Annotated in this window: 57 protein-coding genes (2 of these 57 only partly in view); 24 read left to right on the top strand and 33 right to left on the bottom strand. The window is 68.4% G+C overall.

The window, feature by feature from the left end; genetic code table 11:
* Positions 1-584, top strand: the 3' portion of a protein-coding gene (locus DIE17_RS27170) for an isochorismatase family protein (RefSeq protein ID WP_044843890.1). The gene continues 64 nt to the left of window position 1, outside the view; 584 of the gene's 648 nt are visible here — the last part of the coding sequence; the start codon falls outside the window, past its left edge; it ends in the stop codon at positions 582-584.
* A 225-nt stretch (positions 585-809) separates the two neighbouring features.
* On the top strand, positions 810-3092 hold the full coding sequence (locus DIE17_RS27165) for a xanthine dehydrogenase family protein molybdopterin-binding subunit (protein WP_124521124.1): 2283 nt from the start codon (positions 810-812) through the stop codon (positions 3090-3092).
* Between the two features lie 36 nt (positions 3093-3128).
* On the opposite strand, the gene DIE17_RS27160 is transcribed toward DIE17_RS27165, so the two are convergent.
* Positions 3129-3575: a MarR family winged helix-turn-helix transcriptional regulator gene (locus DIE17_RS27160; protein WP_124488416.1), complete on the bottom strand. Its 447-nt coding sequence runs from the start codon at positions 3573-3575 to the stop codon at positions 3129-3131.
* A 535-nt stretch (positions 3576-4110) separates the two neighbouring features.
* On the opposite strand from DIE17_RS27160, the gene DIE17_RS27155 reads away from it, so the two are divergent.
* Both DIE17_RS27155 and DIE17_RS27150 read left to right on the top strand, forming a co-directional pair.
* The gene (locus tag DIE17_RS27155; RefSeq protein ID WP_124521126.1) at positions 4111-5418 is read left to right on the top strand and encodes an MFS transporter; all 1308 of its coding nucleotides are present in this window, start codon (positions 4111-4113) and stop codon (positions 5416-5418) included.
* Positions 5419-5872: 454 nt separating this feature from the next.
* Positions 5873-6637 (top strand): DUF4397 domain-containing protein, encoded by a 765-nt coding sequence (locus DIE17_RS27150; RefSeq protein WP_124521128.1) that lies wholly within the window; start codon positions 5873-5875, stop codon positions 6635-6637.
* Positions 6638-6697: 60 nt separating this feature from the next.
* Here DIE17_RS27150 and DIE17_RS27145 read toward each other — a convergent pair whose 3' ends face one another.
* Together DIE17_RS27145 and DIE17_RS27140 are read right to left on the bottom strand one after the other, a co-directional pair.
* Entirely contained in the window at positions 6698-7264 is a 567-nt protein-coding gene (locus tag DIE17_RS27145; protein ID WP_124521130.1) for a DUF3005 domain-containing protein, read from the bottom strand.
* Between the two features lie 193 nt (positions 7265-7457).
* Positions 7458-7730, bottom strand: coding sequence for a hypothetical protein (locus DIE17_RS27140; protein ID WP_124551202.1), 273 nt, complete (start codon positions 7728-7730; stop codon positions 7458-7460).
* Positions 7731-7985: 255 nt separating this feature from the next.
* Between DIE17_RS27140 and DIE17_RS27130 the strand changes: the two genes are divergently transcribed.
* From DIE17_RS27130 to DIE17_RS27120, 3 genes are read left to right on the top strand one after another with little or no spacing between them, the layout of a single operon-like run.
* Positions 7986-9518: an NCS1 family nucleobase:cation symporter-1 gene (locus tag DIE17_RS27130; RefSeq protein ID WP_124521134.1), complete on the top strand. Its 1533-nt coding sequence runs from the start codon at positions 7986-7988 to the stop codon at positions 9516-9518.
* A 22-nt stretch (positions 9519-9540) separates the two neighbouring features.
* Entirely contained in the window at positions 9541-10269 is a 729-nt protein-coding gene (locus tag DIE17_RS27125) for an aspartate/glutamate racemase family protein (protein ID WP_124521136.1), read from the top strand.
* Between the two features lie 24 nt (positions 10270-10293).
* Positions 10294-11466, top strand: coding sequence for a LysR family transcriptional regulator (locus DIE17_RS27120; protein WP_124921395.1), 1173 nt, complete (start codon positions 10294-10296; stop codon positions 11464-11466).
* A 90-nt stretch (positions 11467-11556) separates the two neighbouring features.
* Here the strand turns inward: DIE17_RS27120 and DIE17_RS27115 are convergent, their stop codons facing one another.
* The gene (locus tag DIE17_RS27115) at positions 11557-13125 is read right to left on the bottom strand and encodes an MFS transporter (protein ID WP_124521140.1); all 1569 of its coding nucleotides are present in this window, start codon (positions 13123-13125) and stop codon (positions 11557-11559) included.
* 100 nt (positions 13126-13225) lie between these two features.
* On the opposite strand from DIE17_RS27115, the gene DIE17_RS27110 reads away from it, so the two are divergent.
* Positions 13226-14104 (top strand): LysR family transcriptional regulator, encoded by an 879-nt coding sequence (locus tag DIE17_RS27110; protein ID WP_124521142.1) that lies wholly within the window; start codon positions 13226-13228, stop codon positions 14102-14104.
* A gap of 131 nt (positions 14105-14235) precedes the next feature.
* On the top strand, positions 14236-15225 hold the full coding sequence (locus tag DIE17_RS27105) for an ABC transporter substrate-binding protein (protein ID WP_124488406.1): 990 nt from the start codon (positions 14236-14238) through the stop codon (positions 15223-15225).
* 30 nt (positions 15226-15255) lie between these two features.
* Here DIE17_RS27105 and DIE17_RS27100 read toward each other — a convergent pair whose 3' ends face one another.
* Complete coding sequence (locus DIE17_RS27100) at positions 15256-15630, bottom strand: phage protein NinX family protein (protein ID WP_044843879.1); 375 nt, start codon at positions 15628-15630, stop codon at positions 15256-15258.
* 289 nt (positions 15631-15919) lie between these two features.
* Here DIE17_RS27100 and DIE17_RS27095 point away from each other — a divergent pair, with 289 nt between their 5' ends.
* Complete coding sequence (locus DIE17_RS27095; RefSeq protein ID WP_124521144.1) at positions 15920-16996, top strand: glycosyltransferase family 2 protein; 1077 nt, start codon at positions 15920-15922, stop codon at positions 16994-16996.
* A 16-nt stretch (positions 16997-17012) separates the two neighbouring features.
* Positions 17013-18275: a glycosyltransferase family 87 protein gene (locus tag DIE17_RS27090; RefSeq protein WP_260429011.1), complete on the top strand. Its 1263-nt coding sequence runs from the start codon at positions 17013-17015 to the stop codon at positions 18273-18275.
* Here the strand turns inward: DIE17_RS27090 and DIE17_RS27085 are convergent.
* From DIE17_RS27085 to DIE17_RS27025, 13 genes are all read right to left on the bottom strand, one after another.
* Positions 18239-19279 (bottom strand): TadG family pilus assembly protein, encoded by a 1041-nt coding sequence (locus tag DIE17_RS27085; RefSeq protein WP_124521146.1) that lies wholly within the window; start codon positions 19277-19279, stop codon positions 18239-18241. The two genes, DIE17_RS27090 and DIE17_RS27085, sit on opposite strands and share 37 nt — an antisense overlap.
* Complete coding sequence (locus DIE17_RS27080; protein WP_044843875.1) at positions 19272-19700, bottom strand: TadE/TadG family type IV pilus assembly protein; 429 nt, start codon at positions 19698-19700, stop codon at positions 19272-19274. Before DIE17_RS27080 ends, DIE17_RS27085 begins: the two co-directional genes overlap by 8 nt.
* The gene (locus DIE17_RS27075; RefSeq protein WP_124521148.1) at positions 19697-20554 is read right to left on the bottom strand and encodes a lipopolysaccharide assembly protein LapB; all 858 of its coding nucleotides are present in this window, start codon (positions 20552-20554) and stop codon (positions 19697-19699) included. The genes DIE17_RS27080 and DIE17_RS27075 overlap by 4 nt, the downstream gene beginning before the upstream one ends.
* Positions 20551-21495: a type II secretion system F family protein gene (locus DIE17_RS27070; RefSeq protein WP_124521150.1), complete on the bottom strand. Its 945-nt coding sequence runs from the start codon at positions 21493-21495 to the stop codon at positions 20551-20553. Before DIE17_RS27070 ends, DIE17_RS27075 begins: the two co-directional genes overlap by 4 nt.
* Positions 21492-22469 carry a type II secretion system F family protein gene (locus DIE17_RS27065; RefSeq protein WP_124488401.1) on the bottom strand — a complete coding sequence of 326 codons (978 nt, stop codon included), beginning with the start codon at positions 22467-22469 and terminating at the stop codon, positions 21492-21494. Before DIE17_RS27065 ends, DIE17_RS27070 begins: the two co-directional genes overlap by 4 nt.
* Positions 22466-23878, bottom strand: a complete 1413-nt coding sequence (locus tag DIE17_RS27060; RefSeq protein ID WP_124521152.1) for a CpaF family protein — start codon at positions 23876-23878, stop codon at positions 22466-22468. The genes DIE17_RS27065 and DIE17_RS27060 overlap by 4 nt, the downstream gene beginning before the upstream one ends.
* Complete coding sequence (locus DIE17_RS27055) at positions 23875-25098, bottom strand: AAA family ATPase (protein ID WP_124521154.1); 1224 nt, start codon at positions 25096-25098, stop codon at positions 23875-23877. Before DIE17_RS27055 ends, DIE17_RS27060 begins: the two co-directional genes overlap by 4 nt.
* Before the next feature lie 22 nt (positions 25099-25120).
* Entirely contained in the window at positions 25121-25504 is a 384-nt protein-coding gene (locus tag DIE17_RS27050; protein ID WP_044843870.1) for a CpaD family pilus assembly lipoprotein, read from the bottom strand.
* Positions 25505-25518: 14 nt separating this feature from the next.
* Positions 25519-26898: a type II and III secretion system protein family protein gene (locus tag DIE17_RS27045; RefSeq protein ID WP_124521156.1), complete on the bottom strand. Its 1380-nt coding sequence runs from the start codon at positions 26896-26898 to the stop codon at positions 25519-25521.
* Between the two features lie 53 nt (positions 26899-26951).
* On the bottom strand, positions 26952-27983 hold the full coding sequence (cpaB, locus tag DIE17_RS27040; RefSeq protein WP_124521158.1) for a Flp pilus assembly protein CpaB: 1032 nt from the start codon (positions 27981-27983) through the stop codon (positions 26952-26954).
* Between the two features lie 19 nt (positions 27984-28002).
* Complete coding sequence (locus tag DIE17_RS27035) at positions 28003-28482, bottom strand: prepilin peptidase (protein ID WP_124521160.1); 480 nt, start codon at positions 28480-28482, stop codon at positions 28003-28005.
* An 88-nt stretch (positions 28483-28570) separates the two neighbouring features.
* Complete coding sequence (locus DIE17_RS27030; RefSeq protein WP_044843866.1) at positions 28571-28753, bottom strand: Flp family type IVb pilin; 183 nt, start codon at positions 28751-28753, stop codon at positions 28571-28573.
* A 351-nt stretch (positions 28754-29104) separates the two neighbouring features.
* Entirely contained in the window at positions 29105-29446 is a 342-nt protein-coding gene (locus DIE17_RS27025) for a hypothetical protein (RefSeq protein ID WP_124521162.1), read from the bottom strand.
* 116 nt (positions 29447-29562) lie between these two features.
* Here DIE17_RS27025 and DIE17_RS27020 point away from each other — a divergent pair, with 116 nt between their 5' ends.
* From DIE17_RS27020 to DIE17_RS26995, 6 genes are all read left to right on the top strand, one after another.
* On the top strand, positions 29563-30645 hold the full coding sequence (locus tag DIE17_RS27020) for an ABC transporter substrate-binding protein (RefSeq protein ID WP_124488394.1): 1083 nt from the start codon (positions 29563-29565) through the stop codon (positions 30643-30645).
* Positions 30646-30660: 15 nt separating this feature from the next.
* Positions 30661-31500 carry an ABC transporter permease gene (locus DIE17_RS27015; RefSeq protein ID WP_124521164.1) on the top strand — a complete coding sequence of 280 codons (840 nt, stop codon included), beginning with the start codon at positions 30661-30663 and terminating at the stop codon, positions 31498-31500.
* A 24-nt stretch (positions 31501-31524) separates the two neighbouring features.
* On the top strand, positions 31525-32349 hold the full coding sequence (locus DIE17_RS27010) for an ABC transporter permease (RefSeq protein WP_124521166.1): 825 nt from the start codon (positions 31525-31527) through the stop codon (positions 32347-32349).
* Between the two features lie 35 nt (positions 32350-32384).
* Complete coding sequence (locus tag DIE17_RS27005) at positions 32385-33236, top strand: ABC transporter ATP-binding protein (RefSeq protein WP_124488391.1); 852 nt, start codon at positions 32385-32387, stop codon at positions 33234-33236.
* A gap of 162 nt (positions 33237-33398) precedes the next feature.
* Positions 33399-34355 (top strand): TauD/TfdA family dioxygenase, encoded by a 957-nt coding sequence (locus DIE17_RS27000; RefSeq protein WP_044843861.1) that lies wholly within the window; start codon positions 33399-33401, stop codon positions 34353-34355.
* 169 nt (positions 34356-34524) lie between these two features.
* A complete protein-coding gene (locus DIE17_RS26995) occupies positions 34525-35472 on the top strand; it encodes a TauD/TfdA family dioxygenase (protein WP_124521168.1) in 948 nt (315 codons plus the stop codon).
* A 42-nt stretch (positions 35473-35514) separates the two neighbouring features.
* On the opposite strand, the gene DIE17_RS26990 is transcribed toward DIE17_RS26995, so the two are convergent.
* Positions 35515-37176, bottom strand: a complete 1662-nt coding sequence (locus DIE17_RS26990) for an ABC transporter substrate-binding protein (protein WP_124521170.1) — start codon at positions 37174-37176, stop codon at positions 35515-35517.
* Between the two features lie 360 nt (positions 37177-37536).
* Between DIE17_RS26990 and DIE17_RS26985 the strand changes: the two genes are divergently transcribed.
* Complete coding sequence (locus DIE17_RS26985) at positions 37537-37944, top strand: DUF427 domain-containing protein (RefSeq protein ID WP_124488388.1); 408 nt, start codon at positions 37537-37539, stop codon at positions 37942-37944.
* 207 nt (positions 37945-38151) lie between these two features.
* Entirely contained in the window at positions 38152-39144 is a 993-nt protein-coding gene (locus tag DIE17_RS26980) for a sulfonate ABC transporter substrate-binding protein (protein WP_124488387.1), read from the top strand.
* A gap of 20 nt (positions 39145-39164) precedes the next feature.
* Here DIE17_RS26980 and DIE17_RS26975 read toward each other — a convergent pair whose 3' ends face one another.
* The gene (locus tag DIE17_RS26975; protein WP_124921394.1) at positions 39165-39749 is read right to left on the bottom strand and encodes a putative glycolipid-binding domain-containing protein; all 585 of its coding nucleotides are present in this window, start codon (positions 39747-39749) and stop codon (positions 39165-39167) included.
* Between the two features lie 184 nt (positions 39750-39933).
* On the opposite strand from DIE17_RS26975, the gene DIE17_RS26970 reads away from it, so the two are divergent.
* The gene (locus DIE17_RS26970) at positions 39934-40842 is read left to right on the top strand and encodes a LysR family transcriptional regulator (RefSeq protein ID WP_124921393.1); all 909 of its coding nucleotides are present in this window, start codon (positions 39934-39936) and stop codon (positions 40840-40842) included.
* A gap of 164 nt (positions 40843-41006) precedes the next feature.
* Here DIE17_RS26970 and DIE17_RS26965 read toward each other — a convergent pair whose 3' ends face one another.
* From DIE17_RS26965 to DIE17_RS26955, 3 genes are all read right to left on the bottom strand, one after another.
* A complete protein-coding gene (locus tag DIE17_RS26965; protein WP_124921392.1) occupies positions 41007-42164 on the bottom strand; it encodes an iron-containing alcohol dehydrogenase in 1158 nt (385 codons plus the stop codon).
* The gene (locus DIE17_RS26960; protein WP_124488383.1) at positions 42161-42496 is read right to left on the bottom strand and encodes a putative quinol monooxygenase; all 336 of its coding nucleotides are present in this window, start codon (positions 42494-42496) and stop codon (positions 42161-42163) included. The genes DIE17_RS26965 and DIE17_RS26960 overlap by 4 nt, the downstream gene beginning before the upstream one ends.
* Positions 42497-42712: 216 nt before the next feature.
* On the bottom strand, positions 42713-43072 hold the full coding sequence (locus tag DIE17_RS26955; protein WP_409410398.1) for an SDR family oxidoreductase: 360 nt from the start codon (positions 43070-43072) through the stop codon (positions 42713-42715).
* A 161-nt stretch (positions 43073-43233) separates the two neighbouring features.
* On the opposite strand from DIE17_RS26955, the gene DIE17_RS26945 reads away from it, so the two are divergent.
* The 3 genes from DIE17_RS26945 to DIE17_RS26935 all read left to right on the top strand — a co-directional run bounded on the left by DIE17_RS26945 (position 43234) and on the right by DIE17_RS26935 (position 45529).
* Positions 43234-44622, top strand: coding sequence for a nucleobase:cation symporter-2 family protein (locus tag DIE17_RS26945; RefSeq protein WP_124921391.1), 1389 nt, complete (start codon positions 43234-43236; stop codon positions 44620-44622).
* Positions 44623-44720: 98 nt separating this feature from the next.
* Positions 44721-45143, top strand: a complete 423-nt coding sequence (locus tag DIE17_RS26940) for an NUDIX hydrolase (protein WP_124921390.1) — start codon at positions 44721-44723, stop codon at positions 45141-45143.
* Positions 45144-45229: 86 nt separating this feature from the next.
* Positions 45230-45529, top strand: a complete 300-nt coding sequence (locus DIE17_RS26935; protein ID WP_124921389.1) for a hydrogenase maturation factor — start codon at positions 45230-45232, stop codon at positions 45527-45529.
* 58 nt (positions 45530-45587) lie between these two features.
* On the opposite strand, the gene DIE17_RS26930 is transcribed toward DIE17_RS26935, so the two are convergent.
* Entirely contained in the window at positions 45588-45800 is a 213-nt protein-coding gene (locus tag DIE17_RS26930; protein ID WP_044843850.1) for a hypothetical protein, read from the bottom strand.
* Positions 45801-46161: 361 nt separating this feature from the next.
* Here DIE17_RS26930 and DIE17_RS26925 point away from each other — a divergent pair, with 361 nt between their 5' ends.
* Entirely contained in the window at positions 46162-47322 is a 1161-nt protein-coding gene (locus tag DIE17_RS26925) for a DUF4382 domain-containing protein (RefSeq protein WP_124521182.1), read from the top strand.
* A 27-nt stretch (positions 47323-47349) separates the two neighbouring features.
* Here the strand turns inward: DIE17_RS26925 and DIE17_RS37560 are convergent, their stop codons facing one another.
* From DIE17_RS37560 to DIE17_RS26880, 9 genes are all read right to left on the bottom strand, one after another.
* Complete coding sequence (locus DIE17_RS37560) at positions 47350-47580, bottom strand: hypothetical protein (protein ID WP_185500376.1); 231 nt, start codon at positions 47578-47580, stop codon at positions 47350-47352.
* A gap of 497 nt (positions 47581-48077) precedes the next feature.
* Positions 48078-49001 carry a sterol desaturase family protein gene (locus tag DIE17_RS26915; RefSeq protein ID WP_124488378.1) on the bottom strand — a complete coding sequence of 308 codons (924 nt, stop codon included), beginning with the start codon at positions 48999-49001 and terminating at the stop codon, positions 48078-48080.
* Between the two features lie 46 nt (positions 49002-49047).
* On the bottom strand, positions 49048-49815 hold the full coding sequence (locus tag DIE17_RS26910; RefSeq protein ID WP_124488377.1) for a LytTR family DNA-binding domain-containing protein: 768 nt from the start codon (positions 49813-49815) through the stop codon (positions 49048-49050).
* Positions 49803-51077, bottom strand: coding sequence for a sensor histidine kinase (locus DIE17_RS26905; RefSeq protein WP_260430304.1), 1275 nt, complete (start codon positions 51075-51077; stop codon positions 49803-49805). The genes DIE17_RS26910 and DIE17_RS26905 overlap by 13 nt, the downstream gene beginning before the upstream one ends.
* Before the next feature lie 61 nt (positions 51078-51138).
* On the bottom strand, positions 51139-52104 hold the full coding sequence (locus DIE17_RS26900; protein ID WP_124488376.1) for a hypothetical protein: 966 nt from the start codon (positions 52102-52104) through the stop codon (positions 51139-51141).
* A gap of 46 nt (positions 52105-52150) precedes the next feature.
* On the bottom strand, positions 52151-52339 hold the full coding sequence (locus tag DIE17_RS26895) for an MbtH family protein (RefSeq protein WP_124488375.1): 189 nt from the start codon (positions 52337-52339) through the stop codon (positions 52151-52153).
* A gap of 81 nt (positions 52340-52420) precedes the next feature.
* Positions 52421-52621 (bottom strand): MbtH family NRPS accessory protein, encoded by a 201-nt coding sequence (locus tag DIE17_RS26890; RefSeq protein WP_124488374.1) that lies wholly within the window; start codon positions 52619-52621, stop codon positions 52421-52423.
* 21 nt (positions 52622-52642) lie between these two features.
* Positions 52643-53479 (bottom strand): phytanoyl-CoA dioxygenase family protein, encoded by an 837-nt coding sequence (locus DIE17_RS26885; RefSeq protein ID WP_124488373.1) that lies wholly within the window; start codon positions 53477-53479, stop codon positions 52643-52645.
* A gap of 31 nt (positions 53480-53510) precedes the next feature.
* Positions 53511-54679 carry the 3' portion of a hypothetical protein gene (locus DIE17_RS26880; RefSeq protein ID WP_124488372.1) on the bottom strand. 265 nt of this gene lie beyond the right edge of the window, so only the last 1169 of its 1434 coding nucleotides appear in the window; its start codon lies beyond the right edge, outside the window; it ends in the stop codon at positions 53511-53513.

Below are 54679 nucleotides of genomic sequence, written 5' to 3'. Positions count from 1 at the left end.
TGCCGCCGCACGGCAACATCGGGCTGCTGATCGTCGACTTCGTGGTCGGCTTCGCCGATCCCGCGACGTTCGGCGGCGGCAACATCGCGCCGGCGATCGCGCGCACGACGCGGGCGCTCGCGCTCGCGCGCGCACGCGGCTGGCCGGTCGCGCACAGCCGCATCGTGTACGCGGACGACGGCAGCGACGACAACGTGTTCTCGCTGAAGGTGCCCGGCATGGCGACGCTGACCGAGCACCATCCGAACAGCGCGATCGTGCCCGAACTCACGCCCGCCGCCGGCGAACTCGTCGTGCGCAAGACCGTGCCGTCGGCGTTCTTCGGCACGCAGCTCGCGCCGTGGCTCGCGCAGCGCGCGGTGCAGACGCTGCTCGTCGCGGGCGCGGTGACGAGCGGCTGCGTGCGCGCGAGCGTGGTCGACGCGATGTCGCACGGGTTCCGCCCGCTCGTGCTCGCCGATTGCGTCGGCGATCGCGCGATCGCGCCGCACGACGCGAACCTGTTCGACATGCAGCAGAAATACGCGGCCGTGATGCCGCTCGACGATGCGATCGCGGCGATCGATGCCGTGCACGCACGCTGAGCCGCCGCGCCGATCGCGGGCAGTGCGGCACGGGTGGTACGAACGGCAGCCGTGCCCGCGCCGGCGCGCGATTGACGCTGCGCTTTTGTCGGCCTAGATTGACCGCGTGCGCCATCGCGCACGCCCGGGCCGTCGCCCCGTGCGCGGCACGCGGCAGCAGCGCCGCCGCCGCAGGCGCTGCGACCGGCCGCCGGTCGCGCCCTCCCCCGACAGGACACCTGAACCGTGAACCGCTCCGAACTGCTTGCGCGCGACGGCTGCCTGACCGTGATCCGGCCGCCCGCGCCGCCGCCCAAGCCGGCGCCCGGCCAGCCGGGCAGCCTGTCGTCGTACGTGCCGGCGCTGCCCGAGGTGTTCGTCGCGATCCTCGACGACGGACGCATCCTCGCGTTCAACGGCCACGTCGACCTCGGCACCGGCATCCGCACGTCGCTCGCGCAGATCGTGGCGGAGGAGCTCGACGTGCCGGCCGCGCGCGTGACGATGGTGCTCGGCGACACGGCCGCGACGCCGAACCAGGGTCCGACCATCGCGAGCGCGACGATCCAGATTTCCGCGACGCCGCTGCGCTGCGCGGCCGCGCAGGCACGCCACGCGCTGCTGGCGCTGGCCGCCGAGCGCTTCGGTGTCGACCCCGCGCAACTGAGCATCGACGACGGCACGATCGCCGCACCGGCCGGCGGGCACACAGCAACGTTCGCCGCGCTCGTCGCGGCGCGCCGCATCGCGCTCACGCTCGACCTGAACGCCCGCACGAAGGATCCCGCCCGCTACCGGATCGTCGGCCGGTCGTCGCCGCGCGTCGACCTGCCTGCGAAGGCCACCGGCCAGCTCACGTTCGTGCACGACATGCGCGTGCCGGGCATGCTGCACGGCCGCGTCGTGCGGCCGCCGTATGCGGGCCACGACAGCGGCGCGTTCGTCGGCACGTCGCTGGTGGACGTCGATCGCGCGTCGGTCGCCGACGTGCCCGGGCTCGTGGCGGTCGTCGCGCTTGGCGACTTCGTCGGCGTCGTCGCCGAGCGCGAGGAACACGCGATCCGCGCGGCACGCCAGCTGCGCGTCGCGTGGCGCCCGCACCCTGCGCTGCCGCCGCTCGACACGCCCGCGGCCGCGATCGCCGCCGCGCCCGCGCAACGCCGGTTGCTGCTCGACGAAGGCGACGTCGACGCGGCACGCGCGCAACCCGGCACGATCACGCTGTCGCGCACCTATGCGTGGCCGTTCCAGATGCACGGCTCGATCGGCCCGTCGTGCGCGCTCGCCGACTATCGCGCACCCGGCGACGGCCGGATCACCGTATGGTCCGGCACCCAGAACCCCGTATCGCTGCGCTACGACCTCGCGACGCTCGTGGCGCGCGACGAAGCCGATATCGACATCGTGCGGATGGAAGCGGCCGGCTGCTACGGCCGCAACGGCGCGGACGACGTCTGCGGCGACGCGCTGCTGCTGTCGCGCGCGGTCGGCCGCCCGGTGCGCGTGCAGCTGTCGCGCGCGGACGAGCATCTGTGGGAACCGAAGGGCGCCGGGCAGCTGATGCAGGTGACGGGCACCGTGACGCGCGACGGCCGCCTGCTCGGCTACGACTTCACGACGCGCTATCCGTCGAACGACGCGCCGCTGCTCGCGACGCTCCTGACCGGCGCGATCGCGCCCGAACCGCGCGTGTTCGAAATGGGCGACCGCACCGCCGTGTCGCCGTATGAAAGCCCGGACCGCCGCTTCGTCTGCGAGGATCTCGCGCCGCTCGTGCGCGCCTCGTGGCTGCGCGGCGTGTCGGCATTGCCGAACTCGTTCGCGCACGACGCGTTCGTCGACGAATGCGCGACGCTGGCCGGCATCGATCCGCTCGCGTTCCGGCTGCGCCATCTCAAGGACACGCGCGCGACCGAACTGCTGCAGGCCGTCGCCGATCGCGCGGGCTGGACGCCGCGGCGCGTGGATCGCGGAAATGAAGCGGCAGCAGCGCGCGTCGTCCGCGGACGCGGCGTCGCCTACGCACGCTACGTCCACAGCCGCTTCCCCGGTTTCGGCGCGGCCTGGTCCGCATGGATCGTCGACCTGAGCGTCGATCGCGTGTCGGGCGAGATCCGCATCGAACGCGTGACGGTCGGCCAGGACACCGGCACGATGATCAACCCCGACGGCGTGCGCCACCAGATCCACGGCAACGTGATCCAGGTATTGAGCCGCACGCTGAAGGAACGCGTGCGGTTTGCCGACGGCAAGGTCGCGTCGCGCGAATGGGCGAGCTATCCGATCCTGACGTTCGACGAAGTGCCGGACGTCGACGTGGTGCTGATGCCGCGGCAAGGCGAGCCGCCGCTCGGCGCGGGCGAATCGGCGTCGGTGCCGGGGCCCGCCGCCGTCGCGAATGCGCTGTTCGATGCGACCGGCGTGCGCTTCTACGCGCCGCCGTTCACGCCCGAGACGGTGCGCGCCGCGCTGCGCGAGGCCGGCCGGCTTCCGGCTACCGAAGCGAGTGTCGCAGCAAGCGCCGCATGAGGCCGGTTTGCGTCGAGGGCCGGACGGCGCCGCGCGTCACGCGTCGCCGTCGGCCTCCATCATCTTGCGCAGCAGGTACTGCAATGCGACGCGTTCGCCCGGATTGAGCGGCCCGTACGTGCGCTCGGTCACCTGCCGCGCGAACGGCACCGTGCGGTCGATCAGCGCGAGGCCCGCCGCGGTCGCGCGCACGATCAGCTTGCGGCCGTCGTTCGGGTCGGGCAGCACCTCGATCAGCGCGCGCGTCTTCAACCGCTCGACGACGCCGCGAATGGTCGCCTGGTCGATCGCCGTCGCCTTCACGATGTCGTTCAGCGAACACGCCTGCTTTTCCTTGACCGCGCACAGCGCGACGAACTGCGCGGCGGTCAGGTCCGAATCGGGGATCGCTTCCTGGAAGATCGCGACGTGCCGCTGATAGGCACGGCGCAGCAGGTGCCCGACCTGGTCGTGAAAGTCGTAGGAATCCTTGGAAGACGCCATGAAGATGAAGGCTCGCGCGGCATGAATGGGAAAGGCAAGCAGTGTACACCCTCAAATCGGTGCATCCGGTCACGCGGCCGCTGCTTCGTTGCGGTGCGTCAGGGTTCGTGGCGCCCGACCCGCGTCGCGCCCGACAAGCGCCCGACCATATCGGCCTGCTCGCGGACATCGACGCTGCAACGCCCGCGGCTCGCGCGATCCGGCGGGCTGCCGGACGCGCGCGCTCCGAACGCCGAAGCACTGGCGTGCACACACTCCACTTTTGAGCGTATACGCACGAATTTCGTGCATGCCTCAGGATGAAAAAAACCATGTTGATATGTGCACATTTCCAGATTAATCCCCGAAAAATTCCGGGTTTATCTGGTTTAACGATCGATCCCGGCGCGTTCACTTTCATGCCTACGCGATTCCGTATTTTCTAGTGTGTACGCTATGTAATTGGCGTGCTATACAGACTCCAGCGCGCGGCGAACCTTCGCTCGCGTCGAACGGCCACCCACTTCATCCGTCACATTCGAACAGGGGCAATCCCATGTCTACCGCACACCCGAGCGCCGCCGTCTCCGCCGACGACACGCTGCACGGCGCGCTCTACCGCAAGGTCACGCTGCGCCTGATCACGCTGTTCTGCCTGTGCTATTTCGCGGCCTATCTCGACCGCATCAACATCGGGCTCGCGAAGCTGCAGATGCTCGACGCGCTGAAGTTCAGCGACACCGTGTACGGGCTTGGCGCCGGCCTGTTCTTCGGCGGCTACATCCTGTTCGAAGTCCCGAGCAATCTGGTGCTGCAGCGCGTCGGCGCGAAGCTGTGGATCGCACGGATCATGATCACGTGGGGCCTGCTGTCGGGCGCGACGATGTTCGTGCATACGCCGATGCAGTTCTACGTCGTGCGCTTCCTGCTCGGCGCCGCCGAAGCCGGCTTCCTGCCCGGCGTGCTGCTGTACCTGACCCAGTGGTATCCCGATGCGCGCCGCGCACGCATCGTCGCGCTGTTCATGGTCGGGCTGCCGCTGTCGAGCATGATCGGCAGCCCGATTTCCGGCTGGATCATGCGTGCGTTCGACGGCGTGCACGCGCTCGGCGGCTGGCAGTGGCTGTTCCTGCTCGAAGCATTGCCGTCGGTGCTGCTCGGCTTCGCGGTGCTGCGCTGGCTGCCCAACAGCATCGAGAGCGCGCGCTGGCTGAACGCGGACGAGCAGCGCATGCTGCGCGCGAACCTCGACGCCGATCCGTCCGGCAACAAGAGCCACGCGCTCGGCCGCGCGTTCTCCGATCCGAAGGTGTGGGCACTCGGCCTCATCGACCTGTGCGTGCTGCTCGGGCTGTATGCGGTGAGCTTCTGGCTGCCGACGATCCTGCGCGACACCGGCGTGAAGGACGCGTATCACATCGGCTGGCTGATGGTGATCCCGAATGCCGCGGCCGTGCTCGCGACGCTGTATTGCGGCGCGAGCTCCGACCGTGCGCGCGAGCGCCGCTGGCATATCGTCGTGCCGTTCCTGGTGTCGGCCGTCGCGCTCGCATTCGCCGCCGCGTCGTCGCACGGCACGCTCGCGACCGTGCTGCTGTTCTCGCTGATCAACGCGGGCGCGGCCGCCGCGATGCCGGTCGTCTGGGCGCTGCCGTCCACGTTCCTGAAGGGCTCGGCCGCCGCCGGCGGGATCGCGTTCGCGTGCTCGATCGCGAACCTCGGCGGCTTCGGCAGCACCTACTTCATCGGCTGGCTGCGCGATACGTTCCATTCGCAAAGCGCGGGGCTGTACGGCTTCGCCGCATGCATGCTGGTCGGATGCGCGCTCGCGCTCGCGTATCCTGCAAAGCTCGTGAACCGCTGATGCGCTCCATGCGCGCGGCGACCCGAGGTCGTCGCGCGCGATTCGCACAATTCGCACGACTCTCCACGTATCGATGCGTGCCCAACGATACGCGCGCTGCCCCCCTCTCGCCCTTCCGCATTCGTCGCAGCGCCCCCGGCTGACGGCTTGAACAGCTTTCCTGGGCGCCGCACCCGCGCACAGGTCGCCTCCCGACGTGCCGCACTGCCTTTTTACAAACACGTCGCCTCGCGCGCGCGTTCGCGCACGGGCATGCCACTGCCTCCCCGCGCAGCTTCGCGCCACACCGGCGCGTACGCGTGTCCCGCCGTGCAGGCACGTCGTTTGCGAGATCAACGCGCCCGCCCCTCGGGCGGACGGCAATCCTTCCTTCAACCCGGCGCTGCGCACCGCGCGAGTCCTCGCGCGGCGATCCCGCATCGCAAGCAGGATTCCCCCTGAACGAGAGGACGACATGAAATCCATACGAACGATAGTGGCCCTGTGCTCGGTCATTTCCGTACTCACGGCGTGCGGCGGAGACAGCAACGACGTCGGTACCGTGCTCGGCATCTCGAAGCCGCAGGCGCGCTTCATCAACGCGGTGCCGGCCGGCCCGAATCTCGACTACTACCTGAACGCGAAGCTCGATGCGTCGGGTGTCGCGTACAAGGGCGTGACCCGTTATCACGACATCGATACGGGCACGCAGACCGCCAGTTACGACGTATCGGGAACGACCACGACCGTCGCGTCGCAGTCGTTCGGCGCGGCGAACGGTCACCACTACACGACCATCGCATTGCCGAGCACCTCGTCGGCGATTTCGCTGATCGACGATCCGTTCGACAAGAAGCTGCTGTCCGACAAGGCGCGCGTGCGCAGCTTCAACGCGTCGCCGAACACGCAGAACGTCGACGTGTACGTCGTGCCGCCGGGCACCGACATCAACACGCAAAGCCCGACGCTGGCGGGCGCCGCGTATCAGAACGCCGTGCCGGCATCCACACAGGATTCCATCTACCTGAACGGCGGAACCTACCAGGTGATCGTCACGACGGCCGGCAGCAAGGCGCCGATCCTGAAGACCGCGCCGGTCGCGATCAACAACAACGCCGACTGGTTGCTGGTGACGATTCCGGCGGGCGGCATCGGCGACGTGACGCCGAACGACATTCACGTGCTCGTCGCGCAGGGCAACGATGCGGACACGTCCGCACAGGAACTCGGCCCGCAATAACGGATAGCGGCTTCGGCGGACCGCCGGCCGGCGGTCCGCCCGGCAGCTCTCGCTACGTCGTCAGTCGGTCCGCTCGAGACGGATCACGTGCTCGACCCGCGTACCGTCGCCGTGCTCGACATCGACATCGCCGATATGCCGGACGCGCCAGCCCGGCCGCGTCGCAATCTGCGGCACGTTGCCGCCCGGCCGGCTGTCGATGCCGCCGAGCCCTTCGTCGGGCGTCTCGACCGCGTCGTCGAGCGACGCATTCGAATAGATCACGTTGTCGTGCCACTCGGTCGCGCCGCTGCGCGCCTCCATGCCCTTGCCGTCGACGTCGACCGTGTTGTCGGTCATCGCCATGTTCGCGTTGTCGAGCGTCACGATCCTGCCGCTGGCGCGACGCACCGGATCGCCGCTGTCGACCGCATGCGCGCCGACGTCGATCGGCGGCAGGCCGGTCGGCGTCTTCGCCGCGACGGCCTCAGGGGTCAGCGCCCGCTTCGTGACCTCGGCGGCTTCGGCGACCTCGGCGGCCTGGGTCGCCGCATCGGGCATGTCGCCGGCCGCTGGCGTCTGCACCGGGCTCTTCGCGATCTGTTCGCGCTGCTGTTTCGGGGTTGGGTTCGATTCCGCGTTGTGCATCGCACCTCCTGTTCCGGACGGCGTGCGCCGGCGGGATGCAGCCGGCGCCGGTCCGGGAATCGCTACAACGGTCGTTGCAAATCTTTCACGCGCGCGGCGCCGCCCACGCGTGCCCTGCGACACGCGCGCCGCGCCGACAGCCGTCCCGGCGGCACGCGGGCGACGGGCCCGCGCATGCCGCCCGCGCCGACGGTCAGCCGCCGCTTGCGCCCGCGGGCGCGGACGCCGCGCCCGGCATGCTCGCCGGACCGCCGGTCATGCCGCTGCCGGCCGTGCCGCTGCCCGGCATGCCCGACGGCGCGGTGGACGGCGCCGGCGCCATGCTGCTGGTGGAGCCGGTTGAGCTCCCGCCGGTAGTGGTGTCGCTCTCGCTCTTCTTCTGGCAACCCGCACCCACCGCCAGGCCGGCAATCAGGATGCCGGCGAAGACGACCCGCGATACGTGACGAATGGAATATCGCTGCATGACACCTCCGCTGATGTCGACTGGATGGAGACCTGTGGCGAGCAATGCGCGTGCCGTCCATCTCCTCCATCGCCACCGCCGGCGACCCGGCCCCATTCATTTTTCAAATGCCCCCCAGCCGAATATTTAATTTCCCATCGCCGCGACGGCCACCCATACTCGCGAACAAATCCGAGACATAACGTCCACGGCGGCCGGGCCTGCGCTGCGTGCACACGCTGCCGGTTCGCGCCCCGCACATGGAAGGAGACGAGCGTGCAACTGGAAGCCACCCACCGTGCGGGCATCGTGCTCGGCGCGCACGACGCATTGCAGCGAACCGATACGGCCGCGCGCGACCCCGCGCTGAGCCCCCGGCTGCACAACCCCGACCTCGCGCCGACCAAGGCGGAGGGCCGCACCTGGGGCCGCTACAGCATCTTCGCGCTGTGGACCAACGACGTGCACAACATCGCGAACTACTCGTTCGCGATCGGGCTGTTCGCGCTCGGCCTGTCGGGCTGGCAGATGCTCGCGTCGCTCGCGATCGGCGCGGTGCTCGTGTACGGCTTCATGAACCTCACCGGCTACATGGGCCAGAAGACCGGCGTGCCGTTCCCGGTGATCAGCCGGATGAGCTTCGGCATCTACGGCGCGCTGTTGCCCGCGATGATCCGCGCGGTGATCGCGATCGCATGGTTCGGCATCCAGACCTACCTCGCGTCGGTCGTGCTGCGCGTGCTGCTCACCGCGATCTGGCCGGGCCTCGCCGCGTTCGACGAGAACGCGATCTGCGGGCTGTCGACGCTCGGCTGGGTGACGTTCGTCGCGATCTGGCTGGTGCAGATCGGCATCCTCACCTACGGGATGGAGATGGTCCGCAAGTACGAAGGGCTCGCCGGCCCGATCATCCTCGTCACGACGCTGTCGCTCGCCGCATGGATGTTCAGCCGCACCGGCGGCCATCTCGCGATGTCGATCGGCAAGCCGATGACCGGCCTGAAGATGTGGACCGAGGTGTTCGCGGGCGGCGCGCTGTGGCTTGCAATCTACGGCACGCTGGTGCTCAACTTCTGCGATTTCGCGCGCGCGTCGCCGAGCGCGAAGACGGTGCGGGTCGGCAACTTCTGGGGCCTGCCGGTGAACATCCTGGTGTTCGCGACGATCAGCTTCGTGCTCGCGGGCGCGCAGTTCAAGCTGAACGGCCAGATCATCCACAGCCCGACGGAAATCATCGCGACGGTGCCGAACAAGCTGTTCCTCGTGCTCGGTTGCCTCGCATTCCTGATCGTGACGGTCGCGGTCAACATCATGGCGAACTTCGTCGCGCCGGCCTTCGTGCTGACGAGCCTCGCGCCGCACCGCCTGACGTTCCGCCGCGCGGGCCTGATCAGCGCGACGGTCGCGGTGCTGATCCTGCCGTGGAACCTGTACAACAGCCCGATCGTGATCGTCTACTTCCTGTCCGGCCTCGGCGCGCTGCTCGGCCCGCTGTACGGGATCATCACGGTCGACTACTGGCTCGTGCGCAAGCAGCGCGTGAACGTGCCGGACCTATATACCGAAGCGCCGACCGGCGCCTATTTCTACACGCGCGGCGTGAACCGCAAGGCGCTCGCGGCGCTCGTGCCGTCCGCGCTGATCTCGATCACGCTCGCCGTCGTGCCGGCCTTCAGCGCGATGACGCCGTTCTCCTGGCTGCTCGGCGCGGCCATCGCGGGCAGCGTGTACTGGCTGACGGCCGATCGCGAACGGCAATACGACGAGCGCTCGGGCGAACCCATCGCGGTCGCCTGCGCCCGACACTGAACGCAGCATACGGAGTGCACCGATGAGAATCCTGGTAGTCAACGTCAACACGACCGCGTCGATCACCGACGCCATCGCCGCGCAGGCGCGGGCCGCTGCGTCGCCGGGCACGGAGATCGTCGGGCTGACGCCGCGCTTCGGCGCGGAATCGGTCGAAGGCAACTTCGAGAGCTACCTCGCGGCGATCGCCGTGATGGACCGCGTGTTGAGCTACGACGAGCCGTACGACGCGGTGATCCAGGCCGGCTACGGCGAACACGGCCGCGAAGGGCTGCAGGAACTGCTGACGGTGCCGGTCGTCGACATCACCGAAGCGGCCGCGAGCATCGCGATGCTGCTCGGCCACCGCTACTCGGTCGTCACGACGCTCGACCGCACGGTGCCGCTGATCGAGGATCGCCTGAAGCTCGCCGGGCTCGACGCGCGCTGCGCGTCGGTGCGCGCGAGCGGTCTCGCGGTGCTCGAGCTCGAGGAGAACCCGGCCCGCGCGATCGAGTCGATCGTCGACCAGGCCGCGCGCGCGGTGAAGGACGATCGCGCGGAAGTGATCTGCCTCGGCTGCGGCGGGATGGCCGGCCTCGACCGGCAGATCGAGGAATGCACGGGCGTGCCCGTCGTCGACGGCGTGTCGGCCGCGGTCGCGCTCGCGGAATCGCTGGTGCGCCTGAAGCTGAAGACGTCGAAGGTCCGCACCTATGCGCCGCCGCGCCCGAAGCGGATCGTCGGCTGGCCGGGCACCTTCGTCAAATGACGGGCCGCGGGAACGCGTAGCGACATGCGGGACGCACCGGCGCCGAACGGCCTGTCCCTCGATGCGTCCGACGCAAGGGCTGCGCTCGACGGTCTGGACGCGCGCCTGATGCGCATCCTGCTCGTGCTGCTCACCGAGCGCACCGTGTCGCGCGCGGCCGTGCGGCTGAACATGTCGCAGCCGGCGACGAGCGCCGCGCTCAAGCGGCTGCGCACGCTGCTCGGCGATCCGCTGCTGGTGCGCAGCCGCTACGGCATGGTGCCGACCGAGTTCGGCGCGCGGCTGATCGAGCCGCTGCGCAACGCGCTGCGCGTGATCGACTTCATCCGCATCCAGCAGCCGACCTTCGACGCGCGCACGTCGGTGCGTACCTACCGGATCGGTTGCCCCGACTACCTGAACGTGCTGTTCGTGCCGAAGCTCGTCGCGTTGTTCCGCGAACGCGCGCCGAACGCGCAGCTCGTGTTCCATCCGCTCGGCGACGGCTACGACGACGAACGCGCGCTCGCCGACGGCGAGCTCGACGTCGTGATCGACAATCGCCCTGCCCGCCTGTCGCGGTTCCGGCAGGACGACCTGTTCGACGATCGCGTCGTGTGCCTGATGCGCGCCACGCATCCGCTCGCACGGCGCGGCGCGATGACGGCCGCCGAATTCGCGCGCGCCGCGCAACTGTGCCCGACACCGTCGTGGCTCGAAGCGTCCGGCGCGATCGACCGGCAGCTCGAACGCGTCGGCCTGCAGCGGCGGATCGTCGTCACGCTGCCGCACTTCGAACTCGCCGCGCATGCGCTCGTGCGCTCCGACCTGATCCTCACCACCACGTACCGGCTCGCGCGCCACTACGCGAAGCTGCTGCCGCTCGGCGCGGTGGCGCTGCCGGCCGAGCCGCCCGCAATCGTGTACCGGATGACGTGGAACGAGTCGGGCGCCTGCGTCGACGGCGTGCGCTGGCTGCGCGGGCTGATCGCGGAGGCGACGCGCGGCTGGCTCGACGCGGAGGCCGCGCAGCCGGCCGTCGCGGCGGTTGCCGCGAATGCGGATGCGGATGCGCGGGCGAATGTGCCGATCGCCGACGCCCCGCCGGAACCGACCCGACGCACGCGCCGCCGGCAGGCGACGCATTGCGGTGCATCGCAACGGCCGCGTGTCGCGCGCGCGGCGCGCGTTCATCGCGTCGCGACGAAGTCGCGCTGAATCGATCGCCGACGACAACCTGAACGCGCAAGCCCGGCGGCTCCGTATCGTCGCGTGCAACGAGCGAGGCATGAACGCCCGCCGCACGCATCACGCGTCGCGCATCGGTTGCGCAAGCAACTTGTATGCGATGACGGCGACGGCAAGCGCGAGCACGCCGCTGACCGTCAGCGCCGCGGCGAATCCGCTCGCGAAGGCCGCGGGTGCCGCATCGGCAAGCTGGCGCGCGGCCGACGGCGGCACGTGCGCGAGCGCCTGCGCAAGATCGCCGGCCAGCAGGCTCGACATGAACGGCGCGTCGACGAACGCGCGCATGCCCGGCGCGGCGGACAGCAGCCGGTCGAGGTGCGCGTGCGTGCTCGCGGCCAGCACCGCGCCGAGCACGCCGACGGCCGTCACGATCGCCGAGAAACGCGTGGTCGTGCTGATGCCCGACGCCATTCCGGTACGGCCCGGCGGCACGCACGCCATGATCGCCTTCTGCGTGTCGCCGTTCATGATGCCCGCGCCGCAGCCGGTCACGAACATGCCGAGCGCGACGAGCCGGTAGTCGCCGCCGGCCGTCAGCGCCGCGGTCGCGAGATTGCCCGCGCCGATCAGTGCGAGCCCGCCCGCCAGCACGCCGCCGGACGATACGCGCGCGGCGAGCAGGCCGCCGAGCGACGGCCCTGCGATCATCGCGAACGCGAACGGCAGCATCCCGAGCCCCGCGTCGATCGCGGACATCCCGAACGCGTTCTGCAGGTACAGCGGCAGGAACGTCATCATCACCTGCGCGCACGCCGCATAACCGAACATCGCGAGCACGGCACCGACGAAACGCGGCTGGCGGAACAGCGCCAGATCGATCATGGGCCGCGCCTGCCAGCGCTCCGCGCCGATGAACGCGGCCAGCAGCGCGGCGGCCAGCGCGAACCGGCCGAGCGTCGCGGCCGACAGCCAGCCATGCGACGGCGCGCCGATCAGCGCCGCAATCGCGCAGGCGAGCGCCGCGCCGAACAGCAGGCTGCCGGCGGCATCCACCCGTTTCGCGTGCGGATCGCGCGACTCGTCGATCGCGACGCGCGCGCCGGCCGCGAGCAGCGCGCACACCGGCAGGTTCAGCAGGAACACCCAGCGCCAGCCGATCCACTGCGTGATCGCGCCGCCGACCAGCGGCGCGACGGCCGTCGCGATCCCCATGCACATCCCCCAGATCGCCCACGCACGCGCCCGTTCGCGTCCGTCCGGAAAGCGGTTCGCGATCACCGCGAGCGCGGCCGTCAGCAACAGCGCGGCCCCGCCGCCCTTTGCCGCGCGCGCGGCGATCAGCCAGCCGGCCGACGGCGCGATCCCGCACCCGAGCGACGCGAGCGAAAAGAGCGCGAGCCCCGCGCCGAGCATGCGTTTGCGTCCGAAGCGGTCCGCCAGCCCGCCGGCCGGCAGCAGGCATGCGGCGAACGCGGTCATGTAGGCGCTCACGACCCATTCGATGTCGGCGAAACTCGCATGGAAGCCGCGCGCGATGCTCGGCAGCGACACGGCGACGACGTTCGTGTCGAGCACGATCAGCGAGCACGTCGCCGACGCGACCGCGAGCGTCGCGGCGGCCGGCAGGCGGGTGCCCGTGCGCTCGGCGGCAGGCGCGCCTGCGCGCGGGGCGGGAGAAGACTGGGACATCGACGGCTCCGGAACAAGAGGAACGAGCCGTATGCTAGGCTTGCCCGGTATTACCCGTCATTGACATACCGATGCAGTTTCATTAACGAAAATTGCAATCATGAATCCGCTCGAATTCCGTCACGTGCGCGCGTTCCTGAGCGTCGCGCAGCACCTGCATTTCGCGCGCGCGGCCGACGCGCTCGACATGGCGCCGCCCGCGCTCACGCGGCAGATCCAGGAGGCCGAGCGGCTGCTCGGCGTGCGGCTGTTCCAGCGCTCGCGCCGCGAGGTTTCGCTGACGGCGGCAGGCATTGCGTTTCTCGCCGAGGCGCGCGCGGCGGTCGAGCATCTGCAGCGCGGCCGCGAACTCGCGACGCTCGCCGAGCGCGGCGAACTCGGCCGGATCGAGATCGGCTACGTGTCGTCGGCCGTCTATTCGGGCACGCTGCAGCGCACGGTCGGCGCGTTCCGCGCCGCGCATCCGCGCATCGAGCTGAACCTGCGCGAGGTACCGATGGACGACGTCGCGAAACAGCTCGACGCGGGCCGGCTCGACCTCGCGTACGTGCGCCCGCCGTTGCCGCTGCCGGGCGGGCTGCGGATCGTCACGCTGCAGCGCGACGTATTCGTCGCGGCGGTGCCGGCCGATTCGCGTTATGCGGCGATGACCGCCGTGCGTGCCGCCGATCTCGCCGACGCGCGCTTCGCCGTGCCGGAACAGGAGCGCGGCACGCTCGAAGTCGCACGCCGCGGCCGCTTCGCGCCGGTGATCGCCGCGCGGCCGGGCGGGTTGCTCGCGGTGCTCGCGTGCGTATCGGTAAACGGCTGGGTCGCCGTGATCCCGGACGCGCTCGCCGGCTGCGTGTCGTTGCCGGGCGTCGTGTACCGGCCGATCGCCGGCAAGCCGATCATGTCCGAACTCGCGCTCGCGTACCGGCGCTTCGAGAAGGCGCCCGCGGTACGCGCGTTCCTGCGCGCCGTTCCTGCCGCGGGCTAGCGCCTGTCTCGCCGATAACGGACGCGCGAATAAGCATTTCGCGATTCGATGTTTGCCGGCGCGAAACCGATTCCGTAATCTGCCCGGCAGCCGCGCGGCCTCTCGCGCGGATCACCGAGGACCTGCCGCCGATGACTTCGCCCCCCGCCCCGGCCCGCCGCCGCGCACTGCTGCGCGTGGCCGCCCTGGCCGCCGCACCGCTTGCCGGCGCCGCCGCACGGCCCGTCCGCGCGGCCGGCCCCGACCTGTCCAACGTGACGCTGGTGCTCGGCGACCAGGCCGGCGGCCTGCGCGCGCTGGCCGAAGCCGCGCGCGTGCTCGACGGCGTGCCGTACCGGTTTCGCTGGGCGAATTTCCAGGGCGCCGCGCCGCTGTTCGAAGCACAGCGCGCGGGTGCGATCGACCTCGCGCCGGCCGGCGACCTGCCGGTGTTGACGGCCGCGCTCGGCGATCCGGCGCTGCGGATCGTGGCCACGCGCGTCGGCTCGCCGACATCGCTCGGCATCGTCGTGCAGCCCGATTCGCCGGTGCGCACCGTCGCCGACCTGAAGGGGCGCACCGTCGTCGTGTCGTCGGCGCGCGGCAGCATCTCGCAATACCAGCTCTACGGCGCGCTGCGCGAACACGGCCTCGCGCCTGGCGACGTCGACGTGCGCTTCGTGCTGCCGGTCGACGCGTTCGCCGCGTTCGAGGCCAGGCAGATCGGTATCTGGGCGACCTTCGATCCGTATTACGGCAACGTGGTCCGGCGCGGTGCGCGCATCGTGCGCGACGGCAGCGGGATCAATTCCGGGCTCGCGTTCCTCACGTCGCCGGTCGACACGCTCGACGATCGCGCGAAGCGCGCGGCGCTGTCGGACGTGCTCGCGCGGCTCACCCGAGCCGGCCAGTGGGCGCTCGCGCATCCCGCCGATTACGCGACCGTCTATGCGTCGCTCACGCGCCTGCCGCGCGAGGCGGCCGCCGACATCGCGCGCCGGGCGGCGCTCGCGCAGCGCGGTGTCACCGACGCGGACATCGACGTGCTGCAGCGCGTCGCCGATCGCGCGGCCGCGGACGCGATCCTGCCGAAGCGCGTCGACGTCGCGTCGATCGCGGTGCGCAACCTGTCGGCCGCGTAACCGGCTGCACGTCGTCGCCTGTGCGGGCGTTCAACGCGCCTTCGCCATGTCGAGATCCGGCACGTCATCGCCGAACGTCGACGCAACCAGCGTGCGCATCGCGGCGACCAGCAGCGTCGGGCCCGACTGGTTGAACGTGCAGCGCTCGCCGGCCGCCGGCACTGCCCGATGCAGCACCGCGCGCCACGCACCGTGCCCGCCGTCGCGCTCGAACGCGCCGAACGGCAAACGCTCGACGAGCGGCCCGCCGTCTACCCACGACGACGACGGCGCGTACGGCACCGGCGTGCCGCCCGGTTCGCGCAGGACCGTGCATCCCGCGGCGTCGACGCGCGGCGCGCCGAGTGCTTCCGCCATCGCCACCCAGAAATCGAGCGGCGCACCGACCAGATCGTGAACCTGCATCGCGCCCTCCCGCGGCCGTGAAAACGCCATCCTAGCGCTGCCGCGCGCGATGCGCCGGCCACGCCGCGACCGGTGCGTTGCCCGGCAAGCGCGCCCGTCGTGCGAAACCGCCGATACGTGTTACGAATCGGCGATTCCTGCGTACAATGAACGCAACTCGTATCGTCCGGGCGGCGGTGGACACGCACCCCGGAACCGCATTCACGCCGAACCGGGCCGGGCCTGTTCGGCGGACGACAACCGGAACCATACGGTGCAGCGCAGGCCGGATCTCTCGGGAGACCGCAGCATGTCCACGCACGCCAGGAAACCGCTGATATCGCTCGTCGTGCCGTTTCATGACGAAGAGGAAACGATCGACGCGTTCTTTGCCGAAACGCTGCCCGTTCTCGAGTCGGTCGCCGGGGTCCGCTTCGAGATCGTCTGCATCAACGACGGCAGCCGCGATCGCACGCTCGACCGGCTGCTCGCGATCGCCGCCCGCGACGCGCGCGTACACGTCGTGGATCTCACACGCCGCTTCGGCAAGGAAGCCGCGCTCACCGCGGGCCTCGACGAGGCCGCCGGCGCCGCGGTGATCCTGATCGACGCCGACCTGCAGGACCCTCCCGCCCTGATTCCCGCGATGATCGAACACTGGCGCGCCGGTGCCGAAGTCGTCGCCGCGAAACGCACCGACCGCATGTGCGACCCATACCTGCAGCGCGCGGCGGCGGCGCTCTACTATCGCGTACACAACGCGCTGTCCGAAGTCGAAATGCCGGAAAACGTCGGCGATTTCCGCCTGATGGATCGCGAGGTCGTCGAAGCGCTGCGCGCGCTGCCGGAGCGGCGGCGGTTCATGAAGGGGCTGTTCGCGTGGGTCGGCTTTCGCACCGCTATCGTCGAATACACGCGTGCGCCGCGCAGCGGCGGCCGCTCGAAGTTCTCCGGATGGCGACGCTGGAACTTCGCGCTCGAGGGCATCACGAGCTTCAGCACCGTGCCGCTGCGCGTGTGGACCTACGTCGGTCTCACGTTCGCGATGCTGTCCCTCGCGTATGGCGCCTTCATCGTGGTGCGCACGCTGCTGTACGGCAATCCGGTGCACGGCTACCCGTCGCTGATTTCCGTCGTGCTGTTCGTCGGCGGCATCCAGCTGATCGGTATCGGCGTGATCGGCGAATACCTCGGTCGGATCTATCACGAGTCCAAGCAGCGCCCCGTCTATCTCGTGAGGCGGCGCTACCGTGCCGAGCGCGATGCCGCCGCCCAGCCGGCATCGAAGCTGCTGCAGTTTCCGCTGAAGCGCGCGCCCGCGGCCCGCCGCAGGGCAGCGATGCCGGCGGTCGCCGGCGCCGCCGCCCGCAAAGCGTCGTTCAAGTAGAACCGGACCGCCGCAATTGGACATTCCCCGCGAATCGATGCGCTCGGCGGAGCGGCCCGTGCGCGCGTGGCTCACGCCGCGGCGCGTCGTCGTGTACAGCGTGTTGATGCTCGTGCTCGACGCACTGTTCGTCACGATCTGGACGACCGTCGTTCGTCACGGGGCCGGGAGCATCGGGGCACGCCCCGGTGCCGACTTCTCGGTGTTCTGGTCGGCCTCGTACGTGATGCTGCACGGCTCGCCGGCGCAGGCGTACGACTTCTCCGCCTTCTCGCGGCTGACGACCGGCCTGTTCACGCATCTTCGCCGCGACGTCTTCGCCCCGTGGCTGTACCCGCCCACCTATTTGCTGCTCGTGACCCCGCTGGCGCTACTGCCCTTCGCGCTCGGTTACCCGGTGTTCGTCACGATCGGCGTCGTCGTGCTCGGCCTCGTCGCGTGGCGCGTTTCGCGTCTCGGCACGATTCCGGGCGCATCGCGCGTCGGCCCGCTCGCGCTGGCCGCCGCGCCTTGCGTGTTCGTCACAGCGACGCTCGGACAAAACGCGTTCCTGACCGCATCGTGCGCGGCGCTGGCCGTCCACTGGGCCGAACGGCGGCCGATCTGGGCGGGCCTCTGCATCGGCCTGCTGTCGGTCAAGCCGCAGATGGCGCTGCTGTTCCCGTTCGTGCTGGTCGCCGTGCGCGCATGGCGCACGATCGCATGGGCCGCGCTCGCCACCGGCACGTTCGTCGCGCTGAGCGTCCTGGTCTGCGGCATCGAGTCGCTGCGCCTGTTCGTCGCGAGCACCGGACTCGCGCGATCGATCGTCCTCGAACACGGTGTCGTGTTCTGGCTCGCGTCGCCGACGCCGTTCGCGGCGTTCCGGCTTGCGGGCGTGCCGCTCGGTGCCGCCTATGCCGCGCAAGCGTGTATTGCGGCAATCGCGATCGCCGCCGCGTGCATCGCATGGACGCAATCGCGCGATACCCGCGTGCGCGCCGCCGTGCTGGCGGTCGCGACGCTCGTGGCGAACCCGTACGTGTGGCACTACGAACTTGCGTGGCTCGCCATCGCGATCGCCTGCATGCTGTCGATCGGCTGGCGCGACGGCTGGCTGCGCGGCGAACAGGCCGCGATCGCGCTGATATGGGCGCTGCCGGTCGCCGAATACCTGAACCCGTGGCTGCTGCTGCCGCAGATCGGCCCGGCCGTGACGCTCTTCGCGCTGCTCGTGCTGCTGCGCCGCGCGCGGCACGATGCTCACAACGCGAGCCGCGGCGGCACGTACACGCCGTAGTACGGCCCGACGCCCGTCGCGACGCCGGTCATCTTCACGCCGGCGACGAAGTGCCCCTGGATGTACTTGTACGTGCCGCCGAGCGACACGTCGATACGGAACGCCGCGAACGCGACGATCGGCACGTAGGTGCTGCTCGCCGTCTGCGTGACGACCGGCAGCACGACCGTCGTGCCGACCGGCACCGACGTGTAGAGCGTCGCCTTCACGCCGGTCGCGAGATAGATGCTGTCGCCGATATTGAGCGTCGTCGGGTTGCCGGTCACCATCAGGCCGCCCATCGTCGTCGTGTCGGTCGCGGTCGACAGGAACGACGTCCACTGGCCGCCCATGCACAGCGTGCCGTAGGTCTGGCCGTTCGTGATCGAGAATTCGTACGGCAGGTTGGTCAGCGGATTGATCAGCGGCTGGTTGGTCAACGTGTTCCAGTACTGGTTGTACACGCACTGGTCGATCGCGACCGGAAAGAGCCCGCCCGCCGCCACCCCGCCCGGCGCGGCGAGCACCGCGATCGCGGTCGCGCTGCCGGACGCGCCCGGAATGCCGAGCAGCCCGCCGAGCAGCAGCGGAATCGAGCCGCCGTTCACGCCCGGCGCGCGCGACACGGTGACCTGAACCGCCGGCACGTCGTATTGGCCGGGCGTGATGGTCGTCGGCTGCATCGATGCGGGGTTGCGCGTCACGTTCCAGTACCCGGTCGTCACCGTGCCGGTCGCGAGCGGCGCGCCTGCCGCCGCATTCTGCGCGATCACGCCGTTCGCCGCCGGCGCGGCCTGCGACCAGTTCAGCGCGCCGCCCGTGGGCGACATCATCGCGTCGGCCGCCGCGAGCGCGGCCGCGTCGGCGGCGTTCTGCAACTGGTTGCGCACCGTGGCCACCCACGCGATGTCGATTGCCAGCGCGCCGAACGACAGCAGCGGAATCAGGAACAGCAGGAAGAACAGCGCGACGGAGCCGCGCTCGCGCGTGGCGCCGATGCATGGCGTGCCGGCTGCGTCATTCATAGAGCATCACCGAGCTGGCCGAGATCGTCACCGGGCCGGTGAGCGCGCTGAATGCCGACCCCAGCACCAGCCCCGAATACGTGTAGGTCACCGTGACCGTCAGCGCGGTGCCGGCCGTCGTGCCGTTCGCCTGCGTCACGGTGATGGTCGGCGTCGTCGCGGTGCCGCCGGTGATGAGGCTGTTCTGCGTGTAGGTCGATGCGACGTTGGCGATCTGTGTCGGGGTCAGCATCGGCACGCGCAGCACGACGCCCGCGCGCGCGGCCTCGCGGCTCGCGTTCGTGATGACGGCCTTGTCGCACAGCAGCAGGCTCGTGTCGATGATGCCGATCAGCACCATCAGCAGGAACGGCAGCATCAGCACGAACTCGAGGGATACGACGCCGCGCGCGTGACGGACGCCCATCGCCTGGCGTGTCATCTTGCCGCCCCCGCGGCGGGCGGCAGCGCGTGCGGGTCGAGCGCGGCCCCCGTCGACGGTCGTGCGGCGGCGGGCGCCGGGCGCGCCGCAAGCTGCGCGCGCACTGCCTCGTAGACGCGCAAATTGTCGGCCACCGCCGATGCGGGCAGATCCGCCGACAACAGCTTCTTCGCCGAATCGGTGTTGCCGAGCACGCCATACGCGAACGCGAGGTTCTGGCGCGCCTGCCACGGCGCATCGGGTAGCCCGGCCACGTCGAGCAGCACGTTCACGCCTTCGCGCGGCCGGTTGCTCAGCACGAGCGACAGCCCGAGGTCGACGCGCAAGCCCTTCGCATCCGGATGCACGCGCAGCGCATCGCGGTATACGGCCTGCGCGTCTTCATGGCGGCCCTGCAGGTCGAGCACCGTGCCGAGCCCTTCCGCCGCAAGCGGCAGGTTCGGCTGCGCGGCCAGCAGCTCGCGGTAGCGCTGGGCGGCCTCGTCGAGCCGGCGCTGCCGCAACGCGACGCGCGCGAGCCCGACCTGCGGCCCGGGTTCCGCGGGTGCCTGCTGTCGTGCCTGCTCGTAGAGAATCCGCGCGCGCTCCAGATCGCCCGCGCGGTAGCTGACGTCGCCCAGCCCGAGGCGCGCCGGGAGCGAATCGGGATGCCGGGCGAGCACCTTCTCGTACAGCGTCGACGCGAGATCGACGTTGCCGCCGGCGAGCGCGCTGTCGGCAATGCGCAGTTCGGCCTGCGGGTCGTCGCTCTTGTGCGACAGCGCCGGCCGCGTCTGGATGCCCGGCGCGCAGCCGCCGGCCAGCACCGGCAACACCGCCGCGAATGCGAACGCACGGATCACGGATCGTGTCATTTGAACACCTCGAGCAGGCGAATCGCCGCCGGGCCCGCCGCGATCAGGCCGACCGTCGGCAGGATGAACAGCATCATCGGCAGCGTGATCTTCGGCGCGAGCTTCGCGGCCTGCTCCTCGAGCGCGACGATCTGCTCGGTGCGCTCGCTGCGCGACAGCGTTCGCAGCGCCTGCGTGATCGGCGTGCCGAAGCGCTGCGATTGCGTGAGCGTCGTGGCAAGCGAGCGCGCCGACGCAAAGTCGACGCGCGTCGCGAAATGCGTGAGCGCTTCGGATACGTTGCCGCTCAGCGTCAGCTCGTCCGCGCATACCGTCAGCTCGTCGGCGAGCGGCGGGCAGATGCGCTCGAGTTCGCGCGCGACGCGCCGCACGCCCGATACGAGGCTGTTGCCGGCCATCGTGCAGATCACCAGCAGGTCGAGGGCGTCCGGAAAGCACGCGGCGATGATCCGCCGGCGCCGCCGGATCATTGCGCCGAGCACGTATTCCGGCACGATCACGCCGATCACGAACGCGGCGACCATCGCCAGCGCCCGGATCACGACGTATTCGCCGAAGCGCGGAATGTACGGGCTGAACACGATCGCGACGCCCGCGAGCAGCACGCCGCAGCTCAGCTTGATGCCGATCATCGACGACACCGCACGCCGCTCGCGAAAGCCCGCGCGCGTCAGCTGCAGCGCGAGCTTCACACGCTGCATCGGGTCGAGCACGGGCAACCGCTCGCCGAGTTGCGCGAGCCGCCGCGTCAGGTCCTGACGTACCTCGCCCGGCTGCAGCCGCCCCGCCACCAGCGAAAGCGGACGTTGCCCGGCCGCCTGCTGCACGCGCTCCGCGATTCGCCGGCGCGTGCCGCCGCCGGGCGTCGCGAGCGCCGCCGCGACGCACGCGAGCAGCAGCAACAGTTCGAGGCCGCGGGCGGCCAGCATCGACATCGTCATCGCGCGGTATCCAGTTTCGAGATCTTGTGAATCGTCAGCAGTCCGATCGTCAGCAGCACCGCGGCGATCGTCAGCATCACGCGTCCGGCATGCGTGTCGAACAGCAGCATCACGTACGCGCGGTTCACGAGGAACAGCGCGCCGATCATCACGAACGGCACCGCCGAAATGATCTTCGTCGTGATCCGCCCCTCGGCGGTCAACGCGCGCGTTTTCAGGCGTATGTCGCGGCGCGTGCGGATGATGCTCGACAGCTCGTCGAGCGTCTCGCCGAGGCTGCCGCCGGTCTCGCGCTGCAGCAGCAGGTAGACGGTGAAGAACGAGAAATCCGCGATCATCAGCCGGTCTGCCGCGTGCGTCAGCACGTCCTTCAGATCCGCGCCGACGCGCAGGCTGTCGCCCATCGAGCGGAAGGTCGAGCGCACCGGCTCCGCCGCGCTGTCGCCCACCGTGCTGATCGCCTGCGTGACCGGAATGCCCGCGCGCACCGCCCGCACGATCAGGTCGATCGCGTCCGGGAACGCTTCGAGAAAACGCAGCCGGAACCGCTCGACCAGCGCGCGATAGCTGGCGCGCATCGCCACCAGCGGCAGCCCGACGTAGATCAGCGGATGGAGCGCGTGCGGCAACGCGACGAGTTGCACCACCACGATCGCGGCAATCGCGCCGGCAATCGTGCCGGCGACGACGATCCGCATCCCGCGTTCGCCGCCAACCGCCCGCACGCGCGTCACGTAGCGCTGCAGCCACGCGCGCGCGCGGCTTTGCCGCCGCGGCAGGTTGAACAGCGCGATGCCGGGTGCCGCGGCCGCACCGGCTTCCCGACCCGCCAGCGACGGTGCAAGGTGCCGCATCCGCTCGCGAATGCGCTGCTCCGGCGTGTGGCGCGCACGGTCCAGCCACGCGGACAGCGCGAGGCCCGCCGCGAGGATCACGACGAATGCGCCGAGCGCGAGCAGGTCCGCGGTGCTCATTGCCGGAAGACCTCGGTGAGCGCGTCCTCGACGCCGTAGTACGCGGCGCGCGGCGCGAACGCCGGCCGCAGCGACGACGCCTCGAACACGCCTTTCACCACGTCCCGCGTCGTATCGCCTTCCTGGCGGAACGCGAACAGGTCCTGCGTGATCACCACCTCGCCTTCCATTCCGACGATCTCGGTGATCCGGGTCACGCGGCGCACGCCGTCGCGCATCCGCTCGACCTGCACGAACAGGTGCACGGCGCTCGCGATCTGGCGGCGGATCGACAGCAGCTGCAGGTTCGCGTTCGCCATCATCACCATGCTTTCGAGCCGGCTGATCGCGTCGCGCGGCGAGTTCGCATGGATCGTCGTCATCGAGCCGTCGTGCCCGGTATTCATCGCCTGCAGCACGTCGAACGCTTCCGCGCCGCGGATTTCGCCGAGGATGATGCGGTCGGGCCGCATCCGCAGCGCGTTGCGCACGAGGTCGCGCTGCGAGATCCCGCCGAGCCCTTCCGTATTCTCCGGCCGCGTCTCGAGACTGACGACGTGCGGCTGCAGCAGTTGCAGCTCGGCCGCATCCTCGATCGTCACGATCCGCTCGTGCTCCTCGATGTGTTGCGACAGCGCGTTGAGCAGCGTCGTCTTGCCCGAACCGGTGCCGCCGGAGATCACGATGTTCAGCCGGCACGCGCACGCGATCTTCAGCACCTGCAGCATCCCGTGCGAGATGTTGCCCTGATGCGCCATCCGCGCGAGCGTGATGTCGCGCTTCGCGAACTTGCGGATCGAGATCGACGCGCCGCGCATCGCGATCGGCGGCAGGACCACGTTCACGCGGCTGCCGTCGGCAAGACGCGCGTCGACCATCGGGCTGCTCTCGTCGACGCGGCGCCCGACCGCCGCCGCGATCCGCTGCGCGACGCTCGTCACGTGCGCGTTGTCGCGAAACTTCAGCGGCGTGAGTTCGAGCCGGCCCGCGCGCTCGACGTACACCTGGTCGGGGCCGTTCACGAGGATGTCGGAGACGGTGTCGTCGGCGAGCAGCGGCTCGATCGGCCCGACGCCGAACATGTCGTTCAGGATCGCGTCGACGATCAGCACCTGCTCGCCCGCCGTGATCTTCAGGCGCTCGCGCTCGACCGTGTGCGCGGCCACCTGCTCGATGCCCGCGCGCACTTCGTCGCGCGTCTTCATCAGCGCCGCCGACATGTTCATCGACGAGAACACCGCGGTGCGAATCGCGTCGAACTTGCCGGAACGAATCAGCGCCTCGTGGGTATCGGCCACCGCAAGCCCGCGCGCGGATGCGGGCGCCTGGCTCGCTGCCGGGCCCGGCACCGGTGCGCCGTCGGGCGGCGCGGCGGGAGAAGCCGCCGGCCCGGGCGCAGGCGTCGACCGTTTGCGGGTACCGAACGTCACGATCCTTTCCTCCATTTCACGAAGCGCGCGTACCACGGCTGCGCGACGGCCATCGATTCGCCGGTGATGCCGTTCGCGAGCAGCCGGATCTCGTCCAGGAAGCCGCGGCGTTTCGTGCCTTCGATCGGCTCGCCGAGGTTCTCGGCGACCGCGAGCGTCTGCGGCTCGTGCGGCAGCTCGCGCAGCCGCACGCCGCCGAATGCGTCCTCGAAGTCGGCCGGCGCGACGCGCCCCTTGACCGGCTCGAGCGGGTTGTTCAGCATCATCGACAGCAGCCGCTCGCCGGGCAGCTCCCTCACGAAGCGCGCAAGCCGGGCGGCTTCGTACGCGGCATGCACCGAGCGGTCGGCGACGATATAGACGAGATCGGACACCGTCAGCGCATCCTCGAACAGTTTGCCGGCGCGGTTGCCCACGTCGAACAGCACGTAATGGAAGCGGTCCTTCAGCATCTCGACGAGCGACGCGATCGCCTCGTCGCGCAGCGGCGCGTCGTCGCCATACGCCAGTTCGGCCGAGAGCACGTGCAGGCGGTCGCCCTTCGTGACGAACATGCGGTCGAACAACGCGTCGTCGGGACGCTGTTCCATGTTCAGCAGTTCGATCAGCCCGTTGTTGCTCGACAGCCCGAGCATCGAGTTCGCGCCGCCGCCGTGCAGGTTCAGGTCGACGTATGCCACGCGGCGGCGCTTCTCGCCCGCCAGGCAGCGCGCGAGACTCACCGCGACCGTCGTCGTGCCGACGCCGCCGCGCGCGCCGACGAAGCTGACGATCTTGCCGGTGCGCACCTGCACGACCGATTCCGTCGCGGTCAACGCGCGCCGCATCAACTCGACGGTCAGCGGCTTCACGATGTAGTCCTGCACACCGATGCCGAGCAGGTTGCGGAACAGCCCGACGTCGTTCTGCGTGCCGATCGCGACCACCCTCACGGACGGATCGCACACGTCGGCGAGGCGCATCAGGTCGGACACCGGCAGCACCGAATCCGACACGTCGACGATCAGCTGGCGCGGCGAGCGCTCGTGCTGCTGCAGCAGCCGGATCGCGTCGTCGCAGTTGCCCGGCTGCACGTGGGCGCGCGTGATCGACAAGTCCTGGGCGACGCGGCGAATCACGTCTTCGCTGCCGGCATCGGACACGACCGCGATGAGATCCGCCGCACCGGCTGCGGCGGCGCGCTTGGCATTCTGGCGATCGAGGACGTTCATGGGCGGCATCGCGATGGGCATCGGGAGCGGGTCAGTGGCCGGGCGAGCCGGTCGTCGTCAGCGTCTTGTCCGGAGCCGGCTGCTTCACGCGATCCTCGACGTAGCGGCGCACCGCGTCGGCGGCGACTTGCGCATCGGCGCCGCCGTACGGCACGGGCGCGACCAGGTCTTCCGGCCGCGCGAGCATCGTCGCGAGATTCGTGTAGGTCGCGCAGCCGAACGGCACGCCGGGCCGCCCGAACCCCGCATCGACGAGATGCGACGGCTGCATCAGCTTCGCGCAGTCGGGCGGCACCGCGTGCACGCCGTCGAAGCCGATCGCGCGCGCATCGGGCAGGTTGAGCGGCGGCGGCGCCGAGAAGCAGCCCGCAAGCACCAGTGGCGGCAAGGCGGCGACGATGGTTCGAACTCGCATGCGCGCTCCTCCGGTCAGTACACGAAGCCCGCGGCGCCGACGAGGCGCGGCGTATCGCCCGTCAGCAGGTCGAGCCCGAGATTGCGCTGGATCGCGAACTCGAGATCGCTGCTCGGCCGCGCGACGGTGTCGAGCGCCTGCTCGAGCTGGCCGGGGCCGGTCGGCTGCACGATGTACGGCGTCACGATCACGACGACCTCGGTCTTGTTGTCCTGGAAGTTCTTCGACGAAAACAGCCGGCCGATGATCGGCAGCCGGCCGAGCCCCGGCACCTGCGCCACGGTATCCGCCGTCTGGCTCTGCAGCAGCCCGCCGATCGCGAAGCTCTGCCCGCTCGACAGCTCGACCGTCGTCTCGACGCGCCGCACCGAGAGTCCCGGCACCCTGACGCTGCCGGTCGTCACGCTGTTGTTCGAATCGACCTCGCTCACCTCCGGGCGCACCTTCAGGCTGATCCGGTTGTCGGCGAGCACGGTCGGCGTGAAGTCGAGCGACACGCCGAACGGCTTGAACTCGACCGTGATCGCGCCGGTGTTGCCGGCCTGCGCGACCGGAATCGGAATTTCGCCGCCGGCGAGAAAGCTCGCGGTCTGCCCGGACATCGCGGTGAGATTCGGCTCCGCGAGCATCGTGATCAGGCCTTCCTGATCGAGCGCGTCGAGCACGACGTCGATCGACCAGCGCCCCGCGCGGAAGCCGCCGAGCACCGAATACGCACCGGTCGGCGACAGGTTGAACACCTTGGTCGTCGGATCGAACAGCGTGCGGCCGCTGAGCAAGCCGCCGAAGAAGTTGCCGGCCGAGCCGAGCGAGCTCCAGTTGATGCCGAGCTGCTGCGTGACGTTGCGGCTCACCTCGGTCACGCGCACGCGCAGGTTCACCTGGATCGGGCGCGACAGCGTGAGCCGGTTGACGATCTTTTCCTTGTCGTTGACGTAAGGCGCGAGCGACTGCATCACGGCGTCCGCGTCGGCCGCGCTCGGCACCTTGCCCGACACCATCAGCGAGCCCGGCGCGCCGGACACCGACAGCTTCAATTGCGGAAAGCGGCTGTCGAGCACCGCCTGCAGCGACGCGGTGTCGACCTGCACGATCACCGTGCGGCGCAGGATCGGCCGATGGTTCGCGCCGAGCGCGATCAGCGTGGTGGTGCCGGCCTTCTTGCCGAACACGAACACGGTGCGCGGCGACGGCACCTGGATGTCCGCGATGCTCGGGTCCGCGACGAACATCGCGGTCGCGGGTTCGGCCAGCGACAGCATCTCGCCCTTGCCGGTCGCGATCGACAACGCCGCGCCGGCGTCCGCCGCGCTCGCGCGCTGCGCGAGTGCGACGCCCGGCGCGACGATGCAGGCCAGGCACCAGAAAGCCATCCAACGAACCATGCGCACCATGCGTGTTCCCGTCAAATGCCGGCCGCCGGGCGGCCGGCCCGAATCGTCACTGCTCACTGCGGCGCCGCGATCCGTGGCACCTGCGCCGTCGCATCCGCGGCGACATTGCCGCCCGGGGGTGCCGCGGGCGCCGCCGGTGCAACCAGCGTGCCCATCCAACCGGACGGCAGCGGCGGCAAGCCCGGCGTGCCTGTGCCGGTGCCGCGCGACCCGTCGTCGACCGACGAGCCGCGATAGATCACGACCGTATTGCCCTGCGGCGCCGGCCGCGTGTCGGCGTCCGTTCTCGCCGGCTGCGCCGGCTGCGCACGGCGCGCCGCGCGCGACACGTCGCCGGCCCACACCGGCGGCGTATCGGGCTCCGCTTCGTCGCCGCCCGCCGCCTGCCGGCGATCGCTCGTCGCGAAGCTGCGCAGCGACAGCGACAGCGAGCCGAGGCGCGTCGCGACCAGCACGACCTGCGCGGTGCGCGGCGCGACCTCGAGCGTGACCGTGCGCGCGCGGGCCGGCACGTCCGGCGCACTCGCAGGCGTCTTCGCACGCTGGAATTCCGAGCCGACCGCGAGCACGCGCGCACGCCGCACGACCGTCTCCGCTTCGAACGTGCCGGGCGACGTCGCGGAACCGCCGATCTCCTGCGTGAGCACCACGTCGACGAAGTCGCCCGGCTGGATCAGCCCCGCGTTGCCCGACACGTCGTCGACCGGCACCGAGATCGCGCGCATGCCGGGCTGCAGCGCGGCCGCGAGAAAATCCGGCGCGGCGCCCGGAATCACGTTGTCCGCACGGATCGGCGCGCCGGCGTCGACGCGATTGCGCAGCAGCGCGCCTTTCAGGTCCGCGCCCGGTTGCGACTCGACGAACGCACCGCCCGGCACCTGCGTGCGCGGCATGCGCTTCCACGCGAGATCGTTGTCGCGCAGCAGCAGCCCTTCGGGCAGGTCCGCCGCCGCGACGCGCACGCGCACCTCGGCCGCTTCGCCGGGCACCGGCGGCGTCGACGCGGCGACATACAGCTGGCGCAGGATGAACGCGCCGATCGCGGCAGCGATGATCAGCACGGTCATTCGCAGAGGTTTGGGCATGGCGGCGTGCGTCCCCGGTCTAGGCAAGCGAAACCGCGTGAGGGAACGGCGCCCAGACGGCCAGCGCCCCGCCGAGCGCGAGCGCGATCCCGTACGGCACACCGCGCGTCGCGATCGTACGCGCCGGCGCGGCGCGACGCTGCCATGCGACGGCCGCGAGCGCGGCGACGCCGCACGCGGCGCCGCTCGCACCGACGATCGTCAACACCGGGAACGCGAGCGCCGGGCCGGCCCACAGGAATACCGCCGCCGCGAGCTTCACGTCGCCGCCGGCGATCCAGCCCGCGTGACGCAGGCCGGCGAACAGCAGCAGCATCGCCGCGGCGGTCGCCACGTGACCGGCGAGGTGCGCGAGCCCTTCGCGCGCGAGTGCCGCCGCAACGAAATACAGCATCGCGAACGCCAGCACCGCGCGATTGGAGAGGTGCCGCGCGCACACATCCTGCGTCGCGAGCGACACCAGCACGAGCGTCGCCGCCGACTGTACGAGAAAGAGCATCGGAGAGCCGTCCGTCGGCGCGCCCCGGCTGGATACGTCGTACCGCTGCGGATCCGTGTGTTCGTCGGCGGCGCGCGGGTTCAGGAGATCAGATCAGCGCCGTGACCTTGTTGATCAGCGCGGTGAACACGGCCGGCAAGCCGCCGGATGTACTGCTGAGGATCACCCCGACCGCCGCCAGTGCGACCACGACGATGCCGGCCAGAACCGCGTACTCGAGCGAGCTGACGCCGCGTTCATCGCGCAGCAAGGTCTTGACGTATTGCAGCATGACAACCTCCGTGTGACGGGGTCGGTGATCGACCGTTGAGTGAAAAGAAGCGGCGCTGCTTCGGTGGCACGCACGGCGTTTTCGCCCATTCACGACTCATGCGGCAGCCCTGTCGTCGGGCCATGCGCATCCCCCGGAATCCATTCGATCGCTGCAACGCGCGGTGGTCGGCAATGGAATCCGCCGCTACTCCGCGCGCTTGTTGCATAGCTGCATTGGCACAATGCAATTCACACTGATTCGTCTAGGGTATAGACAATTTTTTTGGCGATTTCAAATTATTTAGCGTCAGAGTGTATTTATGGGCGGTGCACTTCAGCGATGAAATTCGCGCATGCTATTTGCCGCTTTTCAGCATGATGCAACAAGCCCGGCGTGGCGTGCAGTAAGAATGTTAATACCGGGATGCATCGTTGCCGACGCCGTTGCAATTCGATGATTTTTATTCAGTTTTCCGATATGCCGCGTGATTTTCCTGTTCGAACCTGAAACGGACCCGCGCGTGCGTTTCCCGGCATCTTTTTCGTGCGCGCCGACATGATCCGGAAAATTTTGCGCACCCGATCGCATTGCCCGATCCGGATTGGCGCCGCTGTCACCGACGCTCGATTCGCCGCCGATCGGCGTGCGCGATCCGCACGCCGCGCTCGCCCGCCTCGCCATTTCCAATCGGCGCCATGCATGATTTGCCAACCCGAAACGCGGCGATAAGCATAGTTCAAATCGTTGCTTGTCCCGCGCCCGAGGCGTCCTCCAGAATGGTTCGACACCCGCCGGCCCGATTTCGAGTCCTCACCATCCAACGCACCATGATCGACCGATTCCCGTCTCCACTGCGCCTGCTGCGATCGCTGCTGATCGCGTCCCTCGTTGCGTTGCCCGCTGCCGCCGCGCACGCCGACAAGCCCGCCACGATCCGCATCGGCGTCGCGCAGCAGGGCACCGGCGATCCGCCGACCTTCGGCGGGTCGAGCGCGGCCACCGCGCAGTTGCAGCAACTCGTCGAAAAGGAATTCGCGGCCGACGGCATCAAGGTGCAGTGGCTGTTCTTCAAGGGCGCGGGCCCGGCCGTCAACGAGGCGATCGCCAACAAGGCGCTCGACTTCGCCTACCAGGGCGACCTGCCGGCCGTGCTCGCGCGCTCGAACGGCATCAGGACGCGCCTGCTGCTCGCCGCGAGCGTGCGCTCGGGCGTCAAGATCGCGGTGCCGCCCGACTCCGGTATCCGCTCGATCACCGACCTGAAGGACCGCCGCGTGTCGATCTTCCGCGGCACGAACCTGCAGCTCGTCGCCGACAACGCGCTCGCGAAGAACGGCCTCGGCGAACGCGACCTGCGCGTGATCAACCTCGACTCCGCGAGTTCGCTCGCCGCGCTCGCGTCGAAGGGCATCGACGCGTCGGTGGGCGACTATCAGTTGTACAAACTGCGCGACGCGGGCCTCGCGAAAATCATCTACGAATCGCAGAACGACGGCCCGCAATACACGCGGCAGACCCACCTGCTCGTGCTCGACGACTTCGAGCACGCGCATCCGGACATCGTGCAACGCGTCGTCAACGCGCTGGTCAAGGGTGCGCAATGGTCGTCCGACGAAGCGAACCGCGATGCGCTGTTCAGGCTGTGGGAAAAAAGCGGCGTGCCGTATGCGTCGTGGCAGGCCGACTACGCGAACCAGCGCCTGAAGGACCGCCTGTCGCCGCTGATCGATCCGTTCCTCGTCGCGCGCTACAAGGCCGTCGCCCAGGACGCGCTGAAGCTGAAACTGATCCGCCAGCCGGTCGACGTCGACGGCTGGTTCGAGCCGAAGTACCTCGACAACGCGTTGCGCGCGCAGCACCTCGAGCACTACTGGCCGCGCTACGACGCGGCCGGCAAGCCCCTCTCCTAACCCGGACCCGCCCCGATGAGCGACACCGCGATCCCGATTCCGTCGTCCGACCCGCACGCGCGCGCCGCGCCGTCCCGCGCGGCGGCCGCGAAGCGCGTGGCGTGGCTGCTCGCGCCGTGGGCGCTGCCCGCGCTGCTGTTCGTGTTGTGGACCATCGGTAGCGCGCGCGGCTGGATCGCACCGCAGATCCTGCCGCCGCCCGCACACGTCGCCGACTCGCTCGCCGAGCTCGCGGCCAGCGGCGATCTCGCGCGCCACACGCTGATCAGCCTGCAGCGCGTGCTGGTCGGCTTCGCGGCCGGCACGCTGCTCGGTTTCGCGACCGGCGCGGCGCTCGGCCTGTCGCGCACGCTCGAAGCCTACGTGCTGCCCGGCTTCAATGCGCTCGTGCAGATTCCCGTGCTCGGCTGGCTGCCGTTCCTGCTGCTGCTCGTCGGCGTCGGCGAGCCGCTGAAGTACCTGCTGATCGCGCATGCGGCGCTCGTCCCCGTGACGATGAGCACGCTGCAGGGGTTCCGCCACGCGCCGCCCGCGCTCGATGAAGCCGCGCGCGTGTTCGGCTATACGCGCCGCCAGCGCATCGTCCACGTCGTGCTGCCGGCCGCGATTCCGACGCTCGCGACCGGCGTGCGGCTCGCATTCACGAAATCGTGGCTCGCGCTCGTCGTCGTCGAACTCGTCGCGTCGTCGGAAGGGCTCGGCTACCTGATCGTGTACGGGCGCCAGCTGTTCCAGCTCGATCTCGTGATGGCGGCGGTGATCGTGGTCGGCGCGGTCGGCCTCACGATCAATCGGCTGCTCGACGCGCTCGAAGCACGGCTGCGCCGCGGCGTGCCGTCCGCATTCCGCGGTTGAACCCGATTCAAGGATTCTCCTCCTATGCCGCTTGACGCCACGTCCGCATCGGACGCCCCATCGCCCGCCGTCAGGATCGCCCGTCGCTTTCCCGTGCCCGACTGGCGCGGTTTCGTCCTGCCGCTCGCCACGCTCGCGCTCTGGTGGGCCGTGTCGTCCGCGCACCTCGTCAAAAGCGGGCTGCTGGTCGGCCCGGCCGACGTGCTGCACACAGCGTGGACCCAGACGACCAGCGGCGCGCTGGCACGTGCATTGTCGGCATCGCTCGCGCGCGAAGCGTGCGGCTTCGCGATCGGCGCGACCGGCGGCCTGCTGCTCGGCACCGCGCTCGGGCTGTCGCGCGTCGCCGCGCGCATGGTCGGCCCGAGCTTCGACACGTTCAAGCAGATCTCGCTGTTCGCGTGGATTCCGCTGATTTCCGTCTGGTTCGGCCTCGGCGACGTCGCCAAGGTCGTGTTCCTGTCGCTCGCCGCGCTGCTGCCGGTCGCCGCGCATACGTGCGACGGCATTCATGCGGTACCGCGCACGTACGTCGACGTGGCCCGCGCGCTGCGTTATTCGCGGCTTCAGCTCGTGCGCCACGTGATCCTGCCCGCCGCGCTGCCGTCGATCTTCACCGGGCTGTATCTCGGCCTCATCTACTCGTGGCTCGCGACGCTCGGCGCCGAGTACCTGCTCGTCGCGGGCGCCGGGATCGGCAACACGCTGATCGACGGCAGCGAGCAGTTCCGGATGGATCTCGTGCTGTTCGGGATCATCGTCGTCGGCGTGACCGGCTGGGCGCTGAACGCGGTCGCGCGTGCGATCGAGCGCAAGGTGCTGGCCCGGCGCGGCGAGCTGCGCCGCTGATCGCCCTCTTCCTTCCCGTTGCTTCCCTTTCCGCCATGACGACTCTCGCTTCCGATTCGCTCGATATCCTCCACGTGAGCAAACGCTATGCGCAACGCGGCGCATCGCTCGCCGTGCTCGACGACGTGTCGCTGCACGTGCGTGCCGGCGAGTTCGTCACGATCGTCGGCGCGAGCGGCTGCGGCAAGTCGACTTTGCTGCGCCTGATCGCCGGGCTCGATACCGACTACGCGGGCGAAATCCGCGCCGGCGACGAAACGGTGCGCGACACGTCGCTGCAGCGCGGGATCGTGTTCCAGGATCACCGGCTGTTCCCGTGGCTGACGGTTGCGCAGAACATCGAGGCCGCACTGCGTAATGCGCCGCTCGACGCGCCGGCCAGGCGGCGCGCGGTAGCCGAGCACATCGCGCTCGTCGGGCTGAACGGCTTCGAGCATGCGTACCCGAACCAGCTGTCGGGCGGCATGGCGCAACGCGTCGCGATCGCGCGCGGCCTCGTGAATCGCCCGCGCGTGCTGCTGCTCGACGAACCGTTCGGCGCACTCGATGCACAGACGCGCGCGCGGATGCAGAACGAACTGCTGCGCATCTGGGAACAGGAACGCATCACGATGGTGCTGGTCACGCACGACGTCGACGAAGCCGTGTATCTCGGCGATCGCGTCGTCACGATGGCGCCGCGTCCGGGACGCATCGAGCGCATCCTCGACGTCGCGTTGCCGCGCCCGCGCCGGCGCGACTCGCCGGAATTCGCGCGGCTGCGCGACGCGGTGCTCGCCGATTTCGACGATCTCGAACCGCCCGGCAACGGCGGCAGCGGCAGCCGGGCAAACCGTGACGAGGCGCTCGATGCGCACCGGATCGGCGCATGGCGGCTCGCGTGGTGATGCGCTCACGCGGCGGGCCCGATGCCGTGCCCGAAACGCTCAGCATGCCGACACATATCGATCATCACGGCGCGCACTAAGGTTGTGACGATTCATCGGTTCCGGTTCCGCGCGGTCCCTGCTTGAATGGAGACTCGATCGACCCGACCCAGGAGACTCCCGATGTCCGAAGTCCAGCACGCCGCTCACCCGTCATCGCATGCTTCGCACGCCGCCGCGCCGCGCACGGCCGCCGTCCCGCTTCAGCTTCGCCAGGTCGCCGGCCGGATCGGCGCCGAAATCGCCGGTGTCCGGCTGTCGGGCACGCTCGACGACGCGACGTTCGACGCGATCCAGGCCGCGCTGCTGCGCCACAAGGTGCTGTTCTTCCGCAACCAGGGCCATCTCGACGACACCGCGCAGGAAGCCTTCGCGCGCCGCTTCGGCGAGACGGTCGCCCACCCGACCGTGCCCTCCGTCGACGGCAGCGCGCACCTGCTCGAACTCGATTCCGCGCACGGCGCGCGCGCCAATTCGTGGCACACCGACGTGACGTTCGTCGACGCGTACCCGAAGGTGTCGATCCTGCGCGCGGTCGTGATTCCGCCGTTCGGCGGCGACACCGTGTGGGCCAACACGGCGGCCGCATACACGCATCTTCCCGAGTCGCTGCGCGCGCTCGCCGACACGCTGTGGGCGGTGCACACGAACGCGTACGACTACGCGTCGACGCACGTGCATGCCGACGACACGCAACTGAAGCGCTACCGCGAAGTGTTCACGTCGACCGTCTACGAAACCGAACATCCGGTCGTGCGCGTGCATCCGGAGACCGGCGAGCGCACGCTCGTGCTCGGACACTTCGTGCAGAAAATCAAGGGGCTGTCGTCGCAGGATTCCGCCCATCTGCTGCAGGTGCTGCACGAACACGTGACGCGCCTCGAGAACACCGTGCGCTGGAACTGGCAGCAAGGCGACGTCGCGATCTGGGACAACCGCGCGACGCAGCACTACGCGATCAACGACTACGGCGATGCACGCCGCGTCGTGCGTCGCGCGACCGTTCACGGCGACGTGCCGGTCGGCATCGACGGCCGCCGCAGCGTCGTGCTGAAGGGGCCCGGCGCGACGCTGCAATGACGTTCCCCGCACGGTGGCGGCTTCGGTCGCCACCGTGCCGGCGCCACCCTGCATTCCCGCCTTCCCGACCGGAGGATCCGACCATGACCTTCCCGCCACCGGGCCGACGCTTGCATGCGCAACGATGTCGCCGTCCGTCCGCCCCGTTCACTTCCGCCAGGAGCGTCGCATGAGCGCCCTACCCGTACCCGCCGCCGAGCCGGTCGACGTGATCCCGCTGTCCGCCCACATCGGCGCGGAGATCCGCGGCATCGACCTCACCCAGCCGCTGACCACGCCGCAGATCGCCGCGATTCGCGCCGCACTGCTGAAATGGCGCGTGATCTTCTTCCGCGAGCAGTTCCTCACGCACGAGCAGCATGTCGCGTTCTCCGCGCAGTTCGGCGAGCCGACCGTCGGCCACCCGGTGTTCGGCCACGTCGACGGTCATCCGGCCGTCTATTCGATCGCGAAGCATCGCAAGGCGACGCGCTTCGAAGGCGAGCCGGTACGCCGGCCGTGGACGGGCTGGCACACCGACGTGACGGCCGCCGTCAATCCGCCGTGGGCGTCGATCCTGCGCGGCGTGACGATTCCGCCGTACGGCGGTGACACGCACTGGACCAACCTCGTGCGCGCCTATGAAACGCTGTCCGCACCGCTGCGCGGCTTCGTCGACGGCTTGCGCGGCATCCATCGCTTCACGCCGCCGCCCGGTGCACGCGCGACCGGCGCATTCGACGAAGCCGTCGAGCGCCGCCCGCTCGTGACCGAGCATCCGCTGGTGCGCGTGCATCCGGAGACCGGCGAACGCGCGCTGTACGTGAGCCCGAGTTTCCTGAAGTCGATCGTCGGGCTCACGCCGCGCGAGAGCCAGGCCCTGCTCGAACTGCTGTGGGAACACGTGACACGGCCGGAATTCACGATCCGCTTCAAGTGGGAGCCGCGCAGCATCGCGTTCTGGGACAACCGCGCGACCGCGCATCTCGCGCCGGTCGACATCTTCGATCTCGACTTCGATCGCCAGCTCTACCGCACGACGCTCATCGGCGACGTGCCGGTCGGCCCCGACGGCCGGGCGTCCGTCGCGCTCGAGGGCTCGCCGGTCGAGGCAGCGGCCGCGGTCGCGCTGAACTGACCGCCGTGTCGACAGCCGGCGCACCCGCGCCGGCTTCCTGCCTCAATCCAGCCACACGCCGTCGAACCGGTGCCCGCCGAGCGGCGAGAACGTCAGCCCGTGCACGCGCTTCGAGATCGGCAGCGACACGATCGACGTCGCGATCGGCGTGAACGGCACCTGATCCTTGAAGACGACCTGTGCCTGCTCGTAGAGCGACGTGCGTTTCGCGACGTCCGAGTTCGTGCGCGCCGCGCTGACGAGCCGCTCGAAATCCGCGTTGCACCATTTCGCGAGATTGCTGCCGTGCACCGCCTCGCAGCCGAGCAGCGTGCCGAGCCAGTTGTCGGGGTCGCCGTTGTCGCCCGACCAGCCATACAGGATCGCGTCGTGCTGCCCGTCGCGTTTCGCGCGGCGGTTGTATTCGCCCCACTCGTAGCTGACGATCTTCGCGCGCACGCCGATCTTCGCCCAGTCCTGCTGGATCAGTTGCGCCATCAGCTGCGCGTTCGGGTTGTACGGGCGCTGCACCGGCATCGCCCACAGCGTCAGGTCGAAGCCGTTCGGGAATCCCGCCTGCGCGAGCAGCGCCTTCGCGGCGGCAGGATCGCGCGGCGCATCCTTCAGGCGCGGGTTGTACGACCATTGCGCGGGCGGCATCGGGTTCGTCGCGATCGTCGCATCGCCGTTGAACACGGTCTTGATGATCGCCGTCTTGTCGATCGCGATGTCGAGCGCGCGCCGCACGTCGACGCGATCGAGCGGCGGATGCTGCGTGTTGTACGCGACGAAGCCGACGTTGAAGCCCGTCCCCGAAAACAGCGTCAGCTTCGGATCCCGCCGCACCGTTTCGAGATCGGCCGGCCGCGGGAACACCGACACCTGGCACTCGCCGGCCGTGAGCTTCTGCAGGCGCGCGGCCGGATCGGGCGTGATCGCGAACACGAGATGCGCGAGCTTCACGTCGTCCGGCTTCCAGTAGTCGGGATTCGCGTCGTAGCGGATCACGGCGTCCTTCTGGTACGCGCGCAGCTGGAACGGCCCCGTGCCGACCGGGAGCTGGTTGATGTCGGCTTCGCGATGGCGCGCCGTCAACTGCGACGCATATTCGGCCGACAGGATCGACGCGAACGCCATCGCGAGATTGCGCACGAACACGACGTCGGGCTGCTTCAGCACGAAGCGCACCGTATCGTCGTCCAGCTTTTCGATGCGCTCGATGTTGCGGTCGAACCCGAGATCGCTGAAGTACGGGAAACTGACCGGGTAGGCCTTGCGGAACGGATCGTCGGGATCGAGCATCCGGCGGAACGTGAACACGACGTCGTCCGCCTGGAACGGACGCGTCGGCGTGAACCACGCGGTCGTCTGGAACTTCACGCCGCGCCGCAGGTGGAACGTGTAGACGCGCTGGTCGGGCGACACGTCCCAGCTCGTTGCGAGCGACGGCACGAGATCGAGCGTGCCGCGCTTGAACTGCACGAGCCCGTTGTAGACCGTGTACGTGCTCGCGTCGAAATCGGTGCTGGTCGTGTGCTGGCCCGGATCGAAGCCGGCCGGGCTGCCTTCGGTGCAGTACACGAGCGTCTTGCCGGCCGGCGCCGCGAACGCGTGCGTGACCGTGCCGGCGAGCAGCAGCGATGCGGCCACGCCGCGCAGCACTGCAACGGCAACGGAGGTGTGCCGCGCACGATGCGCGGCCGATGAAACGAATGGAATCTTCATGGTGGCGGTCAGGGAAGGACTGTCATGCGAATGACGACCGCCGATCTTCGCGCGCCGCCCGCCGATCGCTTACCAATTAATTCCGCGTTGCTTATCGCCGCGGATGCATCCCGCTGCCACCGCATGGAAACGTCCGCGCGAGCACCGTGGACATGCGTGCGAATGCCGCTGCAGCGGCCCGCCCCGCGTCGCGCATCGACGCCGTTCGCGGTCCATCCTTCCGGCCCCCTGCAGGTTCTCCGGAATGGGCGCATCGTATCGGTTGGTCAACGCCGGCAGCGGTGCGCGGGGATACGCCCGGCGCACGCGTTCCGGCGCGGCGTGCCTGCCGGCGCGCCGCCCCTTCCTGGAGGACCCACGATGTCGCTCAACCCCGCTACGCCCTCTCGTCCCGTGAAGTCGCCGGGCCCCGATCATCCGATCACGATCGAACCGCACCCGTCGCGCGTCGTGGTCAAGGTGGCCGGCAAGATCGTCGCCGATACGCGCCGTGCGCTCGCGCTGCGCGAAGCCAGCTATCCGGCCGTGCTGTACGTTCCGCGCGAGGATGCCGACATGGCGCTGCTGCAACGCACCGACCATGCGACGTACTGCCCGTACAAGGGCGATTGCGCGTACTACTCGATTCCCGCCGGCGGCGCACGCTCGACCAACGCGGTGTGGACGTACGAGCATCCGAACCCGGCCGTCGAATCGATCCGCGCGCACCTCGCGTTCTATCCGGATCGCGTCGACGCGATCGAGGAAAGCCCGCTCGGCACCGATTGAGCGCGGCGCCGCGCCGGCGTTCACGTATTGTCCGCCCGCTGATTTGCATATGCGGATTCGTTGGTTGGCCGCCAGCCCGCGCGGCCGTATCGTCGTCCATCCGGCGCGGGCGCGGCCGGCCGCGCGCATCGACCGCATCCGGCTGCGTCCCGTGCCGGTCGCGCCGACAGCCCGCGCGACCCGTGAACCCGCCAGCAGGACGCCTCGATGAACGACCTACCGCACGCAGATCTTGAAACGACCCCGGCAAACCCGCGCCGCCGCCAGTGGCTGCACGGCGCGGCCGCCGGACTGGCCGGGCTCGCGCTCGGCCCGCTCGCGGGCATGCCTGCACTGGCTCAGGGCAGCGACAAGCGGCTGCGCATCGGTTTCCAGAAATACGGCAACTTCGTCATACTCAAGGCGCGCGGCACGCTCGAGAAGCGGCTCGCAAGCCAGGGCGTGGCGGTCCAGTGGCTCGAATTCCCGGCCGGTCCGCAATTGCTCGAGGGGCTGAACGCCGGCGCGATCGACGTCGGCACGGTCGGCGAAACGCCGCCGATCTTCGCGCAGGCCGCGGGCGTCGATTTCGTCTATATCGGCAACGAACCGCCCGCGCCGCACGGCGAGGCGATCGTCGTGCTGCCCGATTCGCCGATCCGCACCGTCGCGCAGCTGCGCGGCAAGAAGGTCGCGTTCAACAAGGGTTCGAACGTCCACTACCTGCTCGTGAAGGCGCTGGAGCATGCGGGCCTCACGTATGCCGACATCCAGCCGATCTACCTGACGCCCGCCGACGCGCGCGCCGCGTTCGTGCAGCGCAACGTCGACGCGTGGGTGATCTGGGATCCGTACCTGGCCGCGGCCGAACGGCAGCTCGGCGCACGCGTGATCGCGGACGGCGACGGGCTCGTGCGCAACACGCAGTACTACCTCGCCGCGCGCAAGTATGCGGCCGCGCAGCCGCAGGTGCTGCGCACGCTGCTCGAGGAAGTCGACGCGGTCGATCGCTGGGGGCGCGACCATGTGCCGGAAGTCGCCGCGCAACTGTCGCCGCTCGTCGGCCTCGATGCGCCGACGCTCGAAGTCGCGCTCAAGCGTGCCGGCTACGGCGTGCAGCCCGTCACCGATGCGACGCTGGCGTACCAGCAGGGCATCGCCGACGCGTTCAGCACGCTGAAGCTGATTCCCGGCAAGGTGACGGTCGCCAACGCGCGCTGACGCACCGCTGCCGCGACGCGTTACGGCGAACGCGTCGCGCCGATCCGCCGCCATTCGTCGTAATCGGTGACGAGACCCGCGTCGTCGACCGCGATATCGGCCGCATACGCGCCGCTCTCGTAGCGGTACACGTGCTCCGCCGTGCGCGCATAGCGCTGCTCGCCGCGCACGATCTCGAACGACGGAAAACGCAGCCACGCGGTACGAATGACGGCCGATGCGCCGACCGCCAGCCCGAGACGCCGGATCGGCAGCGTATTGGTCGACGGACTGAAGCCGAGATCGATGTCGGTCGCGCCCGCGAGGGCCGGCGCTGCGCCGCCGTCGATCGTCCAGTGCCCCGCGTCGCATTCGATCGCGAGTTGCCGGGGCGGCGCTGCGCCGAGCCAGTATGTCACGCGCACCGAGCGCGTCAGCCAGTCGGCGCCGCATACGATCGCATAGTCGACGCGAAACGGCGTGCCGTCGAGCGCGCCCGCCACTGCTCCCGACAGGTCGATGCCCGCACGCGTCTCGGCGAGCCGGCACCATTCGGCCGCCTGCCAGGTCTGCGCGATCTGCCATGCGACGCAGCGCGTGCGCGCCGCTTCGTCCCGTTGTGTCATGTCGGCTCCCGTCGATCGCATGAGCCGGATTTTCGCTCACGGCGTCGATGATCTCACGGCCTTTGTCTGGCGCGTGCCTTCGTACCGATACCGAGTATCGGCTCGTCGCGCACCTTCGGTACCGATCCTGCTTTGGTACCATCACCGCTCGGTATCACCCGAACCGGACAAGGGGTGTGATTTCATGGATTTGCTGGCGACGATGCGCATCTACGTCAGGGTCGTCGAGCGCGGCACGATGTCGGGCGCGGCCCGGGATCTGGACATGGGCCAACCGGCCGTCAGCGAGCGCATCGAAAAGCTCGAAAAACGTCTCGGCACACGTCTGCTGATGCGCAGTGCGCGTACGCTCACGTGCACCGACGAAGGCCGCATTTTCTACGAACACAGCAAGGCGCTGCTCGAAGCGGCCGAAGCGTCGATCGCAGCGGTATCGAAAACGGAAAACACGCTCGGCGGCACGATCCGGCTCGCCGCGCCGCAATGCTTCGGCGAGGTCGTGATTCCGCAGGCGCTGATGCATATCCGCACCGCGTATCCGCAACTGCACATCGACCTGGTGCTGAACGACAACATCGTCGATCCGGTCACGGAAGGCGTCGACATCTCGATCCGCCTCGGCCAGCTCGACGACGGCGGATTCGTCGCGCATCCGCTCGGCCAGGTCGACCGCGTGCTCGTGGCCGCGCCCGCCTATCTCGACCGCCACGGCCCGATCGACACGAAGGCCGATCTGGCGAACCACCCGTTCATCCGCGTCAAGGGCATCTTCGCGAACGAGCAGTTGCCGCTGCGGAGTGAAGACAAGACGCTCGAATACGCGCGGATCCAGACGGTGATGACGACGAGCCACTGGCGCCCGATGTTCGACACGATCCTGGCCGGCGGCGGCATCGGCGTCGTGCAGGCGCCGGCCTGCGCCCATGCGCTCGCGCACGGCAGGCTCGTCGAGATCCTGCCGCAATACACGATCCCCGCATTCGTGCTCAACGCGCTGGTCCAGGCGCAACGGCCGCTGCCGCCGCGCGTGCGGGTCGTCGTCGATCTGCTGAAGAAGGAGATTCCGGCGCTTTTGGACAGCAGCAAACCCTGAGCGCGCACACCCGCCCGAGCGGTACCGTCTGCTTTCCGGATAACTGAAGCCTCGCCTCGAAACCCGTCCGTCGATTCGATCCGATTCGATTCCATGCGGCCACGCGTTTGCCGGCGCCGTCGCGTCGTTGCCCGTGCAGCCGCCACGCAGTCACGCGCGCCGCATCACCACGCCTGCCGATAGATCGCCAGCGCGTCGGCTTCCGTCACCTCGCGCGGATTGTTCACGAGCAGGCGCGTCTGCAGCATCGCGTCCGACGCCATCCACGGCAGGTCGCCCTCGCCGATGCCGACCTCGCGCAGCGTGCGCGGAATGCCCGTCGCGACGATCAGGCGATCGATCTCGTCGATCAGCGCCTGCGTCCTCGCGTCGTCGCTCCCCGCGGCCGACGGTGCGACGATCGCCGCGAGTTCCGCATACAGCGGCGCGGCAGCCTGCGCATTGAAGCGCAGCACGTGCGGCAGCACGAGCGCGTTCGACAGCCCGTGCGGCACGTGGAACATGCCGCCGACCGGATAGGCCAGCGCATGCACGGCCGCGACCGGCGCGTTCGCGAATGCCTGGCCGGCGAACATCGCGCCGACCAGCATCGCTTCGCGCGCGCGGCGATCGTTGCCGTCGTCGCAGGCCTTCAGCAGGTTGCGCGACAGCAGCGTCAATGCGTGCACGGCCAGCATGTCGGACACCGGATTCTTCAGCCGCGACGACGTATAGGCCTCGATCGCGTGCACCATCGCGTCGATGCCCGTCGCGGCGGTTGCCGCGCGCGGCAGCCCGAGCGTCAGCTCGGCGTCGAGAATCGCGACGTCCGCGAACAGCTGCGGCGACACGACGCCCATCTTGTGCGCCTCGCCGACCGTGACGATCGACACGGCCGTCACTTCGGAGCCGGTGCCGGCCGTGGTCGGCATCTGCACGAGCGGCAGCCGGGACGTGGCAACCTTGTCGACGCCGTACATGTCGGCCAGCGCCTGCCGCCCCGGCGCGAGCACCGCGATCAGCTTCGCGACGTCCATCGACGAACCGCCGCCGAGGCCGAGCACGATCTCCGCATCGGCCGCCACCGCCCGCCCGGTCGCCTCGAGCACGACGTGCTCGGGCGGATCGGCGATCACGTCGTCGATCACGGTAACCTGCCAGCCGTGCGCGGCGAGGCTCTCCAGCGCGGGCGCGAGCACGCCGCTGCGATGCAGGAACGCGTCGGTGACGACGCACAGCCGCGCGAGCGCCGGAAAGCGTTCGCGCAACAGCGCGCCGAGCCGGCGCGCGGCGCCGAATTCGACGATCTGCGTCGGCACGGTACGGAATTGAAACGGGTTCATCGGGTGCCTCCCGGTGGCGTCGCCGTGCCGGTGTCCGGCTGCACCATGTACTGCGTCACGTCGCGGCGATCGAGCAACGGAATGATCGCGCCGACACCGAGCCGCTGGAAATGCGGCGTTTCCCGATGCACGTCGAGGCCGTCGGCATCGCGGTAACGCTCGAGGATCACGATGTGGTCGGGATCGACCGGCGAGCGGAAGTACGCATAGTCGAGGTTCTTCGGCTCGGCCCGCGTGGCCGGCGCGAGTTCCGCGAGCAATTCGATCACGCGGTCGCCGTTGCCGGGTTTCGCGAAGAAATGGGCGATGACCTGCAGGTAAGGTTCGTTCATGCTGCGCTCCGTATTCGCCAGCGGCCCGTCATGACGGGCCGTCATTCGACCATGCGCGGTCGCTCGTCGAAGGCGGCAGTCGGCGGCCCGACACGGTGCCGACGCCTCGTCGTCGCATTGTATTGAATCGGTGCCGCTTGCGCCGCGCACGCGTCATGCATGCGACGGCACGCTTCGCGCGAAGGGTTCACGGCAGGGCCGTCGAATGCCCGCGCGTCACACCAGCCGGCCGCCCCCGTCGACATGCAGGATTTCGGCATTCATGAAGCCGTTGCCCAGCAGGAACGCGATCGCTCCGCCGACTTCGTCGGCGCGACCGACGCGTCCGCCGGGCAGCGTCGACGCCGCTTGGCCGAGCATCGCGTCGCGCGCTTGCGGGCCGAATGCGTCGTACAGCGGCGTGTCGACGAAACCGGGCGCGACGACGTTCACGCGAATCGGCTTGAACTCCAGCGCAAGCGACTGCGCCAGTGCTTCGACGCCGCGCACGGCGGCCTCGATGACCGACGTGCCTTGCCCGGACGGACGGTCCGCCAGCTGTCCGCCGGTGAGCACGATCGAGCCGGTCGCGGGCATCAGCGGCAACGCGGCGCGGATCGCATGGACCGGCCCGGCGATACGCTCCTGCAGCGCGGCGAGCAGAATTCCGAATTCCGGCTATTGCATCGCCCCCGGGCGGCGCCGGTGGGCCCTTCGGCTAAAATGCCGCACTTTCCACCTTGTCCGGCCCGCTCGCCATGCAACCCGCTTCCCCCGCCCGATCCGCCGCCCACGGCGCCGACGATGCAGACCTGTCGCACGACCTCGTCTACGGTCCCAACGACCGGCCCGCGCCGATGGTCGCCTTCGTCGCCGCGCTGCAGCACCTGCTGGCGATCATCGTGCCGATCGTCACGCCCGGCCTGCTGATCTGCCAGGCGCTCGGCGTATCGAGTCGGGATACGACCCTTATCGTGTCGATGTCGCTGGTGATTTCCGGCATCGCGACCTTCGTGCAGTGCAAACGCTTCGGCCCGCTCGGCGCCGGCCTCCTGATCGTGCAGGGCACCAGCTTCAACTTCGTCGGCCCGCTGATCGCCGGCGGCAGCGTGATGGTCAAGCAAGGCACGCCGGTCGAGACCGTGATGGCCGCGATCTTCGGCGTCGTGATCGCCGGTTCGTTCGTCGAGATGGGCGTGTCGCGCATCCTGCCGTTCGTGAAGCGCCTGATCACGCCGCTCGTCACCGGCATCGTCGTGCTGCTGATCGGCCTCACGCTGATCAAGGTCGGCCTCATCAGCATGGGCGGCGGCTACGGCGCGATGGCCAACGGCACGTTCGCGAGCGCCCAGAACCTGACGCTGTCGTGCCTCGTGCTCGGCACCATCATCCTGCTGAACCGCGTGCCGATCGTGTGGGTGCGCAGCACCGCACTCGTGATCGCGCTCGTGATCGGCTATGCCGCGGCCGCCGTGCTCGGCCGCCTCGACTTCACCGGCGTGCACCAGGCCGCGCTGTTCCAGGTCCCGACGCCGCTGCATTTCGGCATCGGCTTTTCATGGTCGCTGTTCGTGCCGATGCTGATCATCTACCTCGTCACGTCGCTCGAAGCGATCGGCGACGTCACCGCCACCAGCAAGATCTCGAAGGAGCCGGTCGAAGGGCCGGTGTGGATGCGGCGGATCAAGGGCGGCGTGCTCGTGAACGGCGCGAACTCGCTGCTGGCCGGCGTCTTCAACACGTTCCCGAGCTCCGTGTTCGCGCAGAACAACGGCGTGATCCAGATCACCGGCGTCGCGAGCCGCTACGTCGGCATCTGGATCGCGGGCATGCTCGTGGTGCTCGGCCTGTTCCCGGTCGTCGCGGGCGCGCTGCAGGCCGTGCCGGAGCCCGTGCTCGGCGGTGCGGCAATGGTGATGTTCGGCGCGGTGGCCGCATCGGGCATCAACATCCTGTCCGGCGTCCAGCTCGATCGCCGCGCGCTGCTGATCATCGCGGTGTCGCTCGCGCTCGGCCTCGGCGTGTCGCAAGTGCCGGACATTCTGAACAGCCTGCCGCATGCACTGAAGAACGTGCTGGAGTCGGGTGTCGCGACGGGCGGCATCTGCGCGCTCGTGATGAACTGGTTCTTGCCGGAACAGAAGTAACGCTACGGACTCCATGACGACGCGGCCCGGCCGACGGGTCGCGTCACGCTCGACGAGCCCGGCTTGGCCGGGCGCCCGACTCTCGCTAGAATCGGTTCATGCCTCAAGCCCCCGTCTCCACGAATGCGCCGGAAGCCAGTTCGGTCCCCGTCAAGGAACGCGCGACCGTCGTCTGCTACCGCGAACGGCAGGTCCTGCTCGTCGCGCGCGCATCGTCGCGCTGGGCGCTGCCCGGCGGCACGATCAAGCGCGGCGAAACACCGCTCGAAGCCGCGCATCGGGAGCTGCAGGAAGAGACCGGCATCACCGGCCAGGACCTCGTCTATTCGATGCAGTTCACGGGGCTCGCGAAGGTGCATCACGTGTTCTTCGCCGAAGTCGGCCCGGAGCACACGGCCCAGGCGAGCAACGAGATCGAGAAGTGCAAGTGGTTTCGCATCGACAACGTCGGCGAACTGCGCGCGAGCATCCCGACGAAACGCATCGTCGAGCTCGTCTACGAGCACGAAATCCTCGAGTAGGTAGACACCCCACCCCCGCCGGCTCGCGCGAGCCGATATGATGCGCCCACGGTCCATCACCGCGTTCCCTTCCGAGCGAGCTGCAGATGAACAGTGCGTACACCTACCGCGGGTACACGATCGATATCCGCTGCGAATTCCGGCTCGACGAATCGCGCGACCACGCGCCGCCCGCCCCGCTGCGGTTCGGGTTCGTCGCGGTCGTGCAGGTGCGCTCGGCCGGCAGCGCGCCGCGCCTGCTCGGACCGATTCGCCTCGCCGACGACGGCGGCCACCTGTTCCGCAACACCCACAATGCGTTGCGCGCCGGCCGCGCGGCCGGCGAAATCCTCGTCGACGATCTGCTGGTCGATACGGGTCAGGCAAAAGGACGCGCGCATTCCTGAGCCGTCGATCGGCCCGGCATCATCTTTGCGGCGTTTTGCGGAGCGCGCGTGCCGGCGCTCAGTGCAGGCGCTTTCGTCGTAGTTCGTGTGTGGAATAGACGGCGAGGAAGATACCGAGCATCGCAACGCCGGACGCCAGGAAGTCGTTTGCGGTTCCCGTGCTATTCAGCGATTTCGGGAAGATGCCGAGACTCAGTCCTGCGGCAGCCAGAAACACGCCTGCCGCCACACCCCACACCGGTCCGGTGGTCTTTTCGATTGTGTTTTTCATACAGCACCCGTCTACAGTCTTTGCCTGAATGGCGGCGGCGCATGGCGCTCGCATCTACCATTCGTGATTCGACTATAGCGGCGAAATAATCAGGGCGGATTTAGTGCTTTCACCGATCAAGTTTTTGCCGATCGCGAACATGCCGTGTCCCGGCGACTCATGCCCTGCTCGATCGATCCGGACAGGATTCCCTCGCTGTGAGCCTTATTGCCTGCCATTGCGTCGCGAATATCGATCGACGGGCAGCGGTTCTTACGCTCCGACGCAGAATTTACGGTTCGTTTCAAAGCTGCTCATACTGTGGGCGTTCCCCGCGGCTATGCTTCGTTGCACGCACAATAACCTCGAGGGGGACAAAACAATGAACAACACATTCTGGAAGGCCGCACTATGCGCGGCGGCGGTGCCGTTCGCGCTCGCAGGATGCGGCGGCGGCGACGATGGCGGCAGCCCGCAAACCGGCACGCTGCACGTCGCGATGACCGATGCACCGTCATGCGGCTTCGATCACGTATTCGTGACCGTTTCTCAGGTCCGCGTCAATGCGAATGGGAATGCTTCCGATAACGATGCCGGCTGGTCGACCATCACGCTGGCGACACCGCAGAAGATCGACCTGCTGTCGCTGACCAACGGCGTGCTCGCCGATATCGGCCAGACCGCCTTGCCGGCCGGCCAGTATCAGCAGATCCGCCTCGTTCTCGCGCCGAACCAGGGCAATACCCTCGCGAACTCGGTCGTCCCGACGGGCGGCACGGAACAGGCGCTCGCGACGCCGAGCGCGACGCAAAGCGGTTACAAGATCATCCAGCCTTTCACGGTCCAACCGAACACGCTCGTCGACCTCGTGCTCGACTTCAACGCGTGCAAGTCGATCGTCCAGCGCGGCAACGGCACGTATGCGCTGAAGCCGGTCGTCACCGCGATCCCGACCGTCGTGAGCGGCGCGATCTCCGGCTATGTCGCCTCGGCCGAAGCCGGCGCGACCGTGTATGCGGAACAAGGCGGCAAGGTGGTCCGCGGCACGGTTGCCGACAACACCGGGAAATTCGTGCTGTCGCCGCTGATCCAGAGCTCGACGCAAGGCAACTACGACGTCGTGATCGTGCAGAACAACTTCGCGTCCGGCATCGTCCGCTCGGTTCCGGTCGTGGTGAACACGACCACGGCCGTGTCGGCGTCGACTGCCCCGATCACGCTGCCGGCATCGACGATGAGCACGGTCAGCGGCACGGTGACGGCAAGCGCCAATGCGTTCGTGCGCGCCTTGCAGACCGTCGATGCGAATGCGTACGAGATCACGTCGATCAACGCGAACCTGGATACGGGTACGTATGCGCTCAACGTGCCCACGGCCGCGCCGATCGTCGGCACGTACTCGGGCTCGCTGCCGGTCGCGCTGGCCGCGTCGCCGATCGCCGCGGCACAATACACGATCGAAGCGGACGCAGCGTCGGGCGCAACGCAATCGACGAACGTCAACGCGACGACCAGCCAGTCGAACGTCAATTTCAGCTTCTGACGCGTCGCCGGCATCATCGAAAGGGCCTCACGGCCCTTTCCTCAATAAACGGGAGAACGAAGTGAAGAAAGGGGTTATCGCATTGCTCGCCGCGGCGAGCGTGGTCGGCGCGCTCAGCGGATGCGTCGCATATGTTCCGGGGCCGCCGGTCGTCGTCGCGCCGCAGGGCGGGCCGGGGAACGGGTTCTGCCCGCCCGGACAGGCGAAGAAAGGCAATTGCTGATTGCACGAGGCCCGCGTAGCGCGGGCCTTTTTCATGGTCGGTCGTTGCATGACGGGCATCGCGGCGGAATGGCGGAAGGCAGCAGACTACATCCATCACCCGCGGAGACGCGCCAGGTAAGACTCCCGCAGTTGCAGATGGCCTCCTACCCACAATGCTACCCACATTTGGCTCAGCAGCAATCTAATCTCGGCCACAATGCCCTATGGCAAATGGACGTCGAGCAGTTTCTCGCCCAAATGCCCCAAAAGTTGCCCTTACGGGCTCGGTTACGTTCGGGACGCTCCCGACAAGCCGCCAAGATGCAGGCATGCGGTCCGACGAGAGTGTTAATTATGTCAAATATTGAATTTACCCGAAAACTTCACTGAAATCCCTGCCAGACGCCACCGGAATTCCTTTTGCAAGCGACCCGCAGGCGAAGTTAGGACATTGCAGATTTCAGCTGCGAGCGATGCGGCACCAACGCTGCAACGTCGCCGGCCCTTTGCGTGGGCAGACGCGTGAAATGTCCTTGAGATACGCGTGGGGGCTACCCTGTGCCGCTATCGCGCGCCTTGCGCACCACGGGGTGAGCCGCCCGCTGCCGGAGGTCTTCCGTCGTTTCCCCTCCTCCGTTTGGTCGCCATCCGGGCGGCTTCAGCAGGTAGCCGAGTGCATCCGGCAACGATCGTGCCGCCAATATGTCTCCCCATAACGCGCGCCATTGTGCAAATTCGATCGTCAGCAGGTTGTATGTGTCAACCGGCGCCACTAGACCGTACCGGCATTGCAGATCGCGTCGTTCAGGAATGTACGTGCCGAACATCCGGTCGAACACGATCAGGATGCCGCCGTAGTTCGCGTCGAGATATTCGAGATTCGACGCGTGGTGCACGCGATGGGCCGACGGCGTGTTGAATATCCATTCCAGCGGCCCGAGGCGCGGAATCCACGTCGCATGCAGCCAGAACTGGTACAGCAGGTTGATCGACAGCAGCACCAGCACAATGGCGGGAGGCATCCCGAAAAGCGGCGCGACTGCGAAAAACAGCAGCGAGCCGGTGAGCTGCCCGGTCCAGCCGAAGCGATAGGCGGCCGACAGCGTCAGCTCGTTCGGTGAATGGTGGATCGCGTGGGTGCACCAGAACCAGCGGACCCGATGCGCGGCGCGGTGGTACCAGTAGTAGCAGAAGTCCTGACCGATGAGGCACGCGAGCCAGCCGCTCCAGTGATCCATCGGCAGGGTCCAGAAGCGATGTGTCCAGGCCGCCTGCATCAGCCAATGCCAGATCGTCAGCGTGGGCAGCCAATGCAGCGGATACTCGCGCACGAGCATGTCAGCCGCCGATACGGCCGCCGCGCGCCAGTCGTAGCGGCGCCAGCCGCGCAGGATCGCAAGAACCAGCGCCTCGGCCAGCGAGGCGAGCAGGACCAGCGGAACGGAAATCTTGAGAATCGCGACGAGCGTGGCCATGGTCGAATCGAAGATGGCGAGGAGCCACCAGCCTAGCGGCGCATGCTCACGCGTCGCAATCGCCCTGGGACGAAGCGGGCGTGGGATGGGGCGAATCGGAGCGGTCGCGAGTCGTTTCCAGTGCCTGAACGAGCGCGGCCCGATACTGCCGGCTGCACGACACCTCGGCACCGCCCCTCAGCAGCACGATCGCGTCGCCCTTTCCGCGAAATCGCACCGCATGGACGGCAGCGAGCGCGACGGCGGCGCCGCGATGAATGCGAACGAAGGCCGGTCCGAGATTCTCGAGCAGCGCCGCCAGGGTCCGCCGCATCAACAGGCTGCGCGTTGCCAGGTGAATGCCGACATAGTTGTCGGCCGCCTCCAGCCATTCGATTTCCGCACATGGCACGACGTGCGTCTGCCCGCGGTCGTTCACGAGCAGGCGATCCGGCACGCCGACGCTTCCGTGCGATCGGCTGGATCCGCGCTCGCGCAGGCGCTGAACCGCGCGCGCCAGGCGCTCCGGCTCAACCGGCTTCAGCAGGTAATCGACGGCGTGCGTATCGAATGCCCGCAACGCATATTGGTCGAATGCCGTCACGAACACCAGCGCCGGGCCGCCATCCGGCAGCGACGCGGCCACGTCGAAGCCATCGATTTCAGGCATCTGGACGTCGACGAATACGACGTCCGGCCTCGACTGTTCGACAAGCGCCAGCGCGGTGGCGCCGTCCGCGGCCTCGCCGATTATCTCGATGTCGGGCACAGCCCGGAGCAGGCGTGCGAGACGGCTGCGGGCGAGCGCTTCGTCGTCGACGATCAGCACGCGCATGGCAGCCTCACCCGAACGATCAGCCCGCCGCCCTCTCGCAACCGGAGCGTCAATGCGGCATCGTGACCATACATCGATCTCAGCCGGCTCTGGAGATTGCCGAGTCCCACGCCAAGCGAAGTCGGCAATGCGTACGTCTCGCCATCGTCCTCGATCGAGACATGCAGTTGGCCCTCGATGCGAGTGACGCGCATCACGATATGCGTCGTCGCGGCGCGCCGTTCGACCACGTGCCGAAAGCAATTTTCGACGAGTGGCTGGAGCCCCAGCGTCGGCACACGGCAGGTCAGCGTGCCTTGGTCGACATCCCAGGTCATCCTGGCCCGATCGGCGAAGCGCTGCAGCATGATGTCGGCATAGGCCTTCACGAGCGCGAGTTCGTCGGAGAGCGGCTGCTGGGGAGAGCGGCCGGCGTCGACGGCCGCGCGTAGCAACATCGCGAGCCGGCCAATCAGGCGGTCGGCGGTATCGGGGTCGTCATGCACGAGCGACGAGATCGTGTTCAGCGTATTGAAAAGGAAATGCGGCTGCAGTTGCTGCGTGAGTTGCGTCAGCTGAGCCTGCCGCGCGAAGTGCGCCTGCTGCTCGGTGCGAAGGCGTTCGTTCGCCCAAGCACCGTATGAAAGCAAACCGAAATGAATGGCGCTGAACAGTGCGTAGAAGATGACGAACTTGCTGGCCTCGTAGGCGACCACCTCCGGCCAGGGTTCGTGAAGCAGGGGCATGCCCGCCAGGCCGTAGAGCAGCTTACGTAATGCATACATCGCGACGACGTAGACAACGAACTGCAGCGGCATCCAGATCCACATGCGCGCGAACCAGCGCAGCGGATGACCGAGCAGATGGCCAAGCCGTCTCCCACGGAAAATCTGCATCGTCGCCAGCGTGGTCGCGACTGCCATTGCGGTGCCGTAGTCGATGAGCGGCGCCCAGAGATCACGGCCGCCCGAACGCACGTACTCCTGGACGCCGACGATCAGCATCAACGACCAGAACGCGATCCACGGCAGAACGACGTGCCGCAGCAGACGCATCCGCGGGTTGATATCAGCAGAGTTGCTATTTACCATTTCGAACAGGTCAGCAATCTCACAATTCGTTTCGGTCCTCGAAGCCTGAAGGCGGCCGGATCGCCCTGCCCTGATACCTGCCTGCGCCGTGCGCCGGCACAAGCCATCCGCGGTTGCTGCGCAGGCCGCACCGGATCGACGCACGCCACGCGTGCAGCGTGATGGTAAGCGCGAACGCGTCACGGGGTCCATCGTTCCCGTCTCCGGCCGGCCAGCCCGCTCGTGCCGCTGCGCCGTCAATCCGGCCGGTATGTCACCGTTGTTTCGACATCGAGACGCGATCGTCCATCTTCGACGAGACCTTTTCGACGAGCAGTTGGGACAGGAACTTCTTGTACTTCTCGAGATGCGCGTGGTAGTCCTTCGAGACCGCCGGATCCAGACTCAGTTCCTCGTGAACTTGCCGCTTGTGCACGAGATAGTCCCGCATCGTGATCAGGTCGACACCCATTCTCTCGAAGATAAAGTCGACCATGCCATACACGTGATGATTCTTGGCGAGCACCCAGAGCTTCGAGGTCGAGCCGCTGAACAGATTGCGTCGTTCGAGCACCGTCGCGGCGCGCACGGCCCGCAGCGATACGGACACGCGGCTCGTGAGCTGGTTCTGGGTCTTGTGCAGGATGTCGCCGCGAATCAACAGCAGATCGCCGACCTCCATGTGCGGCGTGATCGCGATGTCGTTGATGTCGAAATCGAGCTTGTACCAGGTTCCGAGATTGTCGTTCTGCAGGAGATCGCCCGAGATCACGGTCGCCCCGTTGCCAATGCAGAAGTCGTGCAGGATCGGCGATTTCGCGCGCAATGCGTCGAACGGTACGATTGTCAGGTTCGAGTGCGCGGGATCGCCCTTCTCGATCACCATCCACGCGTTCAGGTAGTGATAGTGCTCGCCGATCAGGAAGAACGATTCGTGATCTTGATGGTACGGCAGATTGATCGAGCGCGACGGATCCGCAGGCACCACGGGAAAGAACGTCATCGACTCGTCGATGAAGACCTCGCCGGGAAAGCATGTGTCGTGCAGCGCATGCACCTTGTCCATGATCGTCTTCTCAATCGTGTCCGGCACGACGCCATAGTCGAGCGTCGGATACAGGTTGTTCGACGGCGGCGGGGCGTTCTCGTAGAACCGGATCAGGTCGTCGATCTCGTCCTGCGTTAGGAAGTTCTTGATATGGCAGTATCCGGTTCTCTGGATCTCGTCCGATACGTTCATGGAAGTCCTCTTCGCAAAGTGGTGACGGAGGCGCCCCGGCGGGCGCTCATTGCCGCAGGCTCAGTGGCCGCATGTCGGTCCAGGTGGTTTCGATGTAGTCGAGGCAGTCTTGCCTGCTGCCGGTCTTGCCGGCATTCCGCCAGCCCGCCGGTATCTCGCGCTGCTCAGGCCAGATCGAGTACTGCGCCTCGTGATTGACGACCACGCGGTAACGCGCCTTGTCGTGTTCGCTCATGTCTTGCTCCCGGGTTGGAAATGCAAAAGGTACCGCCGCGATGCCGCCCGTGCCGCGGCTTCAGTGAAGTGAAAGGACCGGTCACCCTTCGTACCAGCTCGTGCTCCACGGCACGGCACCGCCGAGGCGCGCGCGAAGCGAGGCGATGTACTGGCAGCAGATCGCCTGGCCGCCCTCGAAGCCGGTTGTGACCCATCCTTCCGGCAACGGATGGCGGATGCTCCAGATCGAATGCTCCCCCGCCGCGTTGACCACCACCCTGAACTGTTCCCGATCGTCCATGCCGGCTCTCCCGATTCCCCGTTAGCGAACAAGATCGAAGGTCCGAGAACTGATGTACTCGGGTCGTGCGGCTTCGCCGCTGCGCGGCGCGCCGATCTTGTTGTCGATGTGGTTCAGGATCAGCAGCAGGATGCGCCGATCGTGGACGCCGAAGTTGTGCCCGCTCGCATGCGCGAGATTCGCGTCGGTGACCAGCACGTCGCCCGGCTCGCCCCAGATCGTCTCGATGGCGCTGTCGCGTGTCAGGTCACGTAACATGCCGGCGTCCAGGAGGCCGTTCCGTCGTGCGTTCGTGACATCGTCGTGGCGCACCGCCCGGCGGTGGTCGCTCACCTCGCGATACCACTCGGTGTGGGTCACGACCTTATGGGAACCGGGAATCACGCAGAGCGGCCCGGTCTCGGTGCGCGCGGCATCGAGAAACACGAACATCGAGATCGCGCGCGGCTCGGGCATGCCGTCTTCCCAGAACCAGAACGTGAAATCGGAATGCCAGGCGAAGCCGCCGCCACCCGGGCTCTTGAAATTGACATGGCACTGATGCACGTACAACCCTCTGCCGAGAATCTGTTCCGCGACGTCGAGCAAATGCCCGTGCTGCACGACACGCTCCGCGATGACGGGGGTGAGGCGATGGGCATCGAAGACCGATCGCACGGTCGAGCGATCGCGCTCGAGGATCGTCGATTCGTGCTGCCCCATGCGCAGCGCGTCGACCTCCGCGCGCAGCGTACGGATCAGCGCATCGTCCAGCACCTGCCGGAGCAGCACGTAGCCGGCCTCCTCGTAGGTATCGCGCTGCCGCCCATCCAGGGGGCCGGCGCCGTTCCATATGACGGGGGATGTTCTCGGTTTCACTGCGTCGTCTCCTTGTGGGTCGGCGTGGGGATTAGAGGTAGTACTTGAGGGAAACCAGGTATTCGCCGCTCGTCGAGTCGCTGCCGAACTCCGACTGCCGCTTCCCGAGATCCTTCTCGCCCGTCACCTGCACGCGCCATCGATCGTTCACCTTGTAGTCGAGGCCGGCATTGATCAGGTAGGAGTTGGTCTCGGCGTCGGCCAGCACGAAGGCAGCGAAGGTCAGGTCGTGGATCAGGAAATTCGCCTGCTCGATGCGCAGGAACACGGTCTGCCGGCCTGCGAGCTCGCGAACCTGCGCGCCGTAGGTCCTCATGTACCAGTACTCCTGCGACGCAAGCACGGCGCCGGGCGCACCGGGACGGCCGGCCGCGAACCAGCGGTTCCATTCGGCACGGGACAGGCCGGCCTGGTTGTAGTTGTAGCTGAGCATCACGTTCAGCTTCGACTGGGTCGTGTAGTTCACGCCTGTCGACAGCTTGTTCCGGAAGCTGGCCGCCCCGGCTCCCGCGAAATTCGTCGAGCCTGCCGCGAAAGTGCCGGTCGCGACGCCGTACTGAAACGCCTCGTTCGCGAACGACAGCTCGTTGCCGCCCGCCCATTCGAGGAAGTAGGTCGAAGCCTGATTGATATTGGTCGTCAGGTTGAAGCCGAATTTCCAGCGGCTCGCCTCGTGATAGAACAGCAGTTCCGGACTGACGCCTTCGCCGAAATCGTGATTGACCTTGACGAGGAAGCGCTGGGCGAAATTGGTCCGGCCGAGCTGCAGTCCGCCCCCCGACGTGAACTGCCGGACCGCGGCCGGGTCGGCGAGCTTCGGCGAATAGAGCGCGCTGATCGTGCCGGTCTCGAACACCTTCTCGATGCGCAGCATCACGCTGCCGAGGCGGTCGTTGGTCCAGCTCGCGTAGTCGTGCGTCAGCGTATCGACCGAGGCGTGTTCCTTGAAGAAATCGGTCGGGTTGTAGCTGACACCCACGCCGTTGTTGACGTTGATGCGCCCAACATCGACGAACATCTGCGGCGCCGCATGCCATCGCACGTACAGCTCGCGCGTATCGAGCCGCTCGGACAGGTTGCCGAGCGACGGGCTCGCAAACGAGTAGCCACTCAGCACCGAGCCCTTGATGCTCGAGAACAGATAGACGTCGGGTGTCGCGCGCCACTGCGCGCGGCTGTCCACGTAGAAGCGCATCAGGT

The sequence above is a fragment of the Burkholderia sp. Bp9099 genome (assembly GCF_003857805.1).
Taxonomy (GTDB): Bacteria; Pseudomonadota; Gammaproteobacteria; order Burkholderiales; family Burkholderiaceae; genus Burkholderia.
Note: the sequence above shows the minus strand (reverse complement) of the source record. Positions and strands in the feature narration are given on the sequence as shown.

What these genes read in the sequence shown, in the direction of transcription:
- DIE17_RS27160 (WP_124488416.1), bottom strand. Translation starts at nt 3,575, where the DNA reads ATGGCGTCTTCCAAGGATTCCTACGACTTTCACGACCAGGTCGGGCAC.
- DIE17_RS27155 (WP_124521126.1), top strand. Translation starts at nt 4,111, where the DNA reads ATGTCTACCGCACACCCGAGCGCCGCCGTCTCCGCCGACGACACGCTG.
- DIE17_RS27150 (WP_124521128.1), top strand. Translation starts at nt 5,873, where the DNA reads ATGAAATCCATACGAACGATAGTGGCCCTGTGCTCGGTCATTTCCGTA.
- DIE17_RS27145 (WP_124521130.1), bottom strand. Translation starts at nt 7,264, where the DNA reads ATGCACAACGCGGAATCGAACCCAACCCCGAAACAGCAGCGCGAACAG.
- DIE17_RS27140 (WP_124551202.1), bottom strand. Translation starts at nt 7,730, where the DNA reads ATGCAGCGATATTCCATTCGTCACGTATCGCGGGTCGTCTTCGCCGGC.
- DIE17_RS27125 (WP_124521136.1), top strand. Translation starts at nt 9,541, where the DNA reads ATGAGAATCCTGGTAGTCAACGTCAACACGACCGCGTCGATCACCGAC.
- DIE17_RS27120 (WP_124921395.1), top strand. Translation starts at nt 10,294, where the DNA reads ATGCGGGACGCACCGGCGCCGAACGGCCTGTCCCTCGATGCGTCCGAC.
- DIE17_RS27115 (WP_124521140.1), bottom strand. Translation starts at nt 13,125, where the DNA reads ATGTCCCAGTCTTCTCCCGCCCCGCGCGCAGGCGCGCCTGCCGCCGAG.
- DIE17_RS27110 (WP_124521142.1), top strand. Translation starts at nt 13,226, where the DNA reads ATGAATCCGCTCGAATTCCGTCACGTGCGCGCGTTCCTGAGCGTCGCG.
- DIE17_RS27105 (WP_124488406.1), top strand. Translation starts at nt 14,236, where the DNA reads ATGACTTCGCCCCCCGCCCCGGCCCGCCGCCGCGCACTGCTGCGCGTG.
- DIE17_RS27100 (WP_044843879.1), bottom strand. Translation starts at nt 15,630, where the DNA reads ATGCAGGTTCACGATCTGGTCGGTGCGCCGCTCGATTTCTGGGTGGCG.
- DIE17_RS27095 (WP_124521144.1), top strand. Translation starts at nt 15,920, where the DNA reads ATGTCCACGCACGCCAGGAAACCGCTGATATCGCTCGTCGTGCCGTTT.
- DIE17_RS27085 (WP_124521146.1), bottom strand. Translation starts at nt 19,279, where the DNA reads ATGAATGACGCAGCCGGCACGCCATGCATCGGCGCCACGCGCGAGCGC.
- DIE17_RS27080 (WP_044843875.1), bottom strand. Translation starts at nt 19,700, where the DNA reads ATGACACGCCAGGCGATGGGCGTCCGTCACGCGCGCGGCGTCGTATCC.
- DIE17_RS27075 (WP_124521148.1), bottom strand. Translation starts at nt 20,554, where the DNA reads ATGACACGATCCGTGATCCGTGCGTTCGCATTCGCGGCGGTGTTGCCG.
- DIE17_RS27070 (WP_124521150.1), bottom strand. Translation starts at nt 21,495, where the DNA reads ATGACGATGTCGATGCTGGCCGCCCGCGGCCTCGAACTGTTGCTGCTG.
- DIE17_RS27065 (WP_124488401.1), bottom strand. Translation starts at nt 22,469, where the DNA reads ATGAGCACCGCGGACCTGCTCGCGCTCGGCGCATTCGTCGTGATCCTC.
- DIE17_RS27055 (WP_124521154.1), bottom strand. Translation starts at nt 25,098, where the DNA reads ATGCCGCCCATGAACGTCCTCGATCGCCAGAATGCCAAGCGCGCCGCC.
- DIE17_RS27050 (WP_044843870.1), bottom strand. Translation starts at nt 25,504, where the DNA reads ATGCGAGTTCGAACCATCGTCGCCGCCTTGCCGCCACTGGTGCTTGCG.
- DIE17_RS27045 (WP_124521156.1), bottom strand. Translation starts at nt 26,898, where the DNA reads ATGGTGCGCATGGTTCGTTGGATGGCTTTCTGGTGCCTGGCCTGCATC.
- cpaB (WP_124521158.1), bottom strand. Translation starts at nt 27,983, where the DNA reads ATGCCCAAACCTCTGCGAATGACCGTGCTGATCATCGCTGCCGCGATC.
- DIE17_RS27035 (WP_124521160.1), bottom strand. Translation starts at nt 28,482, where the DNA reads ATGCTCTTTCTCGTACAGTCGGCGGCGACGCTCGTGCTGGTGTCGCTC.
- DIE17_RS27030 (WP_044843866.1), bottom strand. Translation starts at nt 28,753, where the DNA reads ATGCTGCAATACGTCAAGACCTTGCTGCGCGATGAACGCGGCGTCAGC.
- DIE17_RS27020 (WP_124488394.1), top strand. Translation starts at nt 29,563, where the DNA reads ATGATCGACCGATTCCCGTCTCCACTGCGCCTGCTGCGATCGCTGCTG.
- DIE17_RS27015 (WP_124521164.1), top strand. Translation starts at nt 30,661, where the DNA reads ATGAGCGACACCGCGATCCCGATTCCGTCGTCCGACCCGCACGCGCGC.
- DIE17_RS27010 (WP_124521166.1), top strand. Translation starts at nt 31,525, where the DNA reads ATGCCGCTTGACGCCACGTCCGCATCGGACGCCCCATCGCCCGCCGTC.
- DIE17_RS27005 (WP_124488391.1), top strand. Translation starts at nt 32,385, where the DNA reads ATGACGACTCTCGCTTCCGATTCGCTCGATATCCTCCACGTGAGCAAA.
- DIE17_RS27000 (WP_044843861.1), top strand. Translation starts at nt 33,399, where the DNA reads ATGTCCGAAGTCCAGCACGCCGCTCACCCGTCATCGCATGCTTCGCAC.
- DIE17_RS26995 (WP_124521168.1), top strand. Translation starts at nt 34,525, where the DNA reads ATGAGCGCCCTACCCGTACCCGCCGCCGAGCCGGTCGACGTGATCCCG.
- DIE17_RS26990 (WP_124521170.1), bottom strand. Translation starts at nt 37,176, where the DNA reads ATGAAGATTCCATTCGTTTCATCGGCCGCGCATCGTGCGCGGCACACC.
- DIE17_RS26985 (WP_124488388.1), top strand. Translation starts at nt 37,537, where the DNA reads ATGTCGCTCAACCCCGCTACGCCCTCTCGTCCCGTGAAGTCGCCGGGC.
- DIE17_RS26980 (WP_124488387.1), top strand. Translation starts at nt 38,152, where the DNA reads ATGAACGACCTACCGCACGCAGATCTTGAAACGACCCCGGCAAACCCG.
- DIE17_RS26975 (WP_124921394.1), bottom strand. Translation starts at nt 39,749, where the DNA reads ATGACACAACGGGACGAAGCGGCGCGCACGCGCTGCGTCGCATGGCAG.
- DIE17_RS26970 (WP_124921393.1), top strand. Translation starts at nt 39,934, where the DNA reads ATGGATTTGCTGGCGACGATGCGCATCTACGTCAGGGTCGTCGAGCGC.
- DIE17_RS26965 (WP_124921392.1), bottom strand. Translation starts at nt 42,164, where the DNA reads ATGAACCCGTTTCAATTCCGTACCGTGCCGACGCAGATCGTCGAATTC.
- DIE17_RS26960 (WP_124488383.1), bottom strand. Translation starts at nt 42,496, where the DNA reads ATGAACGAACCTTACCTGCAGGTCATCGCCCATTTCTTCGCGAAACCC.
- DIE17_RS26955 (WP_409410398.1), bottom strand. Translation starts at nt 43,072, where the DNA reads ATGCCCGCGACCGGCTCGATCGTGCTCACCGGCGGACAGCTGGCGGAC.
- DIE17_RS26945 (WP_124921391.1), top strand. Translation starts at nt 43,234, where the DNA reads ATGCAACCCGCTTCCCCCGCCCGATCCGCCGCCCACGGCGCCGACGAT.
- DIE17_RS26940 (WP_124921390.1), top strand. Translation starts at nt 44,721, where the DNA reads ATGCCTCAAGCCCCCGTCTCCACGAATGCGCCGGAAGCCAGTTCGGTC.
- DIE17_RS26935 (WP_124921389.1), top strand. Translation starts at nt 45,230, where the DNA reads ATGAACAGTGCGTACACCTACCGCGGGTACACGATCGATATCCGCTGC.
- DIE17_RS26930 (WP_044843850.1), bottom strand. Translation starts at nt 45,800, where the DNA reads ATGAAAAACACAATCGAAAAGACCACCGGACCGGTGTGGGGTGTGGCG.
- DIE17_RS26925 (WP_124521182.1), top strand. Translation starts at nt 46,162, where the DNA reads ATGAACAACACATTCTGGAAGGCCGCACTATGCGCGGCGGCGGTGCCG.
- DIE17_RS37560 (WP_185500376.1), bottom strand. Translation starts at nt 47,580, where the DNA reads ATGAAAAAGGCCCGCGCTACGCGGGCCTCGTGCAATCAGCAATTGCCT.
- DIE17_RS26915 (WP_124488378.1), bottom strand. Translation starts at nt 49,001, where the DNA reads ATGGCCACGCTCGTCGCGATTCTCAAGATTTCCGTTCCGCTGGTCCTG.
- DIE17_RS26910 (WP_124488377.1), bottom strand. Translation starts at nt 49,815, where the DNA reads ATGCGCGTGCTGATCGTCGACGACGAAGCGCTCGCCCGCAGCCGTCTC.
- DIE17_RS26905 (WP_260430304.1), bottom strand. Translation starts at nt 51,077, where the DNA reads ATGGACCCCGTGACGCGTTCGCGCTTACCATCACGCTGCACGCGTGGC.
- DIE17_RS26900 (WP_124488376.1), bottom strand. Translation starts at nt 52,104, where the DNA reads ATGAACGTATCGGACGAGATCCAGAGAACCGGATACTGCCATATCAAG.
- DIE17_RS26895 (WP_124488375.1), bottom strand. Translation starts at nt 52,339, where the DNA reads ATGAGCGAACACGACAAGGCGCGTTACCGCGTGGTCGTCAATCACGAG.
- DIE17_RS26890 (WP_124488374.1), bottom strand. Translation starts at nt 52,621, where the DNA reads ATGGACGATCGGGAACAGTTCAGGGTGGTGGTCAACGCGGCGGGGGAG.